The sequence below is a fragment of the Geitlerinema sp. PCC 9228 genome (genome assembly GCF_001870905.1).
Taxonomy (GTDB): domain Bacteria; phylum Cyanobacteriota; class Cyanobacteriia; order Cyanobacteriales; family PCC-9228; genus PCC-9228.
The window spans coordinates 1-45,969 of sequence record NZ_LNDC01000076.1; the positions used below are offsets into that span (position 1 = coordinate 1).

Genomic DNA, 45,969 nt, shown 5'->3' on the forward strand with positions numbered 1-45,969 from the left:
ACGCGCGATCGCTCACCGGTTGTCTACAATTCGCAATGCCAACACCATTTACACGATAGATAAGGGCGAAGCGCTAGTAGGGTGTGCCCTGCCCACCCTACAAAATTAGTTAGTTTGGCTTGACTATTGTATTGTTCGTAATTGTAACATGGAGAAGCTGCTACGCGCGATCGCTCACCGGTTGTCTACAATTCGCAATGCCAACACCATTTACACGATAGATAAGGGCGAGGATAAGGGCGAAATTTTGGAACAAGGCACTCACGAGGAGTTGTTACAATTCAATGGGATTTATGCCGGTTTGTGGCAGGTGCAAACGGGATTGGCAGAAGAGGTTAAGGAATAGTTTGTTGATACAATATTAGTATTTTGTAGCAACATTAAATGCCGAATATCGCAAATTCCCATACAATGAAAAATAGTAAGTTGATTTGCAGATTCATCCTATACCAAAATTTTCGCTAGCGGTTGGCATAGCCAAGAACCTTTTCCTTTGGAATCAGAGGGAAAATGCGATCGCTACGAATATCCAAATCGCTTTAAACGCCTATGTTATTGGGCTTTAAGCGAACAATATATTTCTCTACCGAAAGCTGCCGAACTGCTTCAAAAACCCGTTAAAGAAATTCAAAAAGCGATTCAAGGACCTACACCGGTAGCATAATTAGGAAAATTGTGTGAGTACCATCGTTAGTGATAGTTCGGCTATTATCGATATTGACAAGGCATGTTTGCTACCTGCCTTGATAGCCTTATACCATTTCTTTCATAGTCTGCAAGAGATAATAGGGGCATTTTTGTAGGGGCGCAACGCGTGAGCGCCCCTACCAGGGCAATTGGGACATTCCAGACAATCATTGTTTTTTAGAAATGGTATTACCCTATCATTTTTTCATTCCAGATGCTTTGTATGAAGAAGAACTTATCGAACTCACCAACTATAGCAAAAGCGATTTGCCCAAGTTGGGTTTTCATATTGAAGGATTCAATAGCGATGGTGTGGAACAGGCCTTTGCCTACCAATCAAGATTTCCCAGGCTAACTCCTCAAGATTGCTTTGCATTGACTCTTGCCAGCATTGCTGAAAATACAATTCTTTTGACAGGAGACAAAAATCTGAGAAAAGCTGCCCAACAAGAATCGATTGAAGTTCATGGAGTTATTTGGGCTTGTCAGCAAATTCATAGATACGAAACAGCTAGCACCCAGCAAATTTATCAATCGCTAAGATGGTTAGAGGACGATCCAACGGTTTGGCTTCCCAAAAGACCGCTACGGGCGTTTTTGGACTATCTTATACCATTTCTGAAAAACAATGTTTTTTTGAGATTTCCCGATTTCCCTAGTAGGGGCGCTTCGCGAAGCGCCCCTACTCACGCGTTGCGCCCCTACAAAAATGCCCCTACGATCTCTTGCAGAGTATTAAGGAAATGGTATAAGGTTTCTGTAAAATTATCTGTCAACTTTTGATAAAAAATAGGGGGAAATATCATTGTTCAAATCATAGTTCGTAGGGTGGGCAATGCCCACCCTACTACTTCAATTTTTACCAATCATCCTCCCATCGATCGCGCCAATCGTTATCCCAATCATTCCCCGTAGATCGCGCTGCAATAAAAATCTAAATAAAAAATTATTAAGTTCGTAGGGTGGGCATTGCCCACCCTACTACTTCAATTTTTACCAATCATCCTCCCATCGATCGCGCCAATCGTTATCCCAATCATTCCCCGTAGGTTCCGAAAACTTCTCCCCAGACGCCTCCTTCTTCTCCTGTGACTCCCCAGCAGAACGCTGCAACGGATCCACCACCTGCGACATCGCATCCTGTACAAACGCCCTCACAAACTCCTCCTTGCGGTTGAGTTCAAACTGACGCTGTACCACCTCCGAAATCCCACCATCGCCCCAATCTTGGTCGTTGCGAAAATATTCAATAAAACTTTTGCCAGCAATGCGCGTCAAATAAGCCGCCGTTCCCCCTTGAATGGCACGACTCACCAACGCCGTTCCCGGATGCACCTGCATGGTGGTACTCATGAGATCCCACGCGCCTTTGATAATTCCCAAACTCGCCAAGGTTCTCGCTAGGGAAAAAGCCAGTTCCTTACCGCGCTCAAAATCTAGATTGCATCCGTAAACCCTGCCAATTTCCACCACCATTTGCGCGTTCACAGCTGCCGTTCCCAACATATCTACCATGGGAATGGGCATAAACGCGATCGCGGCTGCACCATACCACTGAAAACGCTCAATAATTTTCTCCGCCTGTTCCTGCCTTTGCTTGTCAATCGCCGCACGCGCCTGTTCCCCCAACCGTGCCGATTGTAACAGCAAATTGTCCGCCATTAAGCTATCCCCTTCCGCTCTCACCACCGCTGCCAAACGCCGCACCAACGGGGTAATTTCCACCTGGGGCGTTACTTGAGTGCCATCGGGGAGGGTGACTTGTCTGGGATTGGCAGCCACGGCAATGACGTCTTTTTCTGCCACTACTGAAGCCAATCGCTGTTTTAATTGGTTGAGAATGGCGGTTTGTTCCTCTTCCGGATACAAATCCGTTTTGTTGAAAACTACCAGCGATCGCTTGCCAATTGCCGCCAACGCTTGCAGCATTTCCCATTCGGAAGCCGTTAAGTCATTGTCAATGACAAACAACAGCAAATCCGCTTCCGTAGCCAGCGATCGCGCCATGTTTTCCCGCTGGGTTCCCGCCACCCCCGGTTCCAAAATCCCCGGCGTATCGGTAATCAAAATCTTGCGGTCAATCCCAGGAAGCTGCAACGTATAAGTTTCAAAGGTTTCCGTCGTTCCCATGGGTGCCGCGCGATCGCCCACCATCTCTCCCATTAAAGCATTGGTGACCGAGGTTTTGCCCGCCGAACCAGTGCCAAAAACCACCACCTGTATATTCCGCTGCTTCAGATTTTCCTCAATCTCTTGCGATCGCTGTTCCAACGCCTGACGCGCCACCTCATCCTGAATTTGTTCGATTTGCTGGCGAATCGCCTGTAACGTTTGCGAAGCCGCTTCCGTTTTGTTTTCCGAAACCTTCACCTGAGGGCGACGGCGGCGTTTTTTCTTGCGTCGTGCAGATTTGGGCAGTACGAAATAGGTAATTAAAAAATACAATCCTACTGCTAGGATAATTAGCAGCAGGATAGCCAACAGCCCCACGAGCAAATTTCCCAGAAACGGTGCGCTCCAAGAAATTTGCACGTACAGGCTGTAGATAGAATTTACCAGCCACAGCATCATCATCAAAATGATGACAATGCCTAAAATTAGCAGAACCCACTGCATGCGACGCATAATATTAGCCGCTAGGTAGAAAAAACATGTGCCTGGGCGTGGGTGGGTGGCAAACCACGGTCGAGGGATAATTTATCAATCATCGTCCAGAGGAATACCAAACCGTACCCTCCCTTTACCAAAATAACGTCCAAATTGCATATCGTAGACTTCGTCTTCGTCTTGGGTTTCCAACACCAAATCGGAACGGGGATAGCCAACGCAGATGAGAGAATAGCCTTGACGGCGCACCTGGGGCGACAATCCCATGGCTTCTGGTTGGTAAATTTCCCCGGAAATTACCCGCACCGCACAGGTGGTACAAGCCCCATTGCGGCACAAAAAGGGCAGTTTCCCATGTTGTTCCTCAGCGGTTCTGAGAATGTACTGGTCTTCCGGTACTTGTACGGTATACCACTTGTCTTCAAAGCGATTGTGAATTTGAACGGTATAGACTTTTTTATCGCTCATGGAGAATATCCTAAGGTTGAGAAAATTGTTCCTGGATGGCGTGCTTTCTTGAGCGTACGATAAATTTTGCCTCCGATCTACCCAATGGCTGGGATTTGACAAGCGATCGCGTCTCCATTATTCCCCGCCAACTGCCAGATTTGGCAAGCAGCCAGAAAAATCGCCCAAAATATTGGACAACTAGAAAATTTTTGCTATAATTATATCCCTGTGGGATTAAATCAATGGTTCCCATGCACCTGGAGAGGTGGCCGAGTGGTTTAAGGCGCAGCACTGGAAATGCTGTTTGGGGGCAACCCCAACGAGGGTTCGAATCCCTCCCTCTCCGCTGAAAAAACAAAAAAAACAATGAAGGTGGCCGCAGATGCCACCTTTTTTCTTTTCTAAAACGATTTATCCAGGTTTTTTATCGCATGCCCCAGCTACCAAGACCTGCAACCAGAAAACCTCCAGACCCGGGACTGGAGAAAATCTATTTGGAAGCAGCAGCTTTTTTCCTAGCAACAATTGTTTTTTCTACATTTAATCCCAAAACGCCAATAACCACTAGCGACATGCCCAACCATTGACGAGTCAAGAGCGCTTCGCCAATTAAAACCAGGGCTAGCAAGGCGGTAATGGCAGGACCAGTGGCACCCACAATCGAAGCTAAAGCAGCGCCGGCGTAGCGAATGGCAAAATTGTTCAGCAAATAACTAAATAATGTCAAAACGCCCAACCAAGCGCCAGCAGCAAGCAAGTTCCAGTCGTCAAATGCTTCTTGTGGGGCTATGGTATCTGGAAATTGGGTTTGCCAGGCTAATAGAATGCCCAAAAACGAGAACAATAGAATAACGCTGAAATTGACCAAACTGAAGGGAACGGGGTGCAATTTTTTCGAGCAAATTTGCGTTAACAATACATAACCAGCAAAGGTGATACCAGCGCCAAAAGCTGACATCACGCCAATTTGTAAGTTTCCCGGTACGTTATCTACTAGCAAGTTGGGCAGCGATAAAACGGTTCCCACACTGATAACAGCCAGGATAACCCAGCGTAAAATTGTGGGGCGATCGCCAAACAATGCCCAAGAAGCAACCACTGTAATCAATGGATACACAAACAGAATGGTTACTGCCACGCCGCTGGGAATGTTCCCCAAGGCAACGTAAATCATCACCTGGGAGGCAAACAAACACAAACCGCTGCTCACAGCTTGTGCTTGCAAAACTCGGTCTCCCTGGCGCAAAAAGCGGCGGATATCGTCAAACAGAGCCGGATATAGTTGCAAAGCCAGTACCGGCATGAGCAATACCACTACCACCATTCGCACGAATAAAATAAATAGGGAGTTGCCAAAACTGGGAGAAATCAAGCCCCCGGTTTCCCATACCCCCAAGACCGTGTTGGGTGTGCCTAAAATGGTGCTAACGCTGACGTTGAACAGCGACAAAACCCCAGCAGCGCTCAGGGCAAAGAGCAATCCCAACCGTAAATTGGCTGCTGCTTTTTGAGCGGCGGCTGTCTTGGTGGATGTTGGGGTTTCGGGTTCCGGTTGGGGATGGGTGGGGGGTCTGGTGGTTGTGTTTTGGGATGGTTCTTGAGCGAGGCTGCTTTCTTCTTGAACGGCGGGAAATTCTGCAAAAGTCTCGCTTGTCGTTTCAAAAGGATTGCTGCTGCCCATTTGCTGGCTCAAGCGGTTGACCAACCGTTCCACAATCGCATCTCCCTGTTGCTGCAAGCTTTGCAAGCGGTCCAATTGTTGGGAGAGCGCACCTCGGTAGGTATGCAAGCGCTCGCTGTAGGTATGGCCGCTTTCCGCCAAGCGATCGCTATGGGAAGAAGTAGAAACCAAACTGTGGGAATTTTCGGTGTAATCTGCCAGCAAATCTTCGCTGCCAGCCAAATCGCCCCCAGAACGAGGCGCGACTGAGGAACTATGCTGCAGTTTTTGTACCACTTCCTCCAAACGCTGGCTTAACAACTCGTCTAGCTGGTCAACCGTACTTTGCGATAGCTCTGCCGCCGATGCCTGCTGTTGTTGGCTTGGTTGGGCGGTGAGGGTATCGGTTTGCTCCTGCAGCTGCTGGTACCTTTGCCGCAGTTCTTCGATCTGTTGCTGCAAGCGCTGTTTTTCCGCTTGCAACCGTTCCACGTCTTGACTCAGCTCACCGGTTAGATGCTGTTGCAGACTGTCTAGTTCGTTGCTTACCGCCTGGAGGAAGTTTTCTACCATCCCTCGATGGTCGCTTGGCGGCGTGTTTGGTTGATTGTCCCTTGGCCCCATCGCTGCTTATCCTATTGCCACGGTGTTGTCTACATTTTTCCCACTTTGACACATTCCCCAACAAATAAATGCGGGGATTCCTAATCCTTTACGGAAAATCCCTGATGGGAGCTTGCAGTTGCTCGGTTTTTGTTTTTGCCTCGGGCAATGCCCCAGCGCTGGTTATCCCAACACTTTAACAAAATTCTGTCGCCAAAATGAGCGATCGCTGGGTAAATTTTTGATAACTGCTCGTATGATGGTTATTTTTCCCAAAGCCGGCGTCATAGCTGCTTTAGAGAAAGGCATATTTGAGCACACGGAAAGTTATGGCGCTCAAACCCATTGCAGCGGGGACAGTTCCCAACCACGCCCCAGCAATGCGGCGCAAAGGACGATAGGAGAAGGATTGGCTTGCTGGTACCAAGGCAATGCCGACCACACCCCCTACTAAGGCATGGGAAGTTGAAACCGGTAAACCGGCTTGGGAAGCTAACAAAACGGTGATGGCGGTGCCTATTTCCGCACAGAAACCACTGCTGGGTTGTAGGGCAATAATTTCGCTGCCCACAGTGGCAATGACGCGCTGCCCCCAAATGGCTAACCCTACGACAATACCGCTACCGCCTAGAAGCAAAATCCATATCGGAACATTCCCGTCGGTGGCTGTTGGGGGTTGGGGATGGAGAAGACCAGCGATCGCAGCTAGAGGAGCGATCGCATTGCCCACATCGTTGGACCCATGAGCAAAGGCCACCAAACTGGCACTGAGAATTTGCAATCGAGCAAATTTGGCTTCTATGCTCCCCCTGCCATGGTTTTCCACCGACCAGTTCCACCAACTCACCCCCACCGTCGCTATTCCCCACAGCAGCAAATACCAATCGTGGCTGGGAACTTGCCCCCCCATCCCGGCAAACAATTCTCCGTACCAGACGCTTCGCGATCGCGCAGCGGAAGCATTGGACCATCCCAACCACCCCAAAATGCCGCACAACAAAGCACTCAACCACGGCAACCATTCTCGCCACTGGTTTTGAGGCGCGGGATGGGTCAAAATGCCATACTGGCAAATGGCGTACAGGGCAGCCGCTACCAAAGCACTGGCAACGGGAACCAGCAACCAACTAAGGGAAATGATTCCCAGCCGCCACCATTGAACGGCTTGCGGACCCACAGCCACCCAAGCGAATCCCGTCAAAGCCCCAACCACCGCATGGGAAGAAGCCACGGGCAAACCGAAACTGGTGGCGATTTGCAACCAGAGACCGCAGGCAACCATGACCGAGAACATGCCAGCGACAAACATTTGGGTAGAAAGCAAACCCTCAGGCAAAATTACCTCAAAAGCTAGGGTTTGGGAAACGCGCCCGCCCAGCAACACAGCCCCCAGAAATTCCATCCCCCCCGCGATCGCCAAAGCCCCCACCAGCGGAATCGCCCCAGACCCCACGGAAGTAGCGAATGAGTTGGCGACATCGTTGGCACCCAAATGAGCCGCTACGTAAAAAGCTACTATCACTGCAGCTACCAAAATTAAATCTGTATCCGCCAATAACTTTCCCCTCTCAAATTCTTGTTTTGGTGCCCTATTCGTGCTATATTGATAAGTCGGCATTTTTCAGGTCTGGGCGATCGCTGGCTTCGCTGCCAGGGCAGGCAACCTAGCACCGGATCGAGTTTTGCAGCCAGCCCCTTTCGGGAAATCCTATCGCGTCTGCCCCCGATCGCGATCGCTACTGCCCCCTGTTTTCCCGAGGTGAGAGATATGCCCCAGCACAGCGATCGCTCGGAAATACGGGATTTCCAAACGCCAGGAGGTTTTCATGAATACCGAAGAAATCGTTCGCTCCGTTGAAACTGATTATTTAAAATCCGATCTGCCCAACATTGAAGTAGGAGACATCGTTCGCGTCGGCGTCAAAATCGTTGAAGGCGGCAAAGAACGGGTGCAGCCCTACGAAGGCACGGTCATCGCCAAACGCCACGGCGGCATCAACGCCACCATTACCGTACGGCGGATTTTTCAAGGCATCGGCGTGGAGAGGGTGTTTCTGCTCCACTCCCCCCGGGTAGCCAACGTGAAAATTTTGCGTCGCAGCGAAGTCCGTCGTGCCAAACTCTACTACCTGCGCCACCGGGTCGGCAAAGCCACGCGCCTCAAAGAGCGTTTCTAGGGCAGTTTGGCCGAGCAACAAGTGGAATTGGGAAAAAACCCTTTCCATTTGTTGTCAAACCCGATAGCCATGGTTTACAATGAATGAACGCGCCAGATGGTTCGGCGATGCGCTCTTAGTTCAGTTGGTAGAACGCGGGTCTCCAAAACCCGATGGCGGGGGTTCGAGTCCTCCAGAGCGCGCTGAGCCAAATATATTTCCGGTTCTGCCCGAAAACACCAACATCAACCGAAAAAATCTTGAGGCAAGGTTTTTTCAGGTGGTGGTCTTTCGGGCAGACTTGTTCTGTCAGAGCGTGCGATCGCAACCAATTTTGCCATTGCCTCGATCGCCCTTGCTACCATTTGGCTATCCCCCACCAGCGATCGAAGGGAGTCTCCGTTGCCCTCCATCGCACTCCGAGTCCTTTCTACATGCAAGCCGAACGAGGCATCATAGATCGTAGAGCAAGCCAATTTTCAGGAGGGCCATATCGTGACCAACAAAAACGAAATCGAAGCGCAAAAAAGTACCGGCATCCCAGGGGCGAGCAAACAAATCGGTAAATTTTTAAAAGAAACCAGAGAAGAACTCGGAAAAGTCGTCTGGCCCGATCGCAAACAACTCATCAGCGAGTCTACAGCCGTTATTTTAATGGTTATCCTCTCCGCCACTATTATTTATTTTGTCGATAGCTTCTTTAAGTGGGTTTCAGCACAGGTATTCGGATGAATTTTGCACCAGAAGAATCTTACGAACCCCATAAAACCAACGGCGACCTAGAAGGGAAAGACAGTTCCGAGTCCCCCAAACCCCGCTGGTACGCAGTTCAGGTGGCTTCTGGGTGCGAAAAGCGCGTGAAGCTCAACCTGGAACAGCGTCTCAAAACCCTCGATGTCGCCGATCGCATCGTGCAGATTGAAATTCCCCAAACCCCAGCGGTGAAAATCCGCAAAGACGGCAAACGCCAGCCCACCGCCGAAAAAGTCTTTCCCGGTTATATTCTCATCGAAATGATTCTCGATGACGAAACCTGGGCGGTTGTAAAAAATACCCCCAATGTGATTAACTTTGTGGGGGCAGAACAGCAACGCGGCTACGGAAGAGGGCGCGGGCACGTCAAACCCATGCCTTTAAGCCCCTCAGAAATTCGGCGGATCTTCCAGCAAACCAAAGAACAGGAACCGGAAATCAAAGTTTCCCTGGCCCCCTCCGACAAAATTGTGGTCCTGTCGGGTCCGTTCAAAGACTTTGAAGGGGAAGTCATCGAAGTGAGCCCCGAACGTAGCAAGCTCAAAGCGTTGCTGTCCATTTTTGGGCGCGATACGCCCGTGGAACTAGAGTTCAACCAAGTTGAAAAGCAAAACTGAAGTAAATGGCCAAGAAAGTCGTTGCACTCATCAAATTAGCCCTAGAAGCCGGCAAAGCCAACCCCGCCCCACCCGTAGGTCCCGCCTTGGGTCAGCATGGCGTCAACATCATGGCGTTTTGTAAAGAATACAACGCCAAAACCGCCGACCAAGCCGGGTTGGTGATTCCGGTGGAAATCTCGGTCTACGAAGACCGCAGTTTTACCTTCGTCCTCAAGACCCCGCCAGCCGCCGTTTTGATTATGAAAGCAGCGGGGATCCAGAAAGGGTCTGGAGAACCTAACCGCAACAAAGTGGGTGCCATCACCCGCGACCAGTTGCGGGAAATCGCCGAGACCAAAATGCCCGACCTCAACGCCACCGACATGGATGCGGCCATGCGCATCGTAGAAGGTACGGCACGCAATATGGGCGTTACGGTTAAAGATTAGAATTTTTGTTTTTTGCCTCCAGCAAGAGAAATTTGTTGTTAGTGGGGAAGAAGAAACTTGGCTTCGCTATTACCCCAGGAGAAAATTATGGCTAGAAAACCTTCCCGTCGTCTGAGAGAACTCCAACAAAAAGTCGAAAACCGTCCCTACGAAGCCACCGAAGCCCTGAACCTGCTCAAGGAAACTGCTACGGCCAATTTTCCCGAGTCGGCGGAAGCTCACGTGCGTTTGGGCATTAACCCCAAATATACCGACCAGCAGCTTCGTACTACTGTGTCTTTGCCGAAAGGTACCGGTCAAACCATCCGCGTTGCTGTCATTGCCAAAGGCGAGAAAGTGAACGAAGCCAGCAACGCCGGTGCAGATGTGGTCGGTTCGGAAGATTTGATTACAGAAATCCAGCAAGGCCGGATGGATTTTGACCGGGTGATTGCCACCCCAGATATGATGCCGCAAGTGGCCAAACTGGGACGTTTGTTGGGTCCGCGCGGCATGATGCCCTCGCCAAAAGCCGGTACTGTGACTACGGATATTGCGCCGGCAGTTCAGGAATTTAAAGCCGGAAAATTGGAATTTCGCTCCGATCGCACGGGGATCGTCCACGTGATTTTTGGCAAAGCGGCTTTCCCCACAGAAGATTTGCTGGCGAATTTGAAGGCCCTGCAAGAGTGCATCGATCGCAACAAGCCGGCAGGGGCGAAAGGACGCTACTGGCGCAGCTTGCACGTGGCGGCTACGATGGGGCCCTCTATTGAAGTGGACGTTAGTGGCCTGCAAGATTTGAAAGCCGAGGTTGCGTACGGTTCGTAAGTAGGGTATAATATTTATTTGTGCCTAACCGTCACGACCGCCAGGCTGTGCGCGCAGGAACCAGCGATCGCGCTGGGAAACCAACAAAAATCGAACGAAGAGCAAGCATGCGTCAACGCTGAAGACAGCAGGGGCGAAATGCTTAATGGCCTGCCGAGGCTTGTTCGCTAGCTGTTTCTTCGTTTTCCCACTTCTCGCTGCCATGGGAGAAGAAAATTTGGCTTCGCCAACTGGGAAAATGAAGAAGCCGTCTAGGAACAACCCCGGATCTGGTTATCCGGGGTTCTTTTGTGGGACCTCGACCGGCCGGCCCCCACATGAAATCGAACCGCCCCCAAGGTGGTTGTAGGAGGTGAAACTGGTGTGGCTAAGACCCTAGCAGAGAAAAAAGCCATTGTAGAGGATTTAAAACAAGAGCTGAGCGATTCGCAAGTCGTGGTGGCGATCGGCTATCAAGGGCTGACGGTTGCCGAGATTACCGATCTGCGCAAGCGCCTGCGGGATACGGGCAGCGTTTGTAAGGTCACCAAAAATACGCTCATGGGGATTGCCGTAGATGGCGACGACCGATGGCAGCCCGTGCAGGAGTTCCTGCGGCAAGATACCGCTTTCCTGTTCCTCAAAGATGATTTGAGCGGCGCGATTAAAGCCTATCAGGACTTCCAGAAGGACACCAAGAAAACCGAATTGCGCGGTGGTGTCATGGAAGGTCGGGCTTTAAATGAGGAAGAAGTGAAAGCGATCGCTGACCTCCCTTCCCGCGAAGAACTCATGGCACGGATTGCCGGTGCCATTCAAGCCGTTCCCACCCGCGTGGCCGCAGGCACCAAAGCCGTTCCCACCAAAGTGGCTGTGGGCATCAACGAAGTGCCCTCCAAACTGGCTCGCGCCCTCAAAGCCGTATCCGAACAAGAACAATCCCAGGATGCCGCTTAAGTTCGACCGGCTGTCAGCAAACTCGACCAACAAAAGCATTTGCTTTGTTTGAATTCAATCTTGTAGGAGGTTATTTTAATGTCTGCCAAAACCGACGAAATTCTCGAACAGCTAAAATCCCTCAGCTTGTTGGAAGCTTCCGAACTGGTCAAGCAAATTGAAGATGCCTTCGGCGTTGATGCTTCTGCCTCTGGCGGCGGCATGATGATGATGGCACCCGGTGCTGTTGCCGGTGGCGGTGGCGGCGAAGCTGAAGAAGCTGCCGAAGAACAAACTGAATTTGACGTCATTTTGGAAGAAGTTCCCGCTGATAAGAAAATTGCCATTCTGAAAGTGGTGCGTGGCATCACCGGTTTGGGACTGAAAGAAGCCAAAGACATGGTGGAAGCAACTCCCAAACCCCTCAAAGAAGGTGCCGACAAAGAAACTGCCGAAGACCTCAAGAAGCAGTTGGAAGACGCGGGCGCTAAAGTTACCGTTAAGTAGTGGGAGTTTTTCCCTATTCCCGATTTTTTGCCTTCAGGGACCAGCAACTTGCTGCTGGTCCCTGAAGGCTTTTTTCTTAGGAATTTCTTTAAAACAAGCGATCGCATGACAGACAATAAAAATAAACCCAAAAATCCCCTACTTTTCCCTTATTTTAAATAATTTATTTTCAGCAAAAAGCGTTTTCAAACAAAAATTTTCCCAACCAAAAACCAACACCCCAAGCAAGTGGTACCTCCGGAATTGTTCGCAAAAAAATTTATCTAAAAACTGACATGGATTCCCCAAGCACTCCCACTTACCAATCACCTACAAACATACCACCAAGCAACCGTCCCGTACTAGGTTCGGTAAACACGCCTACAAGATTTCCGCCGCTTCCAAGCACTATAGAAGTAAGGACCTAAGTTCGGAAAAATTAATACCGTACAGGAACCAAACCCCCCTATAGCAGGTATTCATTATTGTTCCTCCTCAGAGCGATCGCATCGCCCTGAGAACATGGCTAAAGCAGCCACATCCTTGTAGTTATTGATTGGAAAAGGCATCCTATGGGTAAAGTAGTTGGCATTGACCTGGGAACCACAAACTCCGTCGTCGCCGTAATGGAAGGCGGCAAACCAACCGTCATCGCAAACGCCGAAGGCGGACGGACCACTCCCTCCGTCGTCGCCTACGATCCCAAGAAAAACGGCGAGCGCCTCGTCGGGCAAATCGCCAAGCGTGGGGCAGTCATGAACCCCACCAACACCTTCTATTCTGTCAAGCGTTTCATCGGGCGGAAATTCAACGAAGTCACCCACGAAACCGACGAAGTCTCCTACAAAGTCCTGCGGGATGACAGCGGCAACGTGAAGCTAGACTGCCCCGCCACCGAAAAACAATTCGCCCCCGAAGAAATTTCCGCGCAAGTTCTGCGCAAGCTGGCCGAAGATGCCGGCCAATATCTCGGCGAACCCGTTACCCAGGCCGTCATCACCGTACCCGCATACTTTAACGACTCCCAGCGACAAGCCACCAAAGACGCCGGCAAAATCGCCGGATTGGAAGTGCTGCGCATCATCAACGAGCCCACCGCCGCCTCCCTCGCCTACGGATTGGACAAGAAAGAAAACGAAACCATTCTAGTCTTCGACCTAGGTGGCGGCACCTTCGACGTTTCCATCCTCGAAGTAGGCGACGGCGTATTTGAAGTTCTCGCTACCTCCGGCGACACCCACTTGGGCGGTGACGACTTCGACGAGAAAATCGTCAACTACCTCGCCGACGAATTCCAACGGCAGGAAGGTATCGACCTACGCAAAGACAAACAAGCCCTACAAAGGCTCATGGGTGCTGCGGAAGGCGCCAAGATCGAACTATCCAACGTCACCCAAGCCGAAATCAACCTGCCCTTCATCACCGCAACCCAAGACGGTCCCAAGCACCTAGAAATGACCCTAACCAGGGCCAAATTTGAAGAACTGTGCTCCGAACTCATTGACCGTTGCCGCACCCCCGTCGAAAAAGCTCTAGAAGACGCCAAACTCAGCAAGAACGACATCAACGAAGTAGTTCTCGTGGGCGGTTCTACCCGGATTCCCGCCGTCAAAGAAGTGGTCAAGAAGCTGCTGGGTAGAGAAGCCAACCAAAGCGTCAACCCCGACGAAGTGGTTGCCATTGGCGCTGCCATTCAAGCCGGCGTCTTAGCTGGGGAAGTCAAAGACATCCTATTGCTCGACGTTACGCCCTTATCTCTGGGTGTGGAAACCCTTGGCGGCGTCATGACCAAAATTATTCCACGCAACACCACCATTCCTACCAAGAAATCAGAGGTGTTCTCAACGGCGGTGGATGGTCAGACCAACGTGGAAATCCACGTTCTCCAAGGCGAGCGCGAAATGTCGAAAGACAACAAGAGCTTGGGCACCTTCCGCCTCGATGGCATTCCCCCAGCACCCCGCGGCGTTCCTCAAATTGAGGTAACCTTCGATATCGACGCCAACGGCATTCTCAACGTCAGCGCCAAGGATAAAGGCACGGGCAAAGAGCAATCCATCAGCATTACTGGCGCTTCCACCCTCGATCAAAACGAAGTGGAACGCATGGTCAACGAAGCCGAACAAAATGCCCAAGCCGACAAAGAGCGTCGCGAAAAAATCGACACCAGGAACCAAGCCGACTCGTTGGCTTATCAAGCCAAGAAACAATTGGAAGAGCTGGGCGATAAAGTTCCCGCTGACGATAAGAGCAAGGTTGAAGACCTAACCAAGCAAATCCGAGATGAAATCGGTGAAGAAGGTCAGCAAAAAGATGTGGATCAAATCGACACCGAGCGGGTCAAATCGCTGATGGAAGAACTGCAGCAAGCGCTGTACAATATCAGCAGCAACATCTACCAACAAGCCGGTGGTGACGGTGCCGGTGCTGGTGCCGGTGCTGCCGGTGGCGAGAACCCCAGTGGTGAAGGTTCCGCCGGGAAAAACGATGGTGACGATGTCATCGATGCTGAGTTCTCTGAAAACAAGTAAATCTCCCCGATATAGCAGCAGAAAAGGTGTTGTTTCCTTGCCTTCTACCTAGCTGGCTAGCAGAGGAAGTCGTTAATCGAGCCAGGCTCGGTTTTCGGCTTCCTCTTTCTATTTGCTTGGGAACCAAAAGGCGTGCATTTCTTCAAAGATTTTCTGTATATAGGACAATCGAACAACCTAATTTTTGATTAGCAGTTCGGTCGATCCGAGTTGGATGGCCGTTTTGAACCCAAATCCGATGTACATAAACCCACACCAATGTAGAGGTAGCGCTCTCGTGCCTACCCCTACAAAAGGAACGGGGGTTGCCCTGACAAAAAAATTATGGTTTTTCCATCTCGGATTTGGTATGAGTTGCTTGTTTTGTCACGATCGACTCAAGAAGCTTGTTAGACTAAATGCACGATTTTCCAAGTTGGGGGAAGGGTTATGAGTCCATCGCAACGTCACCAGCAGGTTTGGAATTTGCTGCGGAAATTGATTGCCGGTAGTGCCGTTGGTGTGGTTTTGGGAAGTTTGGGTACCAACATCGCTCTGGCACAGGAGCGATTCGCCGATTTGCAGGGGCATTGGGCAAGCGAATGTATTAACCGTTTGGCGAACAATCGCATGATTCGCGGCTATCGAGACAATACGTTCCGCCCCAACGAACCGGTGATGCGGGTGGAGTTGGCTGTGGTTTTGCAAACCGCTTTCCCCAATCGGGAAGAAAAACGCGAGTCTATTGATTTTGTGGATATTCCCCAGGGGTATTGGGCGGAATCTGCCATTCGCTACGCAACGCGCACGGGGTTTTTACAGGGATTTCCCGAGAAAATTTTTAAACCGGCAGAACCGTTGAGCAAGGCGGAAGTGCTGATGGCTTTGAGCAATGGATTGGAACTAGAAGCCAGCCAACCTGTTGAAGAAACTCTGTCGGAGTATTTTCAGGATGTGAGCGCGATTCCCGATTATGCCCAAAATGCGATCGCGGCAGCGGTGGAAGCAGGTTTGCTCGACCAACTACCGCAAGACAAACAACTGGCAGCCAACGACCTGGCAACCCGTGCTGAGGTAGCCTCGTTTTTGTGCCAAGCTTTGCAGATAGCCTCCCCATCGGAAACTGTTGAGGAAACGCCAGAAACGCCCCCTGAATCAGCTCCCGCTACAATCCCCACTGAGGCACAACCCAGCACCGCTGTTGAGGAAACGCCGGAAACGCCCCCTGAATCAGCTCCCGCTACAACCCCCACTGAAATGCCTACGGAAAGCAAAACAGCAAGTTCGGAAAACGGAGAAGTTACAGCCACCCTTACCTACGAAAAACAACAAGGGTTGGGCACTAATTTCCAGTTGCAGATAGAGCGGCAGGGAGAAACTTTGCCAGCCCAGTCGGTGCCCTTGCTACAAGGGGAACAGGCACGGTTGATGCGGATGCGGGTGGTCGATGTTAGTGGCGATGCCGAACCAGAAATTTTGGTAGATTTGTATTCTGGAGGCATGCGATGCTGCCACTATTCGTTGGTTTACCAACACAAAGGCGAAGCGGAAAATTATACTTCCATCAACCATTACTGGGGTAATGTTGGTTACGATTTGTTGGATTTAGATGGGGATGGTAGGCCAGAATTTAGAAGTGCCGACGATCGCTTTGCCTACGAGTTTGCCAAGTTTGATGCCTCTGGGTTCCCCATTCAAATTTGGCAGTATCGAGACGGCAAAATGGTTAATGTGACTCCTGAGTATCCCCAACAAATTTATGCCGATGCCTACAAATGGTGGGAAGCTTCTTATAAAAATTTGCAATCTACTGAAGACAAGGAAGTCAAAGGGTATCTGGCTGCCTATTTAGCCAATATGTACCATTTGGGAGCATCGGAAAAAGGTTGGCAAGTGCTGAAAAATATGTACGACAAAGAGGATAAGGACGAGTTTTTCCACCAACTCAGTCAATTTTTGGAAGATTTGGACTACTCGCGCTAAGCCTATCTTCTCCGTTTCTGGGATGCCACCATTTCTGAAAAATGATAATTTTTGGGAATTTCCCCATTTCCCTGGTAGGGGCGCTCACACATTGCACCCCGACAAAAATACACCGTTTATTTATTGCAAGCTTTTAAGAAATGGGATGGCAATGATTGGATTGCGTTTTCGTGGAAAGGCTTCGGCTTGGTCTCTGAGGATGAAAGAAAAAAAGTGAAATTTTTTTGGCTATCTCCCCAAATATGGTATCTCGTTGGTAGACGCTTTTAGATAATGGGAATAGACGCAGTTTTCAAATCAAAGACACTATTCCCATTCGTAGTCTCGTGCGATTTGAAGGCCAAAATTTATTGAGAATCGATCTCGAGGTGTGGGAGGTGGGTTCTAGGGGCGATCGCGATCGCCCCCAATTCAAAAAGTTCCTTAAAAATGACTAATAATCGCCTCAGCAAACTCAGAACACTTGAGCGGTTTGTCTACTGGCGGGTCCATCATGCGGGCCAAATCGTAGGTCACTTCCCGATTGGCGATCGCAGTTGCCACCCCTTGACGCATCAAATCTGCAGCTTCCTGCCATCCCAAATACTCCAGCATCATCAACCCCGACAAAATCAACGAACCGGGATTGATACGATCCAAACCAGCATGTTTGGGGGCGGTTCCGTGGGTCGCTTCAAAAATCGCCGCCTTATCGCCAATATTGGCACCAGGTGCCATGCCCAAACCGCCAACCACCGCAGCGGCAGCATCGGATAGATAATCACCATTGAGATTGGTCGTTGCCAAAATGGAATATTCCCCAGGGCGGGTTTGAATTTGTTGGAAAATGCTATCGGCAATGCGATCGTTAACCATCACCTTCTCTTGCCATTGCCCATTGCCGTGGGTTTCCCAAATCGCATCCAATACCCCTTGCACTTCTTGACAGACCTCCTCTTGACGTTGTGGGGTCAGCGAATCGTATCCCGGTTCCACCATGCGCGCGTTGGCATCCAAACTCAAATCGGGATCGGCTTCCTTATTGCTCAAAATCCAAGATTCCCGTTCGGTGATGCATTCCTGGCGAAACTCGGTGGTTGCCAGTTCGTAACCCCAGTCGCGAAACGCCCCTTCGGTGTATTTCATAATGTTGCCCTTGTGAACCAGGGTCACCGTTTGTTTTTCCTTGGGTAAGCGCAACGCATGTTCGATAGCGCGACGGACCAATCGTTGGGAACCGGTTTTGCTGATCGGTTTAATGCCAATTCCCGAATCCAGACGAATTTGCTTCTCGCCCAACTCCGGCGAATTGGGAATCATGGTTTCATTGAGGTATTGAATGAGTTTTTGGCAAGCCTCGGTCCCTTCGTGCCATTCCACGCCCAGATAAATATCTTCGGTATTTTCCCGATAAACAATGACATCGAGGCGTTCGGGATGTTTGTGGGGAGAAGGCGTCCCGGAATAGTATTTACAGGGGCGTACGCAGGCATACAGGTCAAAAATTTGCCGCAGGGCCACATTCAAAGAACGAATGCCACCACCAACGGGTGTGGTGAGTGGACCTTTAATAGCAACGCCGTATTCAGAAATCGCTTGAATGGTTTCGGCGGGCAAATATTGAAACGTACCGTAGTGGGCGCAGGCTTCATCACCCGCATAGATTTTAAACCAGTTAATTTGGCGACTGTCGCCGTAGGCAGTCTGTACCGCCGCATCAATAACTTTTTGAGTCGCCGGCCAAATATCCACCCCGGTACCGTCGCCGCGAATGAAGGGAATTACCGGATAATTGGGGACGATAGGTTTGCCGTCTTCAAAGGTAATGCGTTCACCTTTTTCTGGGGGAATAATTTTTTGATATTCCGTCATGGAGACACCTCTTTACGTCTAACGAAAGTATCTTGCGGCAATTTCACCATCAAATTGTCCCAGGATACATCGCGATCGCACACAACAAGTCAATAATTCCAGACAAAATTCCTCTCCCAAGGCAGCGGAAAAGACCGTAAAATGTTGGCACCAAGATGGCAGCTTGTATGGGAACATCGGGGCTTGGGGGCTTGGGAGCTTCGGAGCATGGGAGGAAACAATCGATCGTACTTTTCGATCTCCTACCGCACCCACCGCACCCACGCTCGGCCGCACCCACCCACCCGGTGCATTTGTACGCTGTCAGTAACCAATCTCTACATTCAAACAAACATCTATGCCTCGTCGCGAAGATCTCCATAAAATTCTCTTACTGGGTTCCGGTCCCATCATTATCGGACAAGCTTGCGAGTTCGACTATTCGGGAACGCAAGCCTGTAAAGCTTTGCGCGAAGAAGGGTATGAGGTGGTGTTGGTCAACTCCAACCCGGCTACGATTATGACCGATCCGGGTACAGCCGATCGCACCTATATCGAACCCCTCACCCCAGATTTGGTAGAGAACATTATTGCCAAGGAACGTCCCGATGCTCTGCTGCCGACGATGGGCGGTCAAACGGCTTTGAATTTGGCTGTGAAACTGTCGGAAAGCGGCGTTTTAGAGAAATATGGCGTCGATCTCATTGGGGCAGATTTGTCTGCGATTCAAATGGCAGAAGACCGCCTGCTGTTTAAAGAGGCTATGGGTCGGATTGGGATTAAAGTCTGTCCTTCGGGCATTGCCAGCAATTTGGAAGAGGCCAAACAGGTGGCCAACCGCATCGGTGCCTATCCTCTCATTATTCGCCCTGCCTATACCTTAGGGGGCGGTGGCGGTGGTATTGCTTACAATGCCGAAGAATTTGAAGAGTTAAGCCATTTGGGGTTGGATGCTTCTCCCATTTCCCAAATTTTAATCGAGCGATCGCTTTTGGGATGGAAAGAATACGAATTAGAAGTCATGCGGGATACCGCAGATAACGTAGTAATTATCTGCTCCATTGAAAACATCGACCCCATGGGCGTTCACACCGGCGATTCCATTACCGTTGCCCCCGCCCAAACCCTCACCGACAAAGAATACCAACGCCTGCGGGATTATTCCATTCAAATTATCCGCGAAATTGGTGTCGAAACCGGCGGTTCCAACATTCAATTTGCCGTCAATCCCATTACCGGCGAGGTCATTGTCATTGAAATGAATCCTCGGGTTTCTCGTTCCTCGGCGTTGGCATCGAAAGCAACAGGATTTCCCATTGCCAAATTTGCGGCGAAGTTGGCGGTGGGATACAGTTTGGACGAAATTTCCAACGATATTACCAAGAAAACCCCCGCTTCCTTCGAACCCACCATTGACTACGTGGTCACCAAAGCCCCTCGGTTTGCCTTTGAGAAATTCCCCGGAACCGAACCCGTGCTAACCACACAAATGCGGTCGGTGGGGGAAGCCATGGCTATCGGGCGTACATTTGAGGAATCCCTGCAAAAAGCCTTGCGATCGCTGGAAAACGGTCGTCACGGCTGGGGATGCGATCGCTGGGAAAAATTACCCAGCCTCACCCAGGTCCGTGCCATGCTGCGGACCCCCAACCCCGAACGGGTTTTCACCGTACGCCACGCCCTACTGTTGGGGATGACCGTAGAGGAAATTTACGAACTCACCGGCATCGATCCCTGGTTTTTAGACAAAATGCAGGTATTGCTGGAGACAGAGAAGTGGCTTAAGCGGACCTACCTGCACGAATTTACCCGGGAAATGTTGGTGGAAGTCAAACGTCAGGGATTCAGTGACTGTCAAATTGCCTTTGCCACCAAAACATCCGAAGACGAAGTACGGGCGTTGCGCCACAAGCTAGGCGTCAAACCGGTTTACAAGCTGGTGGATACCTGTGCGGCGGAGTTTGAAGCGATGACGCCCTATTACTATTCCACCTATGAAGACGAATCGGAGGTGATTGTTTCCGACCAACCCAAGGTGATGATTTTGGGGGGTGGTCCCAACCGCATCGGTCAAGGGATTGAGTTTGACTACTGTTGTTGTCACGCCAGTTTCTCGTTGCGGGAAATGGGGTACGAGACCATTATGGTGAACTCCAACCCGGAAACGGTTTCTACGGACTACGATACGAGCGATCGCTTGTATTTTGAACCCCTCACCAAAGAAGACGTTCTCAATATTATCGATATCGAACAACCCCAAGGCATTATCATCCAGTTTGGCGGACAAACGCCCTTGAAGCTAGCGGTGCCGTTGCAGGAATATTTATATGAAGCCCCCAAACGCCTGGCAGCAGCTTCGGCAGAACCCAGCAAAAGTAGCGATGTAGAAATGTCGGGAGCTCATTTACCGACCAAGATTTGGGGAACCTCTCCCGATTCCATTGATATTGCTGAAGACCGGGAACGTTTCGAGCAAATCCTGTGGGAGGTGGGCATCGACCAGCCTCCCAATGGCATTGCCCGCAGCTACGAGGAAGCATTGGTGGTTGCCCAGCAAATTGGCTATCCCTGTGTGGTCCGTCCTTCTTACGTTTTGGGCGGCAGGGCTATGGAAATTGTCTACTCGGATGAAGAGTTAGAACGGTACATGACTCTGGCGGTTCAGGTGGAACCAGAGCATCCCATTTTAATCGATAAGTTCCTGGAAAATGCCGTGGAAGTCGATGTGGATGCGGTGGCAGATGCTACCGGCAAGGTCGTTATTGGCGGCATTATGGAACATATCGAACAGGCTGGGGTCCATTCGGGAGACTCCGCTTGTTCGATTCCTTACGTTTCCCTGACAGATAAGGCATTACAGACCATTCGCGAAGGTACGGTAAAACTCGCCCAGCGGTTGCATGTACTTGGGCTGATGAACGTGCAGTATGCGGTGGTCAAAGCACCAGATAGAGCGGTTGCTGGCACTGCGGTTTCCGAACCCGCTCAGGGCGAACCCAAGGTTTATATTTTAGAAGCCAATCCCCGGGCTTCCCGTACAGTCCCGTTTGTGTCGAAAGCCATTGGTGTTCCCCTAGCACGGGTAGCTTCCCAGGTGATGGCTGGCAAGACATTGCAGGAGTTGGACTATACCGAGGAAATCGTTCCCAACCATATGGCGGTGAAAGAGGCAGTGCTGCCGTTTGAGAAATTTACTGGTACCGACCCGATTTTGGGTCCGGAAATGCGGTCTACCGGAGAAGTGATGGGGATCGATATGGATTTTGGCCGGGCCTTTGCCAAGGCGGCCATTGGTGCCGGTCAGCGATTGCCCATGGCGGGGACGGTGTTTGTTTCCATGCGCGATCGCGACAAAGAGTTGGTGGTTCCCATTGTCAAGGATCTGGTGAATTTAGGTTTCAAAATTGTCGCCACCGCCGGCACCCGCAAGTTCCTATGGGAAGCCTCCGAGTTGCAAAAGGACGGTGCCAAACTAGACATCGACTTGGTTTTTAAACTCTACGAAGGACGCCCTAACGTGTTGGATTGGATCAAAAACCAATGGTTGCAGTTGATTATCAACACCCCTTCTGGAGAAGATGCCCAAGCCGAAGGGCGTCTGATTCGTCGTGCTGCTCTGGAATATAAAATTCCCTTAATCACAACCATTGCCGGTGCTAGGGCAACTGCAGCTGCCATTCAAGCTGTCAAAACCCGCGCCTTAGACGTGAAAGCTCTGCAAGATTATTTCTAATTCCCTACCCATACCTTATACCAAGTCCAACATCGGGAAACCACAATCTTTCTGTAGGGGAAATTCCCCCTAATTGCTTTCTTGTAGGGGTCAGCACGGGGGCACTACCCCTACATTTTTGTGGGTGTATGTACGTCGGATTTCGTATTAGACTGGATTCTTCTTCTAACCCCCAAAATTTTGGGGGTTTTGTCGTATTTTAATCTGAAATCCAGCTGTAGACTTAATTAACTTCCACCGATGTTCAATTGGATATAACCCCCTGTAATACCATTTCCTTAATAATCTGCAAGAGATAATAGAGGCGTTTTTGTAGGGGCGCAACGCGTTGCCCCCCCTACCAGGGAAATTGAAACATTCCAGAAAATTATGGTTTTTCAGAAATGGCATAAGTCCCCCGAATTTACGGGGGATGGCGACCCAAGGTCGGATTTGAGGGCACCGCAGCCGCAGATCTGAGGGCAATTCAGTCTATTTAAGTGGATTTTATACGACCAACATAGCCGTATGGAGGGCTACCAAGTATGAGAGCCTGAAAAGCCGAGAAATTAGGAAAGGGAAAAGCACAATGTTGTTTCCAATACGCCCATACTCCCATGCCTCCATGTTCGGTACACCCCCACGCGCCCATACCCCAATCTCAACTCCCCATCTCCCAATTTCCAAAAAAGGGGGGTAGTTAAACAACATTTTTATTGTTAAAGTAGTAGGCGAGGAATCGAAAGAATGTTACAATTCTTAATAGACTGTAGAAATAAGCCGCTCGTTAAGCCAGGTAAAAATCGTGATTTTTGTAACTCTTTTTCTAGTCGCAACCCTCTTGCTATTTGCTAGCTACAGCGATCGAAAGCGCTCGCAAGAACAGAGTCTGCCCATTCCGATTCGCGTTGACGAATAGGAATACCGTTGTGGAGGTCAGTGTCATGTTACTCGAACCATCGCCACAACTGCTAAAGAAGAGCGTTCTCAAACGAACCGGCGTTTCGAGACGTTTTTCGTTTTCCATAAAAATCCTAGCGCATAATCTTTCGTAGATACTTAAAACTTTGGTTCCACCACCTATCTACCACATAACTGGTAGTATTCCCCTCGATTGCACTCGTATCGCAGGGGAAACAGGTGGATATGGAATCACAAATATTCTCTCGTCGTTTCTGAGTCGCCTCATTCATAGGAAATTTGGATATGAAGACCATTGGAAGCTCGACAGATACCGTTCGTGCCTACCTGCGAGAAATTGGTCGCGTTCCTCTGTTAACCCACGAGGAAGAAATTTACTATGGAAAACAAGTACAAAAATTCAACCAATTGCAGGAAGTTAAGAAAGAGCTAACGGAATCTCAAGGGCGAGAACCCACTATGTCAGAGTGGGCGGCAGCTGCCGATCTATCTGTCGAACAGTTGCAAAAGCAATTGGCTCGTGGAGAACACGCCAAACGGAAAATGGTAGAGGCGAACCTACGCCTTGTTGTGTCTGTGGCGAAGAAGTACATCAAACGCAATGTAGATTTGATGGATTTGATCCAGGAAGGAACCATTGGCATGCAGCGGGGCGTAGAAAAATTTGACCCTACGAAGGGATATCGGTTTTCTACCTATGCCTACTGGTGGATTCGCCAGGCAATTACCCGTGCTATTGCCGAAAAAGGGCGTACCATTCGTCTACCGATTCATATTACGGAAAAATTGAACAAGATTAAAAAAGCCCAGCGCAATCTCTCGCAAAATTTGGGTCGGGCAGCCACTGTTGCCGAACTCGCAGAGGAGCTGGATTTAAGCCCCAAACAAATTCGCGAATATTTAGAACGCGCCCGCCAGCCTTTGTCTTTGGAACAGCGGGTGGGAGACAATCAAGATACGGAATTGGGAGACTTGTTGGAAGATACTGGACCTTCCCCGGAAGATTTTGCTACCCAGTCTTCTCTGAAAGCAGATTTGACGGAGTTGATGCAGGATTTGACGCCGCAGCAAAAAGAGGTTTTGGCGTTGCGGTTTGGGTTGGAAGATGGGAAAGCATTAACTCTGTCGAAAATTGGCGATCGCTTGAATATTTCCCGGGAACGAGTACGTCAAATCGAACGGGAAGCCCTAACGAAACTGCGCAAGCGAAAAGCGCAAATGGGTGAATATCTAGCTATCTGAAAAGACATCGAGATATTTAGAGCAAAACCGAAAGGTGCGTTATCTGTAGATATAAGATAGCGCACCTTATTATTTGTTGGTTCGTTCAATCGTTCAGTTGTTCGTAGCGTTGGTAGAGGCGCTGGATTTTTTCTAGGAAGCGATCGCGCAGTTGTTTCGGAGACACAATAATACAATTTTCCCCATACTGAGATACCTCGCGCATAAACCAAAACGTGTTGTAAATCAATTTCATCACCCGCCGAACCCCAGGTTGGCTGGATAACCACTCCAGCGCGCGATCGTTTTCTTTTTCTCTGTAGGCATAAGCCAAGCGGTCGAATAAATGAATTTCCACCTCAACGCGATCGAAGTCGGTACGCCATTGTTTGTCCACAGAAACCACACTGGCTTCGGGGATGCGGTCGAGACGCAGACACCAGTTATGTCGAAGTTCGGGAAGATCCTCATTTCCCTGGGTTTCTTCGCACCAACAATCGAGATACTGCCTTTGTTCGTGGGTATTAATTTCAGCGTAGCAAATGGTAAACGTCCAAGATTGCTCGGTGGCATCTTGATAAAAGAGCTGGAACGGTTGCTGGCGACGAATGTAACGCTCGATTTCGAGACGCCACGGTTGGGGAGGTCGTTCCACAAACCTTTCTAGTTTGCTGCGTTGGGGAATCTGGAGTTCGCTACGTTCCAGTAAAAGTTGAGCTACGGTTTCTGCCTGTTGGATTTGCCCTGCATCTACCAAGGCATCTACCGCTGCGTTTAAGGCGGCAATTCTCTGCTGGCTCCAATCGTGATTGGGGGCAATTTGGAGTTGGCAGCGTGCGATCGCTTCCACCAGTTTGGAAATGTTGGGGCGATCGCCCCATGTCATGCCAAATTCCAGCGCTAAGTTTTCCAATTCTTCCTTATCCCGTTGGGAAATCGACAGGGTAATGGATTGACCTTTGCGTCCCATATTGTACGTACACTTTATCCGTATATTGCTTTTATATTTTCTATTATCCGTGCCATAATGGAGAAAAGCAATAAGACAAGTACATTTTCTACGTACTTTACGAACGAGTCATGAATGACGCAGAAGCCAAATCAGCTACATCGCCATATTCAGTAACTCTCAAACCTTTATATTCTGCTCCGGCTGAGCGTATGCCAGCGGATATTTCATTACCAGATGGGTGGCAGCTATCCTGGCATCAAGTAGAAACGTTGCAGGCAATTCGCGACCCAAACATTGAGGTAATTTTTAATACTGCCATGACGGGAGATGGCAAAAGTTTGGCAGCGTATCTGGAAACGCTATCGACCCAAAATTGTTACGCGATCGCCAACTATCCCACCAACGAACTAGCAAGAGACCAACAGGTTCAAATCCAAGATTATATTGCTCAATTTCAACCCCAACCAAAACCACGGGTTGTGCAATTAAGCAGTGAAGAATTAGAACTTTATGCCGAACGGGAAGACATCGCCAAATCGGCAGCAATTGCTACCCGTGGCGCACAATCAGATATCTTGGTAACCAATCCCGATATTTTACACTATCTCCATCGCGGTGCTTATTTAACGCCAAAGGATAGTCCCGATAAACTTTGGAATCGCATTGATAAAGACTTCGATCTATTTATATTTGATGAATTTCATATTTTCCAACCACCGCAAATATCCAGCGTTATCAATACGCTGCTGTTAATCCGCAATACCAACCGTCACAAGAAGTTTTTGTTTTTATCGGCAACGCCAAATTCCGAACTAATATCGCGTCTGGAACGGGTTGGTTTCCAGGTTAAAACCATCGATCCAATGGTGCAAAAGAAATATCAGTTTCCCACAAATCTTAGCGAATGCCAACAGTTAGAACGTCACGGATGGCGGCGGGTTTCGCGGGAAATTTCCCTAAATTTTGTGCCTCTAGACTTGAGTGCGGGGAGTGGGGAAACATGGTTGCAAAATAACGGCGATCGCATTTTAAAACATTTCCAAGAAAATCCCGGCAGCAAAGGTGCCATTATTTTGAATTCTATTGCGGCGGTGAAACGATTGGTTCCTTGGTTCCGCCAACTATTTCAACCTCACGGTTTGCAAGTGGGAGAAAATACAGGATTGTCTGGAAAAACTGAGAAAATGCGATCGCTGGCGGCGGATTTGGTTTTGGGAACTAGTACGATTGATGTTGGTGTGGATTTCAAAATTAATTTTCTCATTTTTGAGTCTGCCGATGCCGGGAATTTTATTCAGCGGCTGGGACGTTTGGGGAGGCATAACGGCTGGAATTATAACGGACAGTGGGTCGATTTTCATAAATTTACAGCCTATGCTTTGATTCCTCAATTTTTCGTCGAACGGTTGTTCCATGGCGACCAACCACCCTTAGAATCTGGAAAGCAATACGATCGCGTTTTTTTCCACAATTGTATCCACCAAAATTACCGTAAAATTAATGATTTTCGCGGTTACTACCGCAAATGGGGACCAGTACAATCGGTAATGCTTTGCTATCAGCTAAAACACAAAACAGTGCGATCGCAATATGAAAGTTCTCAAAAGTCCTTGCGGGATGATTGCGAGAACGTTTTTGAGACTCGCCTGGGGAAAGTGGCAGGTCGCATCAAACAGTGGCAAGAGGAATGGCAGCAATATTCCGGTAAATCGGGAAATCCCATTGCGGAAGATGCAGCGAGTTTTCGAGGATCGAGTCCCCTACAATGCGGTTTGTACGATACCAGCGAACCCTATGCCGCCGATCGAGTTAAAACCTACGATTTACCCGGCGTTCTTAGCAATTTAGAGATCGAACCCATGTCGGAGTCAGCATTTATACAACTGCTGCGGGATACGGAACGCCAGATGCAGGTTCCCATTGCTAAGGGAAGATTTCGCCGTTGCTTTGCCTTTATGAAACTGCATCGCTATCGCCAAGAACGCTTGCGGTGGCAGTTTATTTACGCTGGTGATTTGCGCGAGGTTAGCGATCGCGCGCAGGTACAGGTTTTGACTGGTCTGCAGGTTTGGCAACCAGAGAATGCGGCATGGATTGGAGAAGCAAACAAGCAGCTAAAGCGACAGGCGTTGGTGAGTTACGTATTGCGAATGCCAGTTGCCGAGGTGCGATCGCGGTTGCGTCTTCCCATGCATTTTCAAATTTATCCGATTAGCCATCAAGATGAGGTGCATACAAGTGCGCCTTATACGATCGCGATCGGACAATCGGCACTACTACTGGATACGCTGAGAGATTGGCTGCGCGATTTGGGGGAGATATGGATTGTTTGAATGGACTATCCCTGATAGGGGTTCAGTGTAAGAAGGGAATTTGCAGCATGAAGCTCAAAAAGCTTGCAGCATTAAGCTCAGTTTCAATCCCTGATAAGGATTTGTACATATATTTACCCTATTATCCTAGGTACTCTACCAAAAGGGGTTGAATATGTCAAAGCTTTAGGGTTTTTAAATATGTCTGAGCTAAATTACATTTTCTAAAAAAGCTTTATAGCATCTATCGCGATCGTTAGCGTTAAATTAAGACAGCCGTGACCCCCTCTTAAACAAGGGGATAGGTGCTAACCACATACATTTCTGTAAAGGAGAAGACCAATGAAACTCAAAACAATGAACCTGGAAAAGCTATTGATGCTTCTCAAAGATGGTCAATGGCACTCTGGTGATGAGTTAGCAATGAAAGTTAGTTGGCGTTTTGGACATACCATATATGAAGCACGCCACAAAGGATACAAAATTGAAAAGCGCAAAATTGCGCACCAACAGTTTGAATACCGAATGTTAGCCTAACTCGACCGCTAACGTTAATTAGGTACTTTTAACTTAAAGAGCTGGAGAGGATAACAAATTTGACTAGTAGCTTTCAGTATTAAGCTCAGGCGTAGGTAATCTTAACCCCCAGTTCCAATTGAGGTAATGGCTGGTTAAGTCACTAATAAAACCAAGCTCAACGGAAGTCTACGATCGCATTGACCTGTTTATCCTCTCCATCTTTGCTCTACAGTCGTAAATTACGAGTTCTAAGAATGGCTAAGAAACGTAAAAACAACAATACCAATATCCAACAGCTCTCTTTATTCGAGCAAAATTCAGAAACAGAGAACGATGACTGGTTGGATGACGAAGACCTCGATCTAGATTTTGAAACCAGCGATCGCACGGTTGCCCCGCAATCCACCGAATTGCTTACCCTGAAACTGCTCAAACGAGCCATTTTAGAAAATAACCCAGGCGATCGCATCATGCAAGACTTTGCCGAACACGTCTTGCCAAACTTATTACATATCGCCATTGGAGTTACCGCCAAAGGTGGGAAGTTTTTTGTTCGCCGAGAACGAGAAGCTTTTGCTGCTGGGAAAACCATCGATCGTCGGAACGCTGCCGATCAATCCCTCAACACTCACCTGCTGAATGGTTTATTTCCTGCCAATCTTATCGAACAGAAACTCGAACAAATCGATACTACCATTCAGCGAACTTTTCAACAGCGAGAACGGCGGCTTGGGGTTGCTGGGTTTATCCTGCATGACTTTGAAAAATTTCCAGACGTTGCCAATGACTGTCGCCAACTCGACCTAGAAAAACATCGGCAAATTATTGATGAGAAAGTACGTCAATTGGGACTCGATCGCTTTCTTAATCCTGACCATCCTACTGAGTATCGCGATTATATCGATGATTTGTTGGCTGTTGCCTACAACGCGCAAAGGCGTTGGGATACCAATTGGAACTTTTCTAGCTTTGGCTTGCATCCAACGTTGCGCGATCGCGTTTTGGTACAACTCACCGATTTAGCTTGCCTGGCTGATTCCCTTAGTTCCATCATCAAACATCCCCAAGATGCGGAAAATAAGAGGCTAAACGAACTGATTCACAGTCTTAGCGACGGACAATTGAAATTTACTTATCACGCGATCGCAGAAAACCGAGGCGTTCTAACCAACATCTTAAACAATGCACTCATGCAGGCGCATATCGAAGTGGGATGCCAACCCTTACTTTATCTGCCAACTGGCGTTATTTATTTAGCCAATCGTTCCGTTCCCCAGATTTCCATTGAAAACATTCCCAACCGCGCGATCGAAAATATCAAAACTCTATGTCGCGATCGCTTGTTGGAGACCCAAACTGGATTCGGAAGAGATGGCAAAGGCTTGAAATATGCCGAATACTACGACCAATTTTTCGGTCCAATTGATTTAATGCAAATTGCTTTAAGAGCAACCCTACGCATTCTCAATCCGAAAAAAGATTCCGTTGCCAAAATTCGCAGTCAAAAATTACAGGAGTATTGTGAAAAAGGTGTTTTATCTAATGATTGTGCGGTTGATTTCAAAGAGGATATTCGTATCGATCGCATTGCGGAATTTGGTGATGTAATTAGCCGGAAAATTTGGGGGGGTTGTCTAAAACGACTGGAACAGTATAGTAAAACTCAAAAAAATATACCCGCACCTCCCCAGTTAGACTTAATCGAAGAAGCAGCAAAATTGTGGCAGCTAGAAAAACATTTGCCACAAATTCGCCAAATTCAGCATATCAATGAAAGCATGAAAGAACGGAAACTGAAAGGCAATACCGGTGGCGTTCCCTATGCTTGGTACTATCTAGCAGCCCAATATTTAGAGCGCTATCCCGGAATCGAAGATGTTAGAGAAACTTGCGAGCAACTAATTGCCCATTTTGCCCATCTTATCGAACCCATTTTAGCGCAATATTCCCTTCCCGATGGTTGGGATGATATTCGCCAATGGATCGAACGAGTTATTATGCTGTCGGGAACGACAAATAACGATTCGAGTACCGTTTTCCAATCGGAATTAGAACGCTACCAACTTGCCAAAAAACCAGGACGAGGGAGACAATTACTTTGTTCGGTGTCTCATTCTCCCGATACCGTAACCGAACAAATGGAATCGGCGGTATTATTTACGCCACAAGTATATACCAACAAGCAAACCTTGGGAGGTTCCAATGCCAAACGCAATATTTCTAGTATTGCCGGTACTGAAATGATGTTGCGGCAAATTTTAATGAACCAAACTCAGGCAGTTGGCAAACGATTTGAAGATGGAAAATATCGCTATCTCTATTTTTATCCAACTTATTACTTTACGCCGGAAACCAATAAATTTTTGGCACTGGCGTATAGCAATATCGCGCAAACTCAGTTTCACGCTTCCCTGCGCAACCACTTCATTGATAAAGAGTTCCAGGCAGATTTTTCCAAATATCGCTATCAAACTGTCGATGCATTTCTAATTGATGAAGATTTGCAGCGCAAGAAAGATTTACCAGAAGGGAATCCCGAACGCAAGTACGATCGCACTTTTAAACTGTCTTATCCTGAAGACCAACCGCTTACGTTCTATTTTATGGCATTGCCGCCAGGAAAAAATTCTACCGATACCGAATCGTGGATTATGCCAGCTTGGTTGGCGTTGGCATTTCCTATGATTTTGGATGTAAAAACTGTTGTTTCCGAATCGCCAATTCCACCATTTGTAGATGGTGCTGCTTTTGAAGAAACTGTTTTTCTTGATAGCGCACCACAAGCGTTGCGATCGCTGCTACAACGCGATCGATTTCGTCTGGATTCTATTTTGGAAAAAGATTCAGAAATAGATAGCGATCGCCCTTATACGTCACCTTTAAACGCTCTGACAGCCGCGTATGCTATTCATCTCGATGTCAATGCCAAACAAAGTAAAGGAAAGTACGAAGCAAATTGGGGAAAATTTGCCGATTTAGCCAGAGATTTAGAAACCAGTCCACTTCATGTTTTTAGCTATCTCAAAAAATGGGCACGTCGCCAAGAAGTGGACATTCCGCGAATTGAAAAAATAAGATTGTATGCCCATATTTTTTACCCATGTTTTGACCCTCAAGTCGAGTTTAAGGAGACATTACAAGTGAACCAACAATCGCACTTGCACCATCCCAAAAAACTAACTGAATTGTATCGTTCGTTTTACCGTGCCAGTAAAAAATACAATCCCAAAAGCAATGCTGTTCTCAAACCCATTGATATTGCCGCTCAAACGATTCTAGATGCCGATCCAAGCTATCAAGGGGAAGCATTGGTTGACGCGGTAGCCGCCAAAGTTTATAAATTGATGGATCGGGTTCACTCATCAACAGCAGAAGGGTATTGGATTTTAAAAGATCGAGAAGCAGAACGGGAGGCAATTTTGCAATTTGCACGTTACTTTGTCCATGAAGTATTTGAAAATACATTTGGAGGCGATCGCGCTCGCTTGGCAGGGAAACAGTTAAATCTTATTAAAGATACCTGCGAGTTTTTATATCGCTTGGAGGACGATAAAGAAAATCAAAACCAAACCTAAATGGAATAACAACCAAGACTTCATCGAGAAAAATCAAGTAGCACAAACAAGAGGAGAAACTATGAGCTTTCTGAAATCCGTTGATTCCAAACACTTTCACGAACAAATTCCCTACAAACCCATGGGAAAATACGTTCACTTCCTGACGCTGCGTGTCACGGAGTCTTATCCCTTATTTCAAACGGATGGTGAGTTAAACAAATCGCGAATTCGTGCCGGCATTCAAGAGAAAAATCTTATTAGTCGTTTGGCTATGTTCAAACGCAAACAATCAACTCCCGAACGTCTGGTTGGACGGGAATTGTTGCGGAATTATGATTTCCTGAGTGCCGAAGAATGCGAATATAACGTTAATTTTGGCATGAACAATCCCGATTGCATTATTTATGGTTTTGCCATTGGCGATTCGGGTTCGGAAAAATCGAAAGTTGTGGTGGATACAGCATTTTCAATTACGGATTTTGCCGAATCGCGCGAACTCTTTACACTGAACGCTCCCTATGAAAATGGCAGCATGGCTTCTAAAGGAGAAAATGATACCAAAGTAGGAGAAATCACGAACCGTATCAACCAGCAAGACCACATCAAGCCGCAGATATTTTTCCCCAGTATTGTTACGTTAAAAGACCCGACAGAGGCGAGTTTTTTATACGTTTTCAACAATATATTACGAACCCGTCATTACGGTGCCCAAACGACTCGAACTGGCAGACTTCGCAATGAATTAATAGGCATTGTTTTTGCTGATGGTGAAATCATTAGTAATTTGCGTTGGACGCAAGCCATTTACGATTTTATGAAAGAACAACAAACATTGCGATCGCCCGATCCACTGGATGAAGATGATGTTGTAGCAGCAGCCACAGCAACCATTCAAAATCTCATGGAAGAAGAGTTGGTTGTACATACTAATTTTATTGGCGAATCTTTTCAACCCTTGTTTCAAGAAGTGAAAGCCATTTTGAAAGATGAAACCCAAATCAAGCAATTGCTAGAACAAACCGATCGCGAAGCAAAAGAATACGCTTCCCGACATATTAAACCGAAAAAACAGGCTGCCAAATCGTCTCAATAAATTTTCGCGGTGCGTTTGGTTTGTTGGTGGTTTCTTTCTCAGACCAAACGCATCCCAACCTTTGCTTGTGAGGACGAACTATGATTGCTATTTATCGTTGCAATATCGAACTACACGACAACCTCTATTTTGCCACGCGGGAACTGGGAAGGTTGTACGAAACCGAACCCATTATTCACAATTACGCACTTTCCTACGCACTGGGATTGGTGGATAGCGAACGATATGGCACTACTGTTGCTGAAGAAAATGCTTATCGCTATTTTTGTCAAGAGCAAATTCCCAAATACGAACAACATCTGATGCCATTGAACCAGCAGGGAATTTATATTACACCAGCGCGATCGCTCAACCATGTAACAGTTTTACAGACATGGAAATATGCCGACAACCGCTATCACGTAGAAATGCAAAAGACGCAGAAAAATATTCCTAGTTTTGGAAGGAATAAAGAAATTGCCCCGGAAAGCCAGTTTGAATTTTTTGCTATTTGCCAAAATCCTATTACTTTACCCAAGTGGATTCGGTTGGGAAAATGGGCAAGTAAAGCCCAAGTAACGCAAAAAGAACTAACTTCTATTCAACGAAGAAACGGAACTTTTATATTTCCCTATCCTTTAAATCCGTTGGATGTTATGTTTGCCCATCAAGTAATGACTTACGATGTCATTAATATGCCACCGGTTAGTTTAATTGAAAATACCAAAATGCAAGGGCAATATTACGAGGCGGATGGAATTGAAATTCCCGCTGGTATGGAATATCGATTTGGTTCTTAGAATTATATTGTTTCTGGAAAAATGCCTCACAGTCTGGTTCTCCATCTCATTCCCCAATCCGATTTATCGCCAAACTACCTCGATGGCAAACACCTGCATGCCTTATTTCTTAGTTTGGTCAGTGCTGTAGATAAAAGTTTAGGCGATCGCTTGCACGCAGATAAGGGGCAAAAAGCCTTTACCCTCAGCAACATCCAGATTGCCCATCCGCAAAAGAGCAGGAAAACCCTGCAGTGGCAATACCGCCAACCCATTGCCGCCGGTACCCCTTGTTGGTGGCGTATTTCCTTACTCGACGATACTTTATTTGGGCAGTTAGGGAAATTGTGGCTTAATTTAGACCTCAACCGGGATTGGCACTTGGGCAGTACAAACTTAATTGTTACAAAAATTGCTGGAACGCGGCAATCGCAAGATGTTTGGGCAGATGCTTGTACCTACGCACAGCTATACGAACAAGCCAGTAGTAGCGATCGCCAAATTGCCTTGCAGCTAGCCACGCCTACCACTTTTCGCCAAGGGAAATACGATTGTGCCCTGCCGACGCGAGAGTTGGTCTTTCAAAGTTTGCTGGCGCGATGGAATCGATACAGCGGTATGGAATTCCACGATATTGCCGTAGATGCTATTTTTCCCAGTTATTTCGATATTCGCACGCGACCTGCCATGGTTGCCAAGGCGAAAACCATTGGTTGTGTGGGGGAAATTAGCTATCGCTTGTTTGAAAATCTCGATGCCAAGCAAATCAAACAAATCAACGCCCTAGCGGATTTTGCTTTCTATTGTGGTATTGGCAGGAAAACCACGATGGGTATGGGAATAGCGCGGCGGATTGCTACGTAAAGGAGGAGAAATCTATGGAATACATACCTATTGCCGCACTCAATCAATATAATTATTGCGCTCACCGCTGCTGGCGCATGTTTTGTGCGGGAGAATTTATCGATAACGAATATACGGTGGAGGGAACTAGCTTGCACGATCGCGTTCACAGCTTATTGGAAAATGTTCGCGAGGAAACTTGGCAAGTTCGCGCGATTTGGCTGAAATCCGACAGGTATGGGTTGATTGGCAAAGCCGATTTGATTGAGCTGGCATCGGGGGAATGGTATCCGGTGGAATACAAGCGGGGCAATCGGGGAGAGTGGGATAATGATGAATTGCAGGTGTGCGCCCAGGCGTTGTGTCTGGAGGAGATGACGGGAAAAGCGATCGCGCGTGGGTATGTATATTATGCCAGTTCGCACCAGCGTCAGATTGTCGAACTATCTTCTGATTTGAGACAACAAACGATGGCTACGATTTCTGCTGTAAGCAAGTTACTGGAAACTGGAAAAATGCCTGTGCCTGTTTATAGCCAGCGCTGTCGGGGATGTAGTTTGCGATCGCGTTGTTTGCCGAGGGCAGCAACTACGGTGGAACGCTATCGAGAAATGCCTTAACTGAGAGAAATACAAGGAGAAAAACCATGGGAACTGTTTACGTATCGCAGGAAAATGCTTTTATTGGCAAGACCGATGAATGTTTGAAAGTGAAAGCGGAAACGCCGTTAGAGGTGCCGCTGATTAAAATTGATGGTGTGGTGGTTTTAGGGCGGGCTACGGTTTCGCCATCGGTGGTAAATGAGTTATTAGAACGCCACATTCCCCTGAGTTTTCTAACCCAAACGGGGCGATATTTAGGGCGTTTGGAGCCAGAGCTAACCAAAAATATCTTTGTACGTCAAGCTCAGTGGCAGGCGGCGGGTCATACGGAAAAGGCGCTGCATGTAGTGCGGGGATTTGTGCGTGGGAAGTTGAAGAACTATCGCAATATTTTGATGCGGCGAGAACGTAGTCATGAGGGTTGTGACTTACAAAATGCGATCGCGGGATTGGAAAAAGCGATCGCGCCTATTGACCAAACCACCAGTATCGATGCTTTGCGGGGGTTGGAAGGTAGTGGCAGTGCTGCTTATTTTAGTGCTTTTGCGCAATTGTTTTCCAACGAAGATTTTCAATTTGAAAGCCGTCGCCGCCGACCTCCCACCGATCCGATTAATGCGCTTTTGAGTTTGGGATACGCGCTTTTGCGCCACGACATCCAAAGTGCAGTCAATATTGTTGGATTCGATCCCTATCTAGGATATTTACACATGGAACGATATGGCCGACCTTCCCTGGCATTGGATGTAATGGAGGAATTTCGTCCTTTAATTGTGGATACGATGGTGTTTTCAGCGTTGAACAAGCGTTGGTTGAAGCCAGCAGATTTTACCTCGGAACCGTTGAGTGGTGCTGTGTCGCTGACGAAGGATGGTTTGAAAACGTTTTTGCGGTTGTACGAACAGAAGAAACAATCTAAGTTTAAGCATCCGGTTTTGAAGCGCAATTGTACTTATCAAGAGGCTTTTGAGATTCAGGCGCGGTTGCTGGCTAAGTATTTGATGGCGGAAATCGAGATGTATCCTCCGTTGGTGATGAAGTGAGCAGGGAGTAACGATGTTTGTGGTGGTGAGTTATGATATTTCAGAGGACAAACGCCGTACTAAAATTCACAAGGTTCTGAAATCGTACGGACAGTGGATGCAGTTTAGCGTGTTTGAGTGCGATTTGACGGCTACTCAGTATGCGAAATTGCGATCGCGTTTGGCAAAACTTATTAAACCGGAGTGCGATAGTATTCGATTTTATTTTCTCTGTGGTAGCTGCCATGAGAAGGTGGAACGAATTGGTGGCGAACCGGTGCGCGACGATACGGTGTTTTTCTGCTGAGGTGCGACGATGGGTGGGTGTTTGAAACTGATGGTTGAAAAAATGCAGCTACATCTCCCACGGGGTCTGGCTTGGAAGGTCTTTGTCGGTTTCCGCTCACCGTCGCAGTTTCTGAAAGGCTTGCTATGGTTGAGTTTTGGCGATTTTTGTTGCTGGGGGTCTTCCCTTTTTGATGGCTCAAATGCTAGAATTAAATTCAACGTCGCAATCGAACCTGGAAAACTACATATCATAAGGCTTTGAGGCGACCGCCGTCGAAATTTCTCTTAACCCCTCTAAGGGATTGAAACTTTTTTGTGTAGTTGTCGCATTGCTCTTTCTCCCTAGTCGAAATTTCTCTTAACCCCTCTAAGGGATTGAAACGCCCCCAATAGGTTTCGCCAGTGGGCTTACAGCAGTCGAAATTTCTCTTAACCCCTCTAAGGGATTGAAACAGTTCGGCAATGGTGGTGGTGGAAACTTCATCCGGTCGAAATTTCTCTTAACCCCTCTAAGGGATTGAAACTCGCTGAATGCAGGATCTTTCGATATTGCCGCTACAAGTCGAAATTTCTCTTAACCCCTCTAAGGGATTGAAACGTAGGGGAATCGCTCTTTGCGATCGCCCCCACCAGGGTCGAAATTTCTCTTAACCCCTCTAAGGGATTGAAACTTTATCGATGACCAGCAGGACGGCTGGAGTATTTGTCGAAATTTCTCTTAACCCCTCTAAGGGATTGAAACTTGATGTATCAACCTAAAACAATTTTTCCCGGTACTGTCGAAATTTCTCTTAACCCCTCTAAGGGATTGAAACACATGACGAAAACCAAAATGACCGAATCAAAACAGTCGAAATTTCTCTTAACCCCTCTAAGGGATTGAAACTTCATCCCCAACGGCGATTACTATGTAGTTTATGTCGAAATTTCTCTTAACCCCTCTAAGGGATTGAAACCTACTAGCGGGAAATACTTGTTTCACATCATAGTGTCGAAATTTCTCTTAACCCCTCTAAGGGATTGAAACTTCAATAGTTTCTTTGTTTCTTTTTGGTACATTCGTCGAAATTTCTCTTAACCCCTCTAAGGGATTGAAACTCAAGATACATACACGAAGAATTAAAACCCAACATAGTCGAAATTTCTCTTAACCCCTCTAAGGGATTGAAACTTCTCCTTTCCCTGCATACCCGCAGGATATCCATAGTCGAAATTTCTCTTAACCCCTCTAAGGGATTGAAACATTAGTGGTTGGTGGCTCGATTGGTTCCCGGTTTTGGGTCGAAATTTCTCTTAACCCCTCTAAGGGATTGAAACTTAATTCCTAGTTAGGTGGTAAACCGACCTGGGGTCGAAATTTCTCTTAACCCCTCTAAGGGATTGAAACTTCTAGCCAATCTACTAAAGCTTCGTTGTCGCTCCCCGTCGAAATTTCTCTTAACCCCTCTAAGGGATTGAAACCGCATTGTGGGAAAGAAGCGCACCTGCACCCTTTTGGTCGAAATTTCTCTTAACCCCTCTAAGGGATTGAAACTGCTGGGGGGATTTTTCTAGGGTTTTTCTTGACATTCAACACTTCTGTAAGGGGGGTAATTTTGTTTATAGGATTCTTGTCTAAACTATTCTGTCTACCTTTTTTGTTAGTAGTTTCGATTTTTTATGGTGCTTTTGTTGGTTGGTTTACTACTCTAATTGTACAAATAGTGATTTTAATCCCATTAATATATATTTTTCCATCCCTTGAAGAGTCCTTAGTAGATTTAGTCGAACCAATGTTTTTCACAGTGTGGGTTATAGTGTCTACTTCCATTTTCCTATCTTACTTGCTTGCTAGCGAAAAGGAAGAATTTGTGGGATATTTTTCGTGGATAAAAATTAATAGTTAATAGGAAAGTTCTCTTACCTACCAACGTGCAGGACAAATAAAAAAGTCGAAATTTCTCTTAACCCCTCTAAGGGATTGAAACAAAGCGCGTGGTGCCACAAAATCCGCTTTTATCAGGGTGTCGAAATTTCTCTTAACCCCTCTAAGGGATTGAAACAGAAGACCATCTACGGTATCCTCTAAGGGATACGTCGAAATTTTTCTTAACCCCTCTAAGGGATTACAACCTCCACCAGCATTGAATTTTAGCTTTTGGCAGTACAGCGAGATTTGAACCAGTGGGAAAGCGCGATCGCGACAACCACCATCAACGCCACCAATCCCACACTCGACATCCCAGAAATCAGCGCTGGCAAAGAAATAACTCGACCCACAGAAAACGCCAAACTAACCGTAACCGCAGCCCAAACAGCCGCCCCAGCCGCATTGTACAAACAAAACTCCCCGTAACTCATGCCAGCTATTCCAGCAATCGGACCAGCAAAAATGCGCAACAAAGCCACAAACCGACCCAAAAATACCGTACGGCGAGCATGGCGCTGAAATTGTTCCCGCAAATTTTGTAGTTTCTCCTCCCGAATGCGGAAAAGTTTGCCCAAACGCAGCAAAAATGCCCAACCACCCCATTTCCCCAGCCAATAACCGAAATTATCCCCCAAAACAGCACCAAAAAATACGCTCGCCAAAACCAACCAATAATTGAGTTCGCCGCTTCCTGCCAAAAATCCTCCCAAAATGGTAATGGTCTCTCCCGGAACTGGAATCCCTGTATTTTCTATAGAAATCCCTAAAAAAAGGATTGGGTAGCCATACTGTTGGATTAGTTCCCGTAGAATGTCTAACGATACAATTTCCGACATAACTATTATCCTTGGTCTTGAAAGCTCTCTCTATTGTCTTTGTACACTGCCTATCTGGGAAAACAATAGAGAAGAACCTTAGAAGAAGCTGAGTGTTGGCTTCCCCGTGCTACGATCGCTGGTGAAAATGTCGGGAAGTTTCCAACAAAAGCCGCTGTTCCGCTCTCGCTACTTCGTGGTAAGTTTGCGCCGCCGCATCCGGTTCCACAGAAATAGACGTAATCCCCCAGTAGACAAAATCTTCAATTAGTTGCGGGTAGCTCACCGGCGCTTGACCGCAGATGGAAACGGGAAGGTTCGCTTCTCGGGCACCGCGAACGAGCTGTTTGAGGGCGCGGCGTAAGGCTGGATGGCATTCGTTGAGTTGGGTTTGCGGTTGTTCCCGATCTACCCCCAACACCAGTTGGGTGAGGTCGTTGCTGCCAATGGAAATCCCCTGCAATCCCGCTTGTGCGTACTCTGGCATGAGAAACAACACCGAAGGAACTTCCGCCATAATCCAAATTTGAAACTGCTCGCTAGGAACCAAACCAGCTTGTAGGGCACGCTGGCGGCAAAAGGAAAATTCTTCCACACTACGTACGAAAGGTAGCAATAAGTGCAAGTTGGTATAGCCAGAGTTGCGTAAGTGAGCGATCGCTGCCAGTTCCACATCAAACAGCTTCGCATCCAGCAAATAAGAAACCCGCTGCGCCAGCATGGGGTTGGCAGTAGAGGGGAATGGCGGTGCCCCTGGTAGGGATTGAAATTCCGGCGATCGCAAATCCAAAGCACGGTAAAACACTGGTCGGGGATAAAAACTGCGCACAAACGGCGCGATCGCTTCAGTCAGCATTTCCTGCAACCCCTCCTCATGCCCCTGCTGCACCCAATAACAGGGATGGAAAATTTCCCCAGTTCCCAGCAGCATCAACTCCGAACGCAGCAAGCCAATCCCATCCACCGGTAACGCTTGTGCCTGGGAAATCTTGGTAGACTGGCTCAAATTGAGCATAATTTGCGTAGCAGTGGCAGGAAATGACGGTGTAGCAGCAGAATACAGCGGATGCCTCTGGTGAGAAGCACCATCGCTTTCCGTAGCTGCCTCGCGATGGTGACTTTGGTACCAGTCCTTCGGACCATCGCCAGTTTCCCCTTCAGTTTCCGATTGTGGCTGTGCTTCCACCGCACAGGTCGTTCCCTGAGACGATACCGACCGCACCTCGCCACGATGGCCATCGATAAAAATCGTCGTATTGGCAGAAAGAACCCGCGTGGCATCCCGAATTCCTACCACCGCCGGAATCCCAATTTCCCGCGCCAAAATCGCCCCGTGGGAGTTCATTCCCCCCATTTCCGTAATCACCCCAGCCACCACCGACAGCAGGGGAATAAAATCAGGTTTGAGGGTAGAAACCACCAAAATTGGCGGGTTGGACCCTTCATCCGTAGGCATGGAACTGGGAGAAGAAGCATCGCCAGCCAGGACCAAAGCCGGTCCTATGGCTTTTCCCCCAGAAGCGGGGGTTCCCGATAGCACCAAGGCAGGTTCTGGAGAGGGCACCGGCGTTGGTTCCGTCATATCTTCTGAAGGCGTTTCCCCAGAATCGTCAGGCGTAGAAGCGGCTGGGGAAGAAGCTGCCGTACTCGTTTGAGGCGGGGAAAGGGACTCCGTTTCGGGATAGGCTGCTACCACGTAAAGATTCGGCGGTTGTTGGGGATGGGATGGTGCCAGTACCCACTCCAGGTAAAATTGCGGTCCTAAAATACTGGCGGCGGTTTGGCTGAGTTCGTACAAATGCTGCAAGCGATCGCTCGATAGCACGTATTCCTGCCGTTGGGGTTCGCTGACCGTTTGCGCGTGCAAGCATTCCCATAAAATGGGATGGGTACTGTCGCTACTAGCATGTTGCCCCAAGTGGGAGGTTTCCCCTTCATAATGGGCAACCTGATAGGTCCAACTTTTTTCCCCCAATTCCCGTTGCAGCAGCTCTCCCGTTTGGGGGTCCAAACTGTAAGTATCGGGCACCACTTCCCCCATGAACATGGCTTTGGGCAATCCCCAGGTGGCGCTAATTTTAATGCTAGCATCGGGTTTGGTCTGCAACGTTCCCGAGGCGATCGCTTCGCGGACCGGTTGCAAAATCGCTCCCAGTTTAATTTCATTGAGGGCAATCCCCGACCGCTGCCAGTAAAATAAATTGCGCGCTCGAAATAATTCCGCCCACAACCGCTTCAACGCCAATGCCATCTGCTGGGGTTGCTTCCAGCAAAAATTCTCCTCTAGCAAATAATGGCAATCCCGCTGGCTGTGCCAAACGTGGGTAGGCAAGCTTACGGAGGGTCGAAACATCAATACCGGCGTGTCTAGTTCTTGGCTGACGCGGTCTAATTTTTCTAGCAAAGAAACGGGCAACTCCGCCGCCAAAATTTCCTCGCGAATTTGACCGGCGATCGCGCTGAGTTGGTGCGGTTCGTCTAAATTAATATGAAAAGAAGCGTAGGGCAACTCCGCCAACAGCGGCTCCAACCAGTTGTGGGTTTCCCAAAATTGTCTCCAAAGCTCGGTGGTTACCGCCAAACTAGCTTCCACAGGAAAATTTTTTTGGGCTAAACGATCGAGGTAAAAGGCCGTTTCCCCGACCAATTCCGGTTGTTCGCATTCGGTGTGGTTGAGCCAAAATAGATAATTCACGGTCGTTCCCTCGATAACAGCACCGCACCAGCCAAAATTCTAGGAGAAGCCAACTTTTCGACAAGCTTAGTACAAATCTGGTTGTACGCGATTTTCTATAGAAATTGCTACAAAATTATCTATAGTAACCTGATAAAGGGATTTTCCCATAGAAGGTAAAAGATTCATGGCGATTTGGAAACGCGTTCTTCACAACTTTCTGGATTTGTTTCTTGCCGATCGCTGTTGCCTGTGCGACCGCCCCACCACCAACGTCGATCGCCTGTGTACCTCTTGCGAGCAACGCTTGCAAACCCATCAGTTCTCCCCCGCCAACCAATTTCTCACCGACGAGATACCGGTATTGGTTTGGGGGCTTTATGGCGGTTCCCTCAAACAAGCGATCGCTGCCATGAAATACGAAAACTATCCGCAACTGGCAGCCCCTTTGGGTCGTTGGCTAGCACAAGCCTGGTTAAATTCTCTCAAAAATCGCCGGCCAAAATCCAGCCGGTCAAAATACGCAGTTGTTCCCATTCCCATGCATCCAGAGAAGGTAAAACAGCGTGGCTTCAACCAGGCAGAGTTAATTGCCAAAAGCTTTTGCGAAACCACCGGCTACCCCCTGCGATCGCACGGTCTAGCTAGAATTCGCCCCACCCAAGCTCAATTCGGACTCTCTCGCGAACAGCGCCAGCAAAATCTAGCCCGTGCCCTTGCCCTCGGCAAAGATTTCCATCGCCGCCCACCCCAGTATCCTGTCTTGCTGGTTGATGATATTTATACCACAGGTGCCACCTGTCGCGAAGCTGTCAAAGCCCTACAAAAGCACCAAATTCCCGTAGCCGGCATCCTCGCGATCGCCACCTCCCGAACCGATTCTTAACTGCTATTATTGGGAAAACGCAAAACTGCTAAACCCAAACTCGTTGGTGGCATGCCAGCGGTAAATTTGCTCGCGGAACTGCTTCCATCCCTCGTACATCTCCCGGAAAGAAGCATCCTGGCTGGCATTTTCTTCGTACAGCTCAAACGCCTCTTTTTGCGCCGCCGATAGAATTTCATCGCTGTACTGGCGCAATTGCGTACCTCCCTCCACCAACCGCTGTAAAGCCTTGGGATTGCGTACATCGTAGCGCGACAGGCATAGCAAATTCGTCTCGTAAGCCGCCGTTTTTACAATTTCTTGATATTCCGTAGGCAACTTATCCCAGGCATTGCGGTTGATTTGCAAATCAAAACTAGCCCCCGGTTCCCACCAGCCGGGATAGTAGTAGTAAGGGGCCGCATCCTGCAATCCCAATCGTTCATCATCGTAAGGACCAACCCATTCCGCTGCGTCGATGGCCCCCCGCTCTAAAGCCAGGAAAATTTCGCCACCAGGCAGCACTTGCACGTTGACCCCCAAACGCGCCATCACTTTACCGCCCAAGCCAGGAATGCGCATTTTGAGCCCTCTGAGGTCTTCTACCCCATTGACCTCCTCCTTAAACCAACCGCCCATCTGGGCACCGGTATTGCCAGCGGGAAAAGCGATAATATTGAAATCGCTGTAAATTTTATTGGTGGCTTCCATACCACCGCCTTCATACAACCACGCATTTTGTTGTTGGGCGTTCAAGCCAAAAGGAACGCAGGTACCGAAGGCCAAAGCAGGATTTTTGCCGATATAGTAGTAACTGGCGGTATGGCCGCATTCCACCGTACCCCCCTGCACGGCATCCATCACTTGCAACCCAGGAACGATATCGCCAGCAGCAAATAAGTCGATGGTAAATCGACCGCCGCTCATTTCGCTGACTCGTTTGGCGAGGGTTTCCGCCGAACCGTATAAGGTATCCAAGGAGGTCGGCCAGCTGGTCGCCATTTTCCAGCGTACGGTGGGTAAAGCCGCACTGTTGGTGGCTACCGAACTGGTGTTGGTGGCGGTGTTGCCGCAAGCTGCCAATACCGAACTGCTCGCAGCGCCAAGGGCGGTATAACCGAGAAGCTTTCTGCGTTTCATAGTCTTTTGATGGGTTTTGATAGACCCTATATTTTACCAGAGAGACAGCATGGGCCTGGACAAAATTAAATTTTTGTTAAAAACGCGATCGCTTAGGTTTCCACCTCTGCCAGCGCCATCCACCGTTCCATCGCTTGGTCGATTTGAGCTTGCAATTGCTCCGCTTGCTGGTATAGTTCTTGCAGTTGCGTTACTTTTTCCGGCGATAGATTGTACATTTCCTTTTCTAAGTTGGCTTTCTCGGCTTCTAGTTCGGGAATTCTCTTTTCTAAATCTGACAGCTCCCGCTTTTCTTTACTAGAAAGTTTGTTTTGAGCGCCGTTGTTTCCCGGTTTGGGTTTGTTTTTCTCCCGTTTTGGCTTGCTAGATTTCTTCTCTTGGCTTTTGGTGGTGGAGGCTGCTGCTTGTTCCGCTGCTTCGGCTGCTTCGGCGCGTTTGATATCCAAGTAGACAGAATAATTGCCCGGATACTGGCGGATGTTGCCTTGGTCTTCGAGGGCAAAGATTTTTTCTACAGTGCGGTCGAGGAAATAGCGATCGTGGGAAACTACCACCACGCAACCGTTAAATTCTTCCAGGTAATCCTCCAACACCGATAAGGTCTGCACGTCCAAATCATTGGTCGGTTCGTCCAACATCAGAACGTTGGGCGCTCCCATCAGCACTTGCAATAGAAACAAGCGCCGTTTTTCCCCACCGGACAGTTTGTGCAAGGGAGTATATTGCTGTGCTGGTGGAAACAAGAACCTCTCCAGCATTTGCGAAGCGCTAATCAGGGAACCGTCTTTGGTTTTTACATATTCACCCACATCTTTGATGTATTGAATTACCCGTTGGTTTTGGTTGGCGGCGTCGATTAGCTGTTGCGAGTGTTGGTCGAAATAACCAATGTGAATGGTGCCACCGATTTCTACCGTGCCGCAATCGGGTTCGAGGCGTCCGGCAATTATATCGAGTAAGGTGGTTTTGCCAGCACCGTTACCGCCAATGATGCCCGCGCGCTCGTTGGGGGCAAATGTATAGGAAAAATCTTTTATTAAACAGCGATCGCCGTAGGATTTGTAAATATTTTCCAGCTCGATAACTTTTTTGCCAATGCGGCGACTAGGGGTGGCAATATCCACTTTCCCTTGCGATTCCTTAAACTCGGTTTCCTGCATTTCTTCAATACGTTGGATCCGAGCTTTTTGTTTGGTTCCCCTGGCTTTGGGATCCCGTCGCAGCCACTCTAGTTCTTTGCGCAAAACAGCTTGGTGTTTTTGCTGGTTTTTGGCAGCAGCAGCTTCCTGTTGGGATTTTTTCTCTAGATAGTAGGAATAGTTGCCATCGTAAGCAAACAAATCGCCGCGGTCGATTTCAATGATACGGTTGGTAACGCGGTCTAGAAAATAGCGGTCGTGGGTAATCAGAACCAAAGCGCCGCGGAAACGATTGAGGAAATCTTGCAACCATTCTACCGAGGTAGCATCCAAATGGTTCGTCGGTTCGTCCATCAGCAACACATCGGGATTGGCTAGCAATGCGGTTGCCAAGGCAATGCGTCGCCGATAACCGCCGGAGAGGCTGCGAATGGGGGTGTCGAAATCTTCGATTCCCAGTTTGCTTAAGATGATTTTGGCGTTGGTTTCCAAATCCCAAGCCTGTTGGGTTTCCATTTCTTGGGAAATTTTGGAAAAACGCGCCATGAGTTGTTCGTCGTCGGGATGTTGCGCCAGTTGGTAGGAAAGTTCTTCGTATTCCTGAATCAGGCGCATTTGTTCGTCGCTGTTGGCAAAAACTTGTTCGAGAACGGTTTTATTTTCGTCTACTTCTGGTTGTTGGGGAAGGTAGGCAATGCGGTTGCTGGCAGTATGGGTGAGGAGTTTGCCCCCGTCGATGGGTTCGATTCCAGCTAGCATGCGCAGTAAGGTGGATTTTCCAGAGCCATTGGTACCGATAACGCCAATTTTATCGTTGGGCTCGATGCTTAAGTTGGCGTCGCGGAGAATTTCTTTGGAACCGAAGTCTTTTTTGACAGATTGCAGGACGAATAGACTCATGGAAAGATGGGTGTGTTGGCAAGGCCTGTGCGGAACTATCGTTGGCGTCAAATGCTTCGACACAGCTCAACGATAGGGCAACTACTATTGTACCTTGCCAAGCCGGGTGCGTGCGATCGCTACTAGCGCTGAATATGCTGGAGCCATTCGGGTCTGTCGCAGAGAAAATCTTCCAGGTCTCCATTGCCTTTGGTTTGGTTGCAATTGCAACCGGCAACAGTTAAATTGC

Annotated in this window: 33 protein-coding genes, 2 tRNA genes, 1 pseudogene, 1 CRISPR repeat array and 1 other annotated feature; of the genes and pseudogenes, 26 read left to right on the forward strand and 10 right to left on the reverse strand. The window is 48.3% G+C overall.

Going from position 1 to position 45,969, the window contains the following annotated elements; translation table 11 throughout:
* Positions 1–166: 166 nt before the first annotated feature.
* The 3 genes and pseudogenes from AS151_RS20655 to AS151_RS06035 all read left to right on the forward strand — a co-directional run.
* Positions 167–346, forward strand: a pseudogene (locus AS151_RS20655) (hypothetical protein); the annotation flags it as partial.
* A gap of 147 nt (positions 347–493) precedes the next feature.
* A complete protein-coding gene (locus AS151_RS21995; RefSeq protein ID WP_170861331.1) occupies positions 494–664 on the forward strand; it encodes a hypothetical protein in 171 nt (56 codons plus the stop codon).
* Positions 665–870: 206 nt separating this feature from the next.
* Positions 871–1,470 carry a hypothetical protein gene (locus tag AS151_RS06035; RefSeq protein WP_071516152.1) on the forward strand — a complete coding sequence of 200 codons (600 nt, stop codon included), beginning with the start codon at positions 871–873 and terminating at the stop codon, positions 1,468–1,470.
* 210 nt (positions 1,471–1,680) lie between these two features.
* On the opposite strand, the gene AS151_RS06040 is transcribed toward AS151_RS06035, so the two are convergent.
* A complete protein-coding gene (locus AS151_RS06040) occupies positions 1,681–3,312 on the reverse strand; it encodes a GTP-binding protein (protein ID WP_071516153.1) in 1,632 nt (543 codons plus the stop codon).
* Positions 3,313–3,387: 75 nt separating this feature from the next.
* Positions 3,388–3,762 (reverse strand): 2Fe-2S iron-sulfur cluster-binding protein, encoded by a 375-nt coding sequence (locus AS151_RS06045; RefSeq protein WP_071516154.1) that lies wholly within the window; start codon positions 3,760–3,762, stop codon positions 3,388–3,390.
* 241 nt (positions 3,763–4,003) lie between these two features.
* Between AS151_RS06045 and AS151_RS06050 the strand changes: the two genes are divergently transcribed.
* Positions 4,004–4,090 (forward strand) — tRNA-Ser (locus AS151_RS06050).
* A 144-nt stretch (positions 4,091–4,234) separates the two neighbouring features.
* On the opposite strand, the gene AS151_RS06055 is transcribed toward AS151_RS06050, so the two are convergent.
* Entirely contained in the window at positions 4,235–6,028 is a 1,794-nt protein-coding gene (locus AS151_RS06055; protein ID WP_071516155.1) for an EamA family transporter, read from the reverse strand.
* A gap of 274 nt (positions 6,029–6,302) precedes the next feature.
* On the reverse strand, positions 6,303–7,529 hold the full coding sequence (locus AS151_RS06060; protein WP_244532910.1) for an inorganic phosphate transporter: 1,227 nt from the start codon (positions 7,527–7,529) through the stop codon (positions 6,303–6,305).
* Between the two features lie 304 nt (positions 7,530–7,833).
* Between AS151_RS06060 and rplS the strand changes: the two genes are divergently transcribed.
* From rplS to AS151_RS06115, 10 genes are all read left to right on the forward strand, one after another.
* Entirely contained in the window at positions 7,834–8,184 is a 351-nt protein-coding gene (gene rplS, locus AS151_RS06065; RefSeq protein WP_071516156.1) for a 50S ribosomal protein L19, read from the forward strand.
* A 109-nt stretch (positions 8,185–8,293) separates the two neighbouring features.
* A tRNA-Trp gene (locus AS151_RS06070) sits at positions 8,294–8,366 on the forward strand.
* 310 nt (positions 8,367–8,676) lie between these two features.
* Positions 8,677–8,895, forward strand: a complete 219-nt coding sequence (secE, locus tag AS151_RS06075) for a preprotein translocase subunit SecE (protein ID WP_071516184.1) — start codon at positions 8,677–8,679, stop codon at positions 8,893–8,895.
* On the forward strand, positions 8,892–9,533 hold the full coding sequence (gene nusG / locus AS151_RS06080; RefSeq protein WP_071516157.1) for a transcription termination/antitermination protein NusG: 642 nt from the start codon (positions 8,892–8,894) through the stop codon (positions 9,531–9,533). The genes secE and nusG overlap by 4 nt, the downstream gene beginning before the upstream one ends.
* 5 nt (positions 9,534–9,538) lie before the next feature.
* Positions 9,539–9,964, forward strand: coding sequence for a 50S ribosomal protein L11 (gene rplK / locus AS151_RS06085; protein WP_071516158.1), 426 nt, complete (start codon positions 9,539–9,541; stop codon positions 9,962–9,964).
* A gap of 87 nt (positions 9,965–10,051) precedes the next feature.
* Positions 10,052–10,774: a 50S ribosomal protein L1 gene (gene rplA / locus AS151_RS06090; protein ID WP_071516159.1), complete on the forward strand. Its 723-nt coding sequence runs from the start codon at positions 10,052–10,054 to the stop codon at positions 10,772–10,774.
* A gap of 100 nt (positions 10,775–10,874) precedes the next feature.
* Positions 10,875–11,072: a sequence feature (ribosomal protein L10 leader region), on the forward strand.
* Positions 11,073–11,137: 65 nt separating this feature from the next.
* Positions 11,138–11,710: a 50S ribosomal protein L10 gene (gene rplJ / locus AS151_RS06100; protein WP_071516161.1), complete on the forward strand. Its 573-nt coding sequence runs from the start codon at positions 11,138–11,140 to the stop codon at positions 11,708–11,710.
* Positions 11,711–11,788: 78 nt separating this feature from the next.
* Entirely contained in the window at positions 11,789–12,196 is a 408-nt protein-coding gene (gene rplL / locus AS151_RS06105) for a 50S ribosomal protein L7/L12 (protein ID WP_071516162.1), read from the forward strand.
* Between the two features lie 551 nt (positions 12,197–12,747).
* Positions 12,748–14,706: a molecular chaperone DnaK gene (dnaK, locus tag AS151_RS06110; protein ID WP_071516163.1), complete on the forward strand. Its 1,959-nt coding sequence runs from the start codon at positions 12,748–12,750 to the stop codon at positions 14,704–14,706.
* Positions 14,707–15,135: 429 nt separating this feature from the next.
* Positions 15,136–16,668: an S-layer homology domain-containing protein gene (locus AS151_RS06115; protein ID WP_071516164.1), complete on the forward strand. Its 1,533-nt coding sequence runs from the start codon at positions 15,136–15,138 to the stop codon at positions 16,666–16,668.
* A 423-nt stretch (positions 16,669–17,091) separates the two neighbouring features.
* Here the strand turns inward: AS151_RS06115 and AS151_RS06120 are convergent, their stop codons facing one another.
* Positions 17,092–18,519 carry an NADP-dependent isocitrate dehydrogenase gene (locus tag AS151_RS06120; RefSeq protein ID WP_071516165.1) on the reverse strand — a complete coding sequence of 476 codons (1,428 nt, stop codon included), beginning with the start codon at positions 18,517–18,519 and terminating at the stop codon, positions 17,092–17,094.
* Positions 18,520–18,856: 337 nt separating this feature from the next.
* On the opposite strand from AS151_RS06120, the gene carB reads away from it, so the two are divergent.
* Entirely contained in the window at positions 18,857–22,231 is a 3,375-nt protein-coding gene (carB, locus tag AS151_RS06125) for a carbamoyl-phosphate synthase large subunit (protein WP_071516166.1), read from the forward strand.
* Between the two features lie 1,185 nt (positions 22,232–23,416).
* Positions 23,417–24,373 carry an RNA polymerase sigma factor, RpoD/SigA family gene (locus AS151_RS06130; RefSeq protein ID WP_071516167.1) on the forward strand — a complete coding sequence of 319 codons (957 nt, stop codon included), beginning with the start codon at positions 23,417–23,419 and terminating at the stop codon, positions 24,371–24,373.
* 85 nt (positions 24,374–24,458) lie between these two features.
* On the opposite strand, the gene AS151_RS06135 is transcribed toward AS151_RS06130, so the two are convergent.
* On the reverse strand, positions 24,459–25,322 hold the full coding sequence (locus AS151_RS06135; protein WP_071516168.1) for a WYL domain-containing protein: 864 nt from the start codon (positions 25,320–25,322) through the stop codon (positions 24,459–24,461).
* A gap of 110 nt (positions 25,323–25,432) precedes the next feature.
* Between AS151_RS06135 and cas3 the strand changes: the two genes are divergently transcribed.
* From cas3 to cas2, 9 genes are all read left to right on the forward strand, one after another.
* Positions 25,433–27,637 (forward strand): type I-D CRISPR-associated helicase Cas3', encoded by a 2,205-nt coding sequence (cas3, locus tag AS151_RS06140; protein WP_071516169.1) that lies wholly within the window; start codon positions 25,433–25,435, stop codon positions 27,635–27,637.
* Between the two features lie 321 nt (positions 27,638–27,958).
* Entirely contained in the window at positions 27,959–28,153 is a 195-nt protein-coding gene (locus AS151_RS06145; RefSeq protein WP_071516170.1) for a hypothetical protein, read from the forward strand.
* Positions 28,154–28,389: 236 nt separating this feature from the next.
* Positions 28,390–31,710 carry a type I-D CRISPR-associated protein Cas10d/Csc3 gene (cas10d, locus tag AS151_RS06150; protein WP_071516171.1) on the forward strand — a complete coding sequence of 1,107 codons (3,321 nt, stop codon included), beginning with the start codon at positions 28,390–28,392 and terminating at the stop codon, positions 31,708–31,710.
* 61 nt (positions 31,711–31,771) lie between these two features.
* Complete coding sequence (cas7d, locus tag AS151_RS06155; RefSeq protein WP_071516172.1) at positions 31,772–32,785, forward strand: type I-D CRISPR-associated protein Cas7/Csc2; 1,014 nt, start codon at positions 31,772–31,774, stop codon at positions 32,783–32,785.
* Positions 32,786–32,865: 80 nt separating this feature from the next.
* Positions 32,866–33,564 (forward strand): type I-D CRISPR-associated protein Cas5/Csc1, encoded by a 699-nt coding sequence (gene cas5d, locus AS151_RS06160; RefSeq protein ID WP_071516173.1) that lies wholly within the window; start codon positions 32,866–32,868, stop codon positions 33,562–33,564.
* Positions 33,565–33,585: 21 nt separating this feature from the next.
* Positions 33,586–34,407: a CRISPR-associated endoribonuclease Cas6 gene (gene cas6, locus AS151_RS06165; protein ID WP_071516174.1), complete on the forward strand. Its 822-nt coding sequence runs from the start codon at positions 33,586–33,588 to the stop codon at positions 34,405–34,407.
* A gap of 14 nt (positions 34,408–34,421) precedes the next feature.
* Positions 34,422–35,006, forward strand: coding sequence for a CRISPR-associated protein Cas4 (cas4, locus tag AS151_RS06170; protein ID WP_071516175.1), 585 nt, complete (start codon positions 34,422–34,424; stop codon positions 35,004–35,006).
* A 26-nt stretch (positions 35,007–35,032) separates the two neighbouring features.
* Positions 35,033–36,031, forward strand: coding sequence for a type I-D CRISPR-associated endonuclease Cas1d (gene cas1d / locus AS151_RS06175; protein ID WP_071516176.1), 999 nt, complete (start codon positions 35,033–35,035; stop codon positions 36,029–36,031).
* Positions 36,032–36,044: 13 nt separating this feature from the next.
* Positions 36,045–36,317, forward strand: coding sequence for a CRISPR-associated endonuclease Cas2 (gene cas2 / locus AS151_RS06180; protein WP_071516177.1), 273 nt, complete (start codon positions 36,045–36,047; stop codon positions 36,315–36,317).
* A 253-nt stretch (positions 36,318–36,570) separates the two neighbouring features.
* A CRISPR array of direct repeats spans positions 36,571–37,832; the repeat unit is 37 nt; unit sequence GTCGAAATTTCTCTTAACCCCTCTAAGGGATTGAAAC.
* Between the two features lie 596 nt (positions 37,833–38,428).
* On the opposite strand, the gene AS151_RS06185 is transcribed toward cas2, so the two are convergent.
* Positions 38,429–39,043 carry a DedA family protein gene (locus AS151_RS06185; protein WP_071516178.1) on the reverse strand — a complete coding sequence of 205 codons (615 nt, stop codon included), beginning with the start codon at positions 39,041–39,043 and terminating at the stop codon, positions 38,429–38,431.
* Between the two features lie 109 nt (positions 39,044–39,152).
* On the reverse strand, positions 39,153–41,717 hold the full coding sequence (locus tag AS151_RS06190) for a putative PEP-binding protein (protein ID WP_071516179.1): 2,565 nt from the start codon (positions 41,715–41,717) through the stop codon (positions 39,153–39,155).
* 166 nt (positions 41,718–41,883) lie between these two features.
* On the opposite strand from AS151_RS06190, the gene AS151_RS06195 reads away from it, so the two are divergent.
* On the forward strand, positions 41,884–42,582 hold the full coding sequence (locus tag AS151_RS06195; RefSeq protein ID WP_071516180.1) for a ComF family protein: 699 nt from the start codon (positions 41,884–41,886) through the stop codon (positions 42,580–42,582).
* A gap of 6 nt (positions 42,583–42,588) precedes the next feature.
* On the opposite strand, the gene dctP is transcribed toward AS151_RS06195, so the two are convergent.
* Together dctP and AS151_RS06205 are read right to left on the reverse strand one after the other, a co-directional pair.
* Complete coding sequence (dctP, locus tag AS151_RS06200; protein WP_071516181.1) at positions 42,589–43,701, reverse strand: TRAP transporter substrate-binding protein; 1,113 nt, start codon at positions 43,699–43,701, stop codon at positions 42,589–42,591.
* A gap of 92 nt (positions 43,702–43,793) precedes the next feature.
* Entirely contained in the window at positions 43,794–45,740 is a 1,947-nt protein-coding gene (locus AS151_RS06205) for an ABC-F family ATP-binding cassette domain-containing protein (RefSeq protein ID WP_071516182.1), read from the reverse strand.
* Between the last annotated feature and the right edge of the window lie 229 nt (positions 45,741–45,969).

Bases quoted from the DNA above. Each gene is read 5' to 3' on its own strand.
- AS151_RS06055 (WP_071516155.1), bottom strand. From the start codon at position 6,028: ATGGGGCCAAGGGACAATCAACCAAACACGCCGCCAAGCGACCATCGA.
- AS151_RS06130 (WP_071516167.1), top strand. From the start codon at position 23,417: ATGAAGACCATTGGAAGCTCGACAGATACCGTTCGTGCCTACCTGCGA.
- AS151_RS06040 (WP_071516153.1), bottom strand. From the start codon at position 3,312: ATGCGTCGCATGCAGTGGGTTCTGCTAATTTTAGGCATTGTCATCATT.
- cas10d (WP_071516171.1), top strand. From the start codon at position 28,390: ATGGCTAAGAAACGTAAAAACAACAATACCAATATCCAACAGCTCTCT.
- AS151_RS06205 (WP_071516182.1), bottom strand. From the start codon at position 45,740: ATGAGTCTATTCGTCCTGCAATCTGTCAAAAAAGACTTCGGTTCCAAA.
- AS151_RS06115 (WP_071516164.1), top strand. From the start codon at position 15,136: ATGAGTCCATCGCAACGTCACCAGCAGGTTTGGAATTTGCTGCGGAAA.
- dctP (WP_071516181.1), bottom strand. From the start codon at position 43,701: ATGAAACGCAGAAAGCTTCTCGGTTATACCGCCCTTGGCGCTGCGAGC.
- AS151_RS06145 (WP_071516170.1), top strand. From the start codon at position 27,959: ATGAAACTCAAAACAATGAACCTGGAAAAGCTATTGATGCTTCTCAAA.
- nusG (WP_071516157.1), top strand. From the start codon at position 8,892: ATGAATTTTGCACCAGAAGAATCTTACGAACCCCATAAAACCAACGGC.
- AS151_RS06185 (WP_071516178.1), bottom strand. From the start codon at position 39,043: ATGTCGGAAATTGTATCGTTAGACATTCTACGGGAACTAATCCAACAG.
- cas5d (WP_071516173.1), top strand. From the start codon at position 32,866: ATGATTGCTATTTATCGTTGCAATATCGAACTACACGACAACCTCTAT.
- carB (WP_071516166.1), top strand. From the start codon at position 18,857: ATGCCTCGTCGCGAAGATCTCCATAAAATTCTCTTACTGGGTTCCGGT.
- dnaK (WP_071516163.1), top strand. From the start codon at position 12,748: ATGGGTAAAGTAGTTGGCATTGACCTGGGAACCACAAACTCCGTCGTC.
- cas2 (WP_071516177.1), top strand. From the start codon at position 36,045: ATGTTTGTGGTGGTGAGTTATGATATTTCAGAGGACAAACGCCGTACT.
- rplL (WP_071516162.1), top strand. From the start codon at position 11,789: ATGTCTGCCAAAACCGACGAAATTCTCGAACAGCTAAAATCCCTCAGC.
- cas6 (WP_071516174.1), top strand. From the start codon at position 33,586: ATGCCTCACAGTCTGGTTCTCCATCTCATTCCCCAATCCGATTTATCG.
- cas7d (WP_071516172.1), top strand. From the start codon at position 31,772: ATGAGCTTTCTGAAATCCGTTGATTCCAAACACTTTCACGAACAAATT.
- cas4 (WP_071516175.1), top strand. From the start codon at position 34,422: ATGGAATACATACCTATTGCCGCACTCAATCAATATAATTATTGCGCT.
- AS151_RS06135 (WP_071516168.1), bottom strand. From the start codon at position 25,322: ATGGGACGCAAAGGTCAATCCATTACCCTGTCGATTTCCCAACGGGAT.
- AS151_RS06195 (WP_071516180.1), top strand. From the start codon at position 41,884: ATGGCGATTTGGAAACGCGTTCTTCACAACTTTCTGGATTTGTTTCTT.
- AS151_RS06120 (WP_071516165.1), bottom strand. From the start codon at position 18,519: ATGACGGAATATCAAAAAATTATTCCCCCAGAAAAAGGTGAACGCATT.
- rplA (WP_071516159.1), top strand. From the start codon at position 10,052: ATGGCTAGAAAACCTTCCCGTCGTCTGAGAGAACTCCAACAAAAAGTC.
- rplS (WP_071516156.1), top strand. From the start codon at position 7,834: ATGAATACCGAAGAAATCGTTCGCTCCGTTGAAACTGATTATTTAAAA.
- rplK (WP_071516158.1), top strand. From the start codon at position 9,539: ATGGCCAAGAAAGTCGTTGCACTCATCAAATTAGCCCTAGAAGCCGGC.
- AS151_RS06035 (WP_071516152.1), top strand. From the start codon at position 871: ATGGTATTACCCTATCATTTTTTCATTCCAGATGCTTTGTATGAAGAA.
- cas1d (WP_071516176.1), top strand. From the start codon at position 35,033: ATGGGAACTGTTTACGTATCGCAGGAAAATGCTTTTATTGGCAAGACC.
- AS151_RS06045 (WP_071516154.1), bottom strand. From the start codon at position 3,762: ATGAGCGATAAAAAAGTCTATACCGTTCAAATTCACAATCGCTTTGAA.
- cas3 (WP_071516169.1), top strand. From the start codon at position 25,433: ATGAATGACGCAGAAGCCAAATCAGCTACATCGCCATATTCAGTAACT.